A 57,671-nucleotide genomic window follows, 5' to 3' on the forward strand; every position below is an offset into this window, starting at 1 on the left:
CGTATCCTGTTTCAAACAGTCCTTTTTAAGATTACAAAGCTCGCTAATCCGCATTCCAACGTTTTGTAAAACGAAAACCATTCTGGCAATCTGAACGGGTAGATGCTCTAAGTTTTTATTTATTTGAGTAAGTACATTATCATCATAAAACCTCGGTAATACTTTATATTTCTTTTTAACATCATCGGAAAGAAGTAAGGTCTGTTTAGGTGCTTCATCCCAACCAAAAAGAGTACACGTTTCAAAGAATGTCTTTACAGCTCCGATTCTTGACGATTGCGTTCTTGGCTTTAAGTTGCTATTCAAATTAATAAATGCAAGATAGTCTTCAATTACAGCTCGATTTAATTGTGCAACCGATTGGATGTCAGGATGAAACTCATTAAGGTGTTCGCAAAGTAGATTGATGCCTTTCAAATCATCCACGCAGGTAGAATACCTCTTAGTCTTTAACCTCTCTAACGTGTATTTCTTTGCTATTTCTCTTATTTTTTCTTGAACAATTTTTTCAAAGGAAAGGCTATATCTTGGTCTTGAAGGATCAAACCCTTGAATTTTAAATGGTAGTTCACGTATATCCCATTTGTCTTTAACGAAAAAATCCTTTGATTGACTGGATTCTTTATATTGTTCGTGTATGAATTGATGCAAGTTCTTAAAGAAACGTAAATATGTTGTGGGAGTTTTATAATTCCTGTATTCCATGTCCTCTGTCAAAGCATTGTTCGTTTCTGTATGTGTTTTATATCCGTTGCTGATTAGGAATTGAGAGAAAGACTTTAATGTTTCCTCTTTTTCTAACTCAATAAAACTACCTACCTCTTTCAATTGCTCATTTATATACTTAATGGTTAAATTAACCCCACCCACATCTGTCACAAAGGAAGTTATTAACCTTTTCATGTTTTCAATGTAGTGTTGACAATAATATTTTATTTCATTTGCAAATACGTCTTTTTTCATAGCCGTAAAATCAATTATATGCTTTCTATTTGCTATGAATTTCTTTTGATTTTCATTTAATTGATTAAATTGTGGATGCTCTGTTAAGTCCCATAGATCTTGCTTGTAAAAGTCAAACAGGGGATACCTTTTAATATTCGCTTTTTGGTCAAGTGAATTATTTATAATCATGATGTAAGCACCTCATTATCGTCTTGCAGTTTTTCAATAATTGTTTCAAGATTATCTTTTACCTCTTCATTCGTTTCTACTTGCCTTTGCCAACCTTGTTGTTTCGCATAGTCAATAAGGCTACAAACACTTTCGTAATGCTTTTTATGAATAGGGAGAAATTCCTTGCTCGTTCTAAATTCCCCACAAGTTAAGCATGAATTGGCATGAGGACATTTGCCCATTGCAACAGGTAATGAACACATACCGTTAGGGAGCATTTGAGCATTTATGGACTTTTTTAGCCACTCAATTCTTGCAAGATCATCAATATCTATAGATGTATCAATATGAATTGGCATTGATTCACCTTTAATGTTAATGAAATCTTTATGCTTCTTGATTTTTTGCTGATCCAGTATATCAATATAGGAAGCCGACATTTCAATACTATCATGATGCAAAACCTTCTGAACAACGGATGAAGGTATGTCATTTAATATCATTGTCGTTGCTAATGTATGGCGATAATCATGCGGTTTGAACAGATATAACGATCCATTTGGCTTTCTAATTTCTAATTCTTTAAACCACCCTTGCATTCTTTCTCGAAATGTACCTGAAACATATGATTCGAGGTTCGAATTTGGAAAAAGGTATTTTATTTTTGCACCATGCTTTTTTCTTACTGTTTGCTGTTGTTTGGATAACAGTTCATAGAGTGACTTGGGGATAGGATTAACTGCTTCCTTTCTCATTTTTTGGGAATAAAAACGAACAAAAAATCCTTCTTCATTCTTGAATAAAGAACTGACTTTTATGGAACACACCTCACTCACTCGCAATCCTGTTGAATACAGAAGTAGATACATACATGATTCCTGAAAAGGTATCTGGTCTAAAACGCTAAATATTTGTTTGATTACACTATCATCTACTGCCTTATAATTGTGATCTCTACTTGCACTTTTTATATCCTTTGAATAAAATGGGTTACTTGATAAATAACCATTCACAATTAAATACTCAACGAATTTAGTATTTAAAAAGATAAATTGATTAAATGTTTCATTCTTCAATTCCCTTTTATTTAGATTTTCTATAAACCCCTCAACATGGTTGCGTTTTATTTCCGTAAGTTCTTTATCATCCAAGAAGATTAGGAACGCTTTAATGTTATTGTATTTGGTATAAACGGTAGAGATGGCTTTATCTGTTGTTGAGATTAAATATTTCAAATACTTTTTCGCAACTTTTCTATTAAAAGCATTAGGGATTGTATGGAAAGTAATAGTTTGCCTTTTGTTACTCTCAACATTCCTTGAAGCATCAATTCCCATTTCATCAAGTTTCCAAATGTCCTTATCAAATGGATTGTCTCCATTGTATAAATCATTTACATACAAATATGCTCTTTCATAGATTTTCAAATGCACCGATTTGCCATGTATTGAGTGTTCTACCGAAACACCTTTTTTCAGCAAATAATTTCTATATTCATTTTCTACCTCGACAGAAAAGGAGTGAAGGGAGCTTCCTTTTGAAATCTGACTAAAAAAATCAATTAAATGGAATAAGGGTGTTAAATAAGTACCAGATAAGGCTGTTCTTGAAATTTGTTTTAATAAAACTTCTTGAAGGTAATATTTTAGCTCTAATTTTAATGGTTCATTGAGCTTGCTCAAATCAATTAATGACTGTTTTCTCTTTTGGACTTTCTCCCTTACCGCACTGCTTGGATGTTCCTTTAAATCAAATATATCCTTATTATAAAATGGATCTAAGTTTGGCTTATTCATTATTATTACTGTCATTTGCTATCCCCTTTTTCTCGTATAATTCTTGAATTTTCTTTTTCTTATGCTTGTCTGATAAATGAGTATATACGGTTGTGGATTGCACGTTTGTATGTCGTAATCTATCTTTTATTTCAACAACATCCCAACCAGATTCTATTAATTCAGTTCCATGCCCATGCCTACACATATGAGGATGAACGTTAAAGCCAACTTTTTTACTTAACCGATTAAAGAGCTTTTGTATCGTAATTGATTTCATTGGATGACCTTTGTTTTTACCTCGCAAGTTTACAAATAAAAAATTCGTGTCCACGTCAACAAGCTCTTCCACAATGTAATCCGTAATATATTTCATAACATAAGGCGGTACATATAATTCACCTTTAGCTTTATTTTTTACCGTAGCTCCGTTTTCAAGGTTCTCTCTTGGCTGTATTTTGATTTTATTGTTAAATGGCTCTATGTCCTCAATGAATAGCCCAAGTGCTTCACTTAATCGTAGTCCACCTTCAAACAAAACAGCCAGTAAAGCCTTGTCCCTTATCGTGTTGCAGTGTTCTAAAAGTTGATTATATTGTTCTCTTGTGATCGCTTCTACTTCCTTTTGCTCGGTTTTACGGTGAAGTATATTTTTCCTTATCATGTTGGAATTAGGAATTAGTTCATGTAAGAAACTTTTAAACTGCGGGTTCATTCTTTGTTCTTTGTAAACGTCTAATTCAGGAAGTTCATTTCCTTTCGACAAAAACTCATAAAAGCCGAGTACAGCAATAATTATAAGATTGATAGTTTGATTGCTTCGCTTTGCTTCTGGCGGTGACAAATATGATAATTTGTCATTTATTATGGTTGGGTTTTCTAACCAACTTGCAAAGTTTCCCAATATTTCTATTGGATTATTTCCTTCGGAACTGATTTCGTTATAAGAAAGTCCAATCTCATATAGATATTCAAAGTATGCTTTAAGATGATAAGCATAGTTTTTTAACGTGTTTTCTGCCTTATCCGTATTGTCAAGGAATTTTAAGTACCGCTTGATTGGCTCAATCACATTAAATTCATTGTCTAAAAGAAGGTAGCGATATTGATTATTTCCTATGTCGATTTTTTGAACTTTCATGTATTCACCCTCTTAGAATATGTAGTTTAGGTATTTTAAGTATCTAACAATATTCTAACACATATAAAACAAAAAAGGACAGGCATTTTCGCCTATCCTTTAAAAGATTTATGTTTCTATTTATTTATCTTTAACAATATTATTTTCGACCTCGTTTATTGTTTTCCAAACGGTGTTCACTTTCTCTACAGTACGGTGCTGCTCGGCAATAAGAGGGAGTCCAATTACACGACCAGCAGTAAATGTGTATTTTTCTCTTATTTATCTATAAAAAACCACTTGTTGGATTGTTGCTTTAAAATAGAGTTTGATTATAAATACCCCCCAAACCCACATTTTACAATAAATTAAAAGAATCCATTTTGAAAAAAGATTGATTATTTCAGAAAACGGATCTTCCACTAAAGCACTCCTTATTTTAATAACCAATTATTTTCTTTTAATCCGTTCGCATAATTTACTTATCCCAAAAGCAAGTCCGAATAACCCCAAACCAAATAAAAGTCCACCAACTAGAAAAGGAGCGAACATTAAAATTACAAAAGCTGAATTACCAGGCATTATATAAGGTAATAAAAAATAAGATAATACCCCAAAAATAATAAATATCATAGTAAATACCAATGACTTCAGGACAATATTTATTTTATTAAAACATCTACAGGTCGGACATATAAAGATCAACTGAATCTCCTCCCCGATATCAACTGTTTTTATTAACTTCTTTATTAATAGCTTAGCATCTTTACTAAGAAAAACCAAGCAAAATTCTAATCTCCTATTTAGAATAAAATATGTTCCACTTGGAACTACATAACATCGAAAAAAAAACTACGCAACACATTAGATAATTAATTTTTTTATTAGAAAGTTGATTTTTTACATTATTAAAACACTTTTTATAGTAAGAACAGCTAATAAGGCAAACTGGTTAGAGGTGGACCTTTTGCCTTTCATCTCCTGTTCAAATAATATAATGGAGGTTGGTTAGTATGTCAGTACGTTTAAGGTTTCAAACATTTATTCCAGATGATTGGGTAAAATCACCATTCCAGCCATTCCCATATGATTATGTAACTTATGGTGAAGGAGACAATAGAACTTACTTCGATCCATACGGTAGTTACAGAACAAGGTTTAATCTCTATCTTTATTTTGATTCTCACACAATTAATTCGTATAAATACGCAAGCCCGACTAGATTAAAACACGTTCCACTAGATCCCTCAGTGAATGACACATGGTATGAAGAGGGGGAAGCTGATTTAAGCCAATTGGGAATATATAATGTAACATGGAATGGATACGACAGTGTTTCATTCAAGGTTGAACACGATGTTAGTAACGGAATTTTCAATATGTGGTATATGCCAAGTATCAATTATTATGCCGATGTTACTGTCTATAGCGATGGTCGAGTTGTGATGGATAATGGAAGACATGATGGTTTCCCTAGTTACGAATTTTATAAAGACATTGGCAATGGATGGGAAAGAATATTTGAACACGTAGCAAGTGGAGATATTAGTGATTTATATCCACCGGCAGGCCAACCTATTAACGTTGATGATTAATTTATATTCCCACCTCTTTAGAGGTGGGAATATTTATTTAATGCGCTCGACATGGATGTAGACTTTAGGGTGAAAGTCCCGAACAGTGAAGGTAATTGAAGTAGGTAACTTAAGACAAGGCTTTGAAGGGTCACTTCTATAAGATATGGAATAGGTGGGGTTCTGGTGAAGTGTATTGGACCTCCCCCTAGATATGGATACCATGTCGTTACAACTATTAATGGTTTCTGAGCTTGAAGGTTGATTACAGCCACAAAAATGTACCATCTCTGCCAAGTTTTTTACCAGCAGTTTCCACGAAATTTACCATTTACTGTCAATGCATTTACCAATAGTAAAATGTCAAGGATTTTGAAGTGAAAAAGCCTAATCCTCCTTTACCGAGGAATTAGGCTTATGGTCTTCCGCAATCTGCGCCCGATTGTGAAAGACCATTTTCTGTTGAATAGTATATTTTTACTGCGCAGCATATGACTTTGGTTTTTTATATAAAAAGTCTAACGCACCTATTAATGAGTAATAAGTTTATGTAATCGTTTCTCCAAAAACTCTTGCCATTCCTGAGCCAGTTCCGGGACATCTAACACTCTTTGTATTCCTTCAATGTCTTTTGTTTTATGAAAATAGACCTCATTGGCGTATAGAATAGATACTTGTTTTGTACTAGGCTCTAATAATGTAAATTTAGAATCTTTTCTGACCACACCTTCTTCTAAAACACGGAATAAATAGCCTGTGAAACCCGTTTTTATCATCATTTTTAGGAGTAAAGGGTGACCAGTTCTCTTTGTAATTGTACTGCATGGAACCCTACCTTGAGAAACTTGTACAACTGCTTCTCCCAAAAGATAAACGTCTCCTAGGTTAACACTTCCTTCCAACATATTGGTTACTGTTAGATTTTCTCCGAAAGTAGAGGGTGATAAGGTTCTATTAAACTCTTTTTCCCAGAATAGATAATGCTCATATGGATATAGACATACAGCACGGTCAGAACCTCCATGGTTTCTTAAATCGGCGACGCCATCACCCCGAAATCCATCTTTAGTTAAGAAAGCCTCCTCAACAGTTTGCTTGCAAATTCCGGTAGTAATTTCTTTATTAGTCGCATATTTCATTTGCTTGGGTAATCCGATAGAAAAATTTTTAAGTTCTATAACATTATTTCTCATTAATTTTTCACTCACTTTCTGACTTGACTATATTATTATATTACTATATAGTCCTTGGTTAAGGAAATCGGCTTGTCTTTACGTAAGGTTTTGAAAGGTTTGCTGAAATAGTCATCAAGTTAATTTTATTGATAGCACAAACCATCAACTTTAATAATTTTTAAAAAGGCGAACCATCTCAGATGATTCGCCTAGATTGTTCAAGACATTTCTTTAACTAATTTACCTATATTTTTAATCGCCCCAAAATGCATACCTTCATGATACAAACAAAAACTAACAAACTCTTTCACAATTCTTAATTCAAATCCCGTTGATGTAGTGTAGGCCTCCTTAACTTTCTCATCCATCCTTCCTGACAAAGCCAAATTCATCCTGTTTATTTGTTCGCTCAAAACATCAATTAACTCCTTCAGAGACGGTGGCTTCATTTCCCAGTCAGCTGGACTAGTTCCAGTATTAAAAAATGTGGGATAGTTAGATGGAATTTTTGTTTCCTCTCCAGTGAAATGAAACAAGAATTTTTCACCAACTACATATATATGTCCCAAATTCCACTTAATATTATTATTCAATTTATCAGGTACAAGCTCACTCGTAGCTTCTCCCATATCTTTTACAAAATTAATCGTACTTTCTCTTACAAACAATAACTGTTTCAATAGATAGTTTTCCACCACAATCACCCCTCTTTTATTGTGCTTGAACCGTTTTGGTTTGTAAGGTTACTTCTTCCCTCTTCATAAAAAGTGTAATAACAGTACCCAGCGCTAATATTGCTGCTCCCATCCAAAACGCGTTATTATAACTTCCAGAAATAGAACGAAGATACCCACCTAGAAACACACCTAATGCCGCAAAAACTTGATGTAATAACCAACTAAAACCTAGGATACTTCCCATCGCATTTTTACCAAATCGATCACCAATAATACCAGTCACAAGTGGGATAATTGGCATAGAAGCCGTACCGTAAACAATGGCAAATAGATACAATTGCCAGATACCCGGTGCAATTGCTAACCAAATAAATGCAGCTAATCGAATAACATATAGTGCTACTAATAAATTCTTCTTTCCAAATTTATTACTTAATTGTCCCGTCAGCCACATTGAGATGGCGCTTGCTAAAGCTGCGATGCCCAGTAACTGACCTCCTAGTGATGTAGATCCACCTAAGTCAACAGCAAACTTTGGAAGATGCATCGTTACAAAGTATAAAGTGAAACCACATGATGCAAAACCTAAACTTGCAATCCAGAAATGACTGCTTCGTAATGCCTCAGATAACAATGCGCTTTTTGTTGATGAAACAGAAGACGTCTCATCTCCATCAGGAAACTGACCGACATCTTGTGGATTATTTTTAACCAAAGACAATACTAAAGGTACCACCACTACAAGAATTATTAATCCTAGTACTACAAATGCAGTACGAAAGCCAGTATTAGCAATTAAGAAACCAGTCAGCGGTAATAGAACAAGTTGACCAATATTCATTCCCATCGAACTTCTGGAGAGCATTTTTGCTCTTTTTTTCATATACCAACGCGATACTAATACTGAATTAGCCATCGACCCACACCCAGCAAAACCAATAGCCGTCAACACACCGTAATAGACAAAAAATTGCCACACTTGTGTGATCGTTGCAGACAGTAAAAATGCTATACCCATCAACGCTACACTACTAGAAATAACAGACTTAGGTCCAAACCGATCAATTAACCTCCCCGCAATCGGTTGAAAAACTCCCCAAGTAATCATATTTAGAGACACCGCCAAACTTAGGATCGTTAAATCCCAACCAAAGGCAGTATGTAAAGGCTCAAAAAATTGGCCAGCTGTTAAATTTAAACCAAAAGCCCCCATCAGTGTAATGAATGCAACCAGAACAACACGGTTACCTAAAAAAGATTGTTGCATTAGAATCCCTCCCGTTTTTCATTAACCATTAATTAATGGTTTTAATGGTTAATAATATACCCATTTAAACTTAACCTGTCAAGTGTGTTATAATAGGTTAACTATAATTTTTATTAAGGGAGTCGTTTTGATGGGAAGTAATACAAAATTTCCACTTTTCTCTGGTCATCTATCATTAGATCTAGTAAATACTGAAGTAGTACGGAATGGGACCCGTATTGACTTACTTACTTCGCCCGAAGATTTGATTACGTGGATCCACACCATGGACAAGAAAGGTATTTTATCGCACAAACAAATTTCAGGAAACATGGAAGAATGGGCTATTGATGCTTTACCGTTGATTAAAAACATTCGCTTGTCCTTACGAAAGGTATATGAAGGTTTCGCGGATGGAAAAAAACCTAAAGAAAATTGGATTAATAATCTAGAATCCCTAATTGAAAAAGCTCCATTTACTTACCAATTAGAAGAAAATGTTTTGATAGCAAAACCGATTGGTAAGCCAGAAGATGCTCTGATTGCACTATTAGCTTATGATGCTATAAAGCTTTTTGCTGAAAATAAATTATCCAACATGCATCGTTGTGCAAATCCGGATTGTGTTCTATTATTTATGGATACAAGAGGAAGGCGAAAATGGTGTTCAATGAAAATATGTGGTAATCGAAAAAAAGTTACCCGCCATCAAAAACGTAAAAACTTACAAGAGTAACCTCATTTAAAGTCAAATGGTATTTTCAAATAGAAATGGTATGAGTAAAAGAAAGGATTGTCGATAAGGACAATCTTTTCTTGCCAACGTATAGAATTTCTTTCAAATCTGTATATCTTAATATCTATATAACCTACTTCGCATATATTAAAAACGTCAGCTACATAAGAATGTAGAACTTACTGTAAAATACTCAAAGTTAAATAAGTAGTTTTACTCAACAATCTGCCCCCAAGTAGAAATCGATCACTTATAAATAAAAAACTATTCCCTTTAAGTACATTCTGTCACAAAAGAAGTTTTTTATTAGTCTACTACGTAATACAAGAGTTAGTTTGTCCCGTTTGCGAGACTGACCTTATTGAAAATCAATCAAATTTTTAAAACATTTTTGATTCTCAAAAATACGTTTTATATCTTTTATACCAGAAGGATTGAAGTGGTAAACAGTCTGTCATTCTTTGGTACATTTTTTTTATCATTTGCTGGTAAATGCCATGTCAGAGGTGGTACATTTCAATGGCTGTAATCAAAGGTCGTCCTTAAAATTCACTTTAGTACTAGTACTTTATCAAACTAATAAGTTATACACACACCAAACCATAATGGGTTTGGTGTGTGATAATATTAAAAATAAAATAAAAATAAATAACGCCCAAAGATACTTGGTAAAGTGACTTAGGGTATACATAATACTCCACAGAGACTTTGAAGTTAAATAACTGAATTCTAATGTTATTTTTGCCAAGTGTTAACCAGCCACTCGTCTCATTTTAAATATCTAAAATGAATGACTTATTTTGGTTATCGGCAAAAATCGTAAAAAAACAGCGTGAAAGAAGTTGTAATATCTCTCACACTGTTTCTATCCTTCATTTATTTTTCTATAATAAAGCATCAAATTTTCCCTCAAACAATCTGTTTCAAATTTCTCGGATTAAATTGCCTGGACAAAATCCCAAAAACCTGGGCTGTCTTTTCGTTCAAACAACCGAATTTTTTCAATGATTTTTATTATTATCTCCTGTTCCAGATCTTCGCGTTCTTGATATGCCGTGTTCCTAATGCTACTTTTTATTCTCGGGGTTAATTCCTCAATTACTTGCTTAACTTCCTCATTTTTCAAGTAATCCCCAGAGTTTTGCATCCGGCATTCGGAAGACATTCTATCACCCTTTCTATTATTTCATGTTTCTCTTTTTCCACTATTTTTCGACTCTAAACCTAAATGTTTGCGAAGTTTTTTAAGTGCTTGTTGATGGAGTTTCGATATGTTCTGAGGTGATTCATTATATAAATGGGCAATTTCCTTATTAGAAAGGTTGTCTACATAAAAGTGTTTGAGTACTGATCTTTGTTTTTCTGTTAGTGTATCGATTGCATTGTATAGCGCTGAGGATGTAACGAAATCTTTTAAATCCTGCGCATTATGCTTTACAAATAATTCCTCAAAATCAGGATGTTCCATCGTTAATAGGCTTCCAACTGTCTCACCATCTTCTTCATCGCATAATGGCTTGTCAACAATCAAAGGAAACCGTTCACTTAGCTTTCGGCGCTTTTTATCATAGTCAATAGATTGGTAACGAATTAAGGTGATTAAATATTTCATCATCCTGGCTTTCTGATAATATTGCTAAAATACCTCGTCAAGTTTATTACAATTTAGATCTGTTGGAAATTCGATAGCATTATTAAGAAGTTCTATATTGGTTGGTTCATCTAAAAAAGCCTTCATTACTGGTTCATCTAAGACTTTGTGGATCTGCCGACTAATATCACTATTTACATGGTCATAGGAGTTCCTTACTGTTCTACTAGCTTCTTTTTTAGTTTTCAAAACAATCCCTCCTATATTTTAAAGTGAAATGAATATCGCTTTTATCAACTATATTAAGATTTTTTGAAATTTTTGTCAGAATGTCGTGAAGTGGTTGATAAAAGTAGTATCTATTTCACTGTTATTAGTAACACGATCCATAAGGAGGTGTCTTCAAATGAAAAAAATTTATCCAAGTGGTTGACAAGCAGGAAAACGAATTCACTTTACAATATAAGAAAGCAGAAAGGAGGTAGAAATAAAGTACAATTGATTACGGTTGATTTTTCATCAAGGCTGAGTTTTTCAAGTTGTCAAGGAAGTCGATTCAAACGTTTAACTTTAATAAATTAAAGCTTATAAGGAGGAACATTAATGGATAAGTCTAAAAGCAGATTCATGACTCTGCAACAAGCAAAGAATATTGCAGGTGATCTGAAGCAAAGTGATCTAGTGAAGGACAGGATTGGTGAAAGCAGTTCGGTATCACCAACGGTTGCTGTTACCGAACTGGTTGTAGATGGAGAGTTATACTTCAAGTTAGTAACAGCGTATTACTATGTTAATGAAGAATTACAGTTGCTAGTAGCAGAAGCAAAGGACCATAATAACAATACTGTTGAATTTACAGAAAAGATTTGGGAATATGATCGTAAAAGTGATTTGTATAATCATAAAAAATATGTCAACAATGAGCTAACTGTTCGAGACCTTCTAGAAGGAGGTTATGGGAAACCAAACGAGATTGCAGAATTTGAAGACGCAAAACGTTTTGAGGGAAATATAGAACCACTAGATAACGATACCGCTGCGGGGGCTTGCGTTTTTGAGGACCCTCCATTTGGTGTAGAGCCTTGTTGCTTATTCGGAGGAGTTCAATACAACTATTGTGGTAAGTATTGTGGTGTTGGTCATGATGCCGGCGGTGGTGGTGCTGTAAACGCATGCGATGTTTGTTGCTACTTCCATGATACTTGTCTAATTGAAAATTCGGATCCTTGTCCTTGCCATGCAAACCTGCTCGATTGCTATGGACGTAACTCTTGCCCAGGTGATACAACAATGGGTCTCGGAATCAGAGTTCAGGCCACACTTGATGGATGTTATTTTTAATAAAAACAGTTTAGTTTAGATTTGATATAATTACTTAGGTCAGAAAGCTCTCTTCGCTTTCTGGCCTTTCAAAGATTAGTTAATACAGGTTAAATTAAGCCATTTGAGACATCATTAAGAGAAAACCTATTACCAATCCGCTACCAATAGATAGTATTGTTCTATTTTCCTTCCGAAACGAAAAACAATTGTAAAATTAAAGTCCTATGATGGTGATTATATTTTATTCTGTGTTTTTACATATAGCAACCAAACCAAATACGATAGATAATGCCAAAAAGAAGTATACCAATGAAACTATAATCGCAAAGTTAATTCTAATGGAACCGGATATAGCTCCGAAGATTTCAGCGTTAGCATTAGCAGTAGGTTCATGTCCTTACATCATATAAGTTCAGACCTATGAACATCTAGTAGTAGTAGTGGGGAGTTCTTATATCTCCTCATAATCCTTTTATGTAGGCGTTAAAAAGACACACTATTTTGGAGTAAAAAATTCACCGAATATTTTTTATTGTGGTGGTGTAGCCAAGTGGTTAAGGCAGAGGTCTGCAAAACCTTTATCCTCGGTTCGAATCCGAGTACCACCTTAAAAACTAATATTGACATGCTATTTAATATATGGCGTTAATATCGATATGAAAAGGCTGAACGTAACCACGGTTCGGCCTTTTATAGTGAATCAAAATTATATATGTATAAGTTATTCCAGATATTACAAATGTACATAAGAGAACAACTATCCCTATTTAATCTTACTAGCAAACTTCTGAATACTTAAACAACTTCTTTCGTCAATATCAAAATATTTTTTATATTTTCAGCATTGGAAAATAATATTCATCTACATGTATTCTTTTTGTTTAATACTAATAAAAAATAAAGAAGATAGAGGTTAGTTATCAAATTTTTAATAAAAATAAGTATTAGAACAGCTGTGATAATACATTGAATGAAAGAAAAAAATAATGATATTTAGAAACACCGGGTACCCAAAAATTATCAACAAAACTGGAATTCTACATTTGTGATAAAGACTGCAACTTTTAATGACCTAAAACCGTTGTATATATGAAAGGGGGAGAATGATTGGATATCCAACAACTGTATAAACTTTATATCCATGATGTGTATAGATATACTCTCTCTCTTTGCAAGGATAGAAGTTTAGCAGAAGATTTAACCCAAGATACGTTTATGAAAGCCTATCAAGCGTTAGATAAAAGCCCACCAAAAGCGTTAAAGTCTTGGCTCATTAAAATCGCTTACCATACCTTTATTGACTATACGAGGCGAAGTAAAAAGGTAAGTTACGAAGAACCAGAATACTTTACTGGATATTCATCTGGTGATTCAGTCGAAGAGGTATTTCAAAAAAATGTTGAGAAGGAAGAGTTATATAACAAATTAGATCAATTAAAGCCAATGCAGAAAAAGGCAATTGTCATGTGTGATTTAGAAGGGTTTTCCTATAAAGAAGCAGCTTCAATCCTTTCTATAAAAGAAAACACATTAAAAACCCATATTTTCCGTGGGAGAGGTAAACTTAGGCAGCTCTACAAGAAAGGGAGTGTTGAGGAATGAGCGAGGAATGGAAACAAAAGTTACAAAAGTATTATGGTGGGCACCTCTCGGATGAAGAAGCAGAAGAAATTGAAAGGGATTTGGAAAAGTTAGATGCCTATCAAGAATTAATATCAGAAGAGCTTGGCTCTGAAAAAGACGTTCAAGATGAAGATCTTCCACCTGAGAAAGTAAATAAAATTTTAAAAAACAGTATTCGCAATGCTAGGTTTTCATCCGTAGCGTATGTAATCATGATTATTTTACTGATTTATCCTATTATGACGATGGCTAGTTATATATACTATGGCTGGGGTGGCAAGGCAGAAGACCTCATTTATGTGGCGATTGAAACGGTCTATGTCACAGAACCAAATGTAAGCTTAGAAGAAATGCAAATTAAGGAGAATGTTGGGTTATTTACGTTAGATGTCAATATGGATTTATACAAAAGAGTAGGTAAAGAGGACATCAAACTAGGCGACTGGAAAGTTACTTACGAAATGGATAAAGCAGAATTAATAAAAAGAAACTACATTTCTGAAAATGCACCAATGGAAATCCCTTATTACGATACAAAAAAGCTTTATCACCCAAAAGCTGAAATAACTAACAAAGATCCTGATGCGTGGGATTCCCTAGAGAAGCTTCCTGAAGGTACAGTTGCTGAAGTATATGTATCATTAAACGAGTTAAAAAAGCCAGAGGATATGATTGGGGTTACGGAAGGTCTTGATGTGGAATGGCGTTGGTATGCTATTGATACAGGTCTGGAAGCATCAGGTAAAAGTTTAGAAGGTGGATATTTAACACCTATCGGGTATCCTGCTCAACCTGATCCAGATGGATGGTCACCATACCACAATAGAAAGCCAAATGATCAACAGTTTATGGAAAGTCTCCGCTTTCTCGAAAAATATGAACAACAAGCTGTGGATATTGCACATGCCAAATGGTTAGACCTTGACCATCGTATAGAATACATTGAAGATCATGGGCTTAAGTCTTATGGTGGTGTAATCACTGGTCCTACAAAAGAGATTTTAAAATTAAGGAATAGTGAATCGATTCGGACCATTCATATTGGGGAGGTGCGCTTATGGAATTGGTAAAACGATTAGAAGAAAAAAGAAAAAAACCTAAGCTAAGAGAAACAAGGTTAGGGATATTTTCCTTTATATGTGCACTATTGTCATTAGCCTACATGAATGTCTATTTGATTACGCTCGGCGGTTTAGATGGGCTTTCAAATTTCTTTTTCCAATTTACACCAACAATTGGTGTTGTTTTAGCTTTAGTGAGTTTTACAAGGTTTAACTACAAAAAAACATTTACTTGGTGGGCTTTAGGTTTGTTTCTATTTATGTTAGTTTGTGTTTTTGTAATTGGCTTTTTTGAATTTACCATTTATCCAAAACCTTAACCAAAATAGGGTAAACATTCACTACTTTACTAAAGTGGTAGCAGCTATGTTTAAGACGCAAATTTGTGGAAAATTGAAAAAAAGATGATGTCATTCTATGTTAGAGTAACGATGTAATTAGATTTTTCCACAACTAGAGGGCAAGAATTTCGAAGGAACTTCAAGAATTATGGATAAATATGAACTGTTGAATTTAGGAGGATGTTAAATGACTAAGAAATTATGGAAAAGCTATACTTTCTTGATATTAAGTATGCTGGTAACACTAACACTTATCGAATTTTTCTTTATTGGGTTTGGTTCTGATAATCAATCATTGTTAAAGTTTATGTATTATCAAATCTTTGTATTAGGGATAGCTTCTTTAATAATGGGGTTTTGGAGTTTCATATCTAAATTAGCATTGCAAGTATCAACTGTTATTGCTTCAGTCTTAACAGTAGCAAATATTTCACTATTTTTATTCTTTTTTTAACTTTTGCGCTGTTGAAAGTGATTGTGCGTATTTTATAAAATAAAAAGTTTAACAATATAGTCTTGGATATGGCTAATGAAAGAGTTGTAGCAAATTTCATTGGCTACTTTTAAACAATACGGTCCGATAATAAAAATATTTCAGGGGTGACTAAAATGAGAGAATTCTCTTGGTTAAGTTACTGGTCTTTATTATTAAGTATATTTCCAATACCATTTTTATTTGCAATGATGTATGCCCTAATAAGAATTCATCCTTATCTCGGTTTTTTTCTTATTTCGTTGTCCATAATTCTATCTTTGGTTTTTGGGTTTATAGCTATTTTTAAAGATACGGAAAAAAATGCACTTGCAGTTATGGCAATTATCATCTCATTTGGGAGTGGGGTATTTTTCGCATTTCTCTTAATGATGGCCCAAATGGGTACAACTGGGTAATTGCCCAGATTGTTCAGGATAAACTATTCAACTAAAGGGCAGTTACTTTAATAAGCTCCATGATTAAAAGATCTTCAATATACACCATTTATATAATGGCAGTATGTTGAAGGTCTTTTGATATAACGGAAAAAAATCTTTAACAATTAACCAATTAACTCCATGTGAAGAAGAGGTTTTTCCTTTCTCATTATTAACTTATACCCATCTACGATTGGTTCGTTTGCGACACCAAGTTATAATGTTGCAATCGCATTAGATAGAAGTCATGTAAATATGTATTACCCTGTTGGTAAAGGATAAGGCTTATAACCAATAAACAAAAAAAACCGAGTGAAGTTTATTTTCCTCACACGGTTTTTTTATCCTGTACCTATTTTATTGTTATTGTAAAAGACTCTATTTCTCACTAAACAACTGCTCCTACTTTCCCGTATTAAATTGCTTGGACAAACTCCCAAAAACCGGGGCTATCATTACGTTCAAATAGCCTAATTTTTTCAATAATTTTTATTATAATCTCCTGTTCTAAATCTTCGCGTTCTTGAAATGCCGTGTTTCTAATGCTACTTTTTATTCTTGGGGTTAATTCCTCAATTACTTGTTCAACTTTTTCATTTTCCAGCCGATCCCCAGAAGATTGCACTCGGCACGCGGAAGACATTCTATCACCCTTTCTATTATTTTATGTTTCTCTTTTCCCACTATTTTCAGCTTCTAAACCTAGATTCCCACGAAGTTTATTTAATGCTTGTTGGTGAACTTTCGATATGTTTTGAGGGGATTCATCAAAGAGGTCAGCAATTTCCTTGTTAGAAAGGTGTAACCGTCAAGTAGAAATAAACAATTTTTCACAAATAACTTTAAACAGGTTTTCACAATTAAGACTCAACAGGTGATGCATCAAAAATAGCCTTGCGATACTTCATCCGTATGCTATCTGCCTCCTCATCAAACGTTAGGACCTCACTACGGTGCAATAATCTGTCGAGAATGGCGGTGGTGAGAGTGGGATCACCAAGAAATTTTCCCCACTCACCAGGTCCTTTGTTAGAAGTTAGAATAAAAGCTGCTTTATCATATAAATCATATACAAACTGGAAAAATAAATGAGCTTCTTCGGCATCATAGGTCATATACATCACATCATCAATAATGACGAGATCAGAAGAGACAATGCGTTTATATTTTGTCTTGGATTTACTGATATAGTCTTTTGTCTTCAGTATGTACATTAACTGGCTCATTGAGGTAAAGGATACCTGGTATCCACGTTCTACGGCATGTATACCTAGAGCTACGGACAAGTGTGTCTTGCCCGCGCCAGTTGGCCCCATCATGATTAAAGTGAAATGCTCATCTATCCAATGAAGTTCCTGTAAAACGTGAAGTTGCTTTTCTCCAATCGCATTTTGCTCCTTTAAATCATACATTTCAAAGGTAAGATGCTCCGGGAAATCTGCCCATTTCATCATCTTTTCCATGTTCTTTTGCTCTCTGCACCTGATTTCATAACTTAATACTTCATGAATCAACTCGTGGTACGTCCAATTTTTAGCCTCGGCGTTTCTCAATATTTCCGGCAGTTTCTTTGCCGTCTCGGCGAGACGGAGGGTTCGGCACTTTTCCTGTAAGTGGTCATAAACCTGTTCCATTTTCACTTCCCTCCTGATAAAACTTCAAGATAAACATCTGTTGATCGTTCCGGTGCAACTATGGATTTGTATTTTTCATTTGGTTGCACGTTTTGCGGAGAAGACCGCAGCCGTTTTTCTTTCTCAATGGCTAAGGACTTGATCACATCTCGATAGTCATTCGCGCTTGTCATATTCATTTGCTTAATCTTCTCAATTGCTTCCTCGGCCTCTTTTGGATAGCTTTTTATGGAATGCTGAATTACTTTAAGCTGATCTACTAAGTGCCGCGGATAACGATCCTTTAACACACCAATAAACCATTTAATAGATGTCTTGTCAGGAAAATAATCTTCAATCTCATGAATTAATAAGTCTCTTTTTCCCGTATTCTTATTACGGTGTTCTGGATCCGTTATTATTTTTCCTTTCTTAGGGGATATTTCATGTTGAGCTATAATTTTCCCAGCTTCTTTAAATCGTATATACAGGCACCCCTCTTTTTCTATGACGTATACTTTATTCTCAGAACCGGACCGGTAGGTACCTTTCGGGACACTATAGCGGTTGCCACCATATCGAATGATATTGTTCTTATCAACAGTTCTTGTTATACTTGGCTTATGAATATTATCGAAAAGATAATAGGTATTTGAGATCTGACGTAAGTGCGGCTTTTCCAGGGCGTGCACCTCGACGGGTCTCTTTTTTATATTGTGATGGACTTTATAGTTCCCTGTGCGTGTTAGCCAGGCGAGACAGGAAGCATTCCAGTCATCAATATTATGAAAGGTACGATGGTTGCTGAAGTTGTTTTTGACGAATTTGACAACTTGTTCGACTTTTCCTTTCGATTCCGGATCACTTTTCTTACATAAGTAAATGCGGAATTGCCTGGCCTGGTGGTATTTCGTGAATTCTGCCGTCATAATTAGATCACCGGCATTTTCGTTTACTGCCAAAAGGGCATCTTGGTCGTAGACCATTTCTTGTGGTATTCCCCCAAAATATTGGAATGCATTTTCATGCATATGAATGACATCGGTTGTTCGAAATGGTCGGTCCAGCCATTCTACATATTTGTATCTCGAATGCGATAATATGAAAGCGATGAAATATAAGCGATGCTTAACCTTCTGGCTGCCTTCCACAACCGTCTGGCCGAAATCAACCTGGGCTTGAAGTCCCATCGGTAATTCCGGGACTGCACTGTAAATTCGCTGAGTCTTCACTTTGGGAATGTAATACTTATCACGTAATTCATTCACATAATTCCTTACTGTATTCTCACTCACACCTTTCACTTCTAATTTCTCTTCTAGCCAGTCATGAATTTGAGCTGCTGTTAAATCAGGGTGTTCTTGCAGCCATGCTATTATATGTGCTTGGTAAGGATCTAACTTTTTCCCTCTAACCCTTAGCGAATTTACAAATTCCTCAAATTCATCAGGATTCATTCTCAAATAATCTATCACCCTATTTCTGGATATCCCTAACTTCTTCGCAATCTTACTCTTTGAAAAGCCCTCCGAGTATAAACGATGAATTTCAACATAAGACATGTATTTCTCCACTCCTGGATCCCCACTTTCAATAAACTAACTCTAGTATATTGAAAGAAGGGGGAAATTTGGAATAACTGTTTAATCTGACTTGTGAAATTCTGTTGATTCTTATTTGTGGAAAACTGTTGAGTCTAGTTTATCGTTTACAAAAGGTTATCCACATAAAATAATTTAATCACTGATCTTTGTTTTTCCGTTAATACGTCTATCGCATAGTATAGCATTGTTGATGTAACGTAATCTCCTAAATCATGTGCATTGTGATTTACGTACATTTCCTCGAAATTGGGATGTTCCACAGCTAATAGGCTTCCGAGAGTCTCGCCTTCTTCTTCATCACCCAATGGCTTGTCAACAATCAATGGAAAGCGTTCGCTTAATTTTCGGTGCTTTTTATCATAGTCAATAGAGTAGATACGAATTAAAGTGATTAAATATTTCATCATCCTTGCTTTTTGGTAATAGTACCTAAACGCCTCATCAAGTTCATTACAATTTAACTCTGTCGGAAATTCGATAACGTTGTTAAGAAGCTTTACATTGTCTGGTTCCTCTAAAAACGCTTTCATTATTGGTTCTTCTAAAACCTTTTGGATTTGCTCACCGAGTTCACTATATACCTCGTCATAGGAGTTCCTTACCGTTCTACTAGAACTATTCTCAGTTTTCACAAACTATCCCTCCTATATTCTAAAGTGAAATAAATAGGGTTTTTATCAACTATAACAACATTTTTTCGAAATTTTTGTCAGAATGCCGCGAAGTGGTTGATAAAAATAGTTTCTATTTCACTTTGTTTAGTAACGGTAATTCATAAGGAGGTATTTCAAATGAAAAAAATATTTTTATTACCCACGGAGTTTGATGAGATTGTAAAAGAACCCGAAAAAATCCCATATGGAGTGAAAACGATCGACGCACCACAAGTATGGGGAGAAACAAACGGAGGGGCTGGAAATGTTGTTGCTGTTATTGATTCAGGCTGCCAAGTAGACCATCCAGATTTAAGAGGCAATATAATTGGTGGCTACAATTTCACGAATGACGATCAGGGAGACACTAGTAACTATTATGACTATGCAGGTCATGGGACACATGTTGCTGGTACTATTGGGGCTATTGATAATGAAACAGGAGTTGTTGGAGTTGCTCCAAACGTGAATCTCTTAATATTAAAGGTTGTTGATAAAAATGGTGTTGGTTCTTATGAGAACTTAATTAACGCAATAGAGTATGCTACTAACTGGCGTGGTCCCATGGGTGAGAAAGTATCAGCTATGAATATTTCTCTTGGAGGTCCGGAAGATGATCCAAATTTATATTCTGCTATTTTAAAAGCATTAAGGAAAGGAATCATTACGGTTGCTGCGGCAGGTAACTATGGTGATAACAGAGCGACAACTGATGAAATTTTATATCCTGCGGCATATAAAGAAGTCATTCAAGTTGGAGCTGTTGATCCAAATTTAGCTATTGGCCCTTTCTCTAATTCAAATATAGAGGTTGACTTCGTAGCACCAGGTAGCAATATTTTATCAACATTCCCAATTAGTACTTATGCTAGATTAACGGGAACCTCAATGGCGGCACCACATGTTACTGGGGCTGTAGCGCTATTATATAACGCTTTTAATGCCTGTGATCAATCTAAAATACCTGGTAAAGTTTTTGACTATTTATCAAGGCATGCTAGGCCGTTGGGATTCCGTAGTACGTTAGAAGGCAACGGATTAGTTCAATTGAGTTAAATAGTTTTCCTATTATTTATTAAATTACTTATTACAAAAGGAAGGTGGGAATATGGAAACCCAGGAAAAGTTGTATAAATGTTTTATAGAAGCTCGTTGTTGCCAACTCTTTTATGCAAGTTGTATAGATGAAACTTGTACAGAGGAAGAACGATCCTTTTTTCAAGAACTAGCTATACAATCTACGTGTCAGGTAAATGCAATAAATGATTTCATAAGTGAAAAATATAACCATTCATTTTTACCTAAGTATAAAAGTTGGAAATTTATATTAAATGGTTGATAGACATCGTTAAAGAATCACTTTATATAACAAGATAGCAGATAGGAGGTGTTCAAAATCAGCGGAGATGTGACTGTCTATACTAATCCGAATTGTGGTTTTTGTCACAAGCAAATTAACTGGATGAAAAACAATGGTATAGAGTTCAACGAAAAAAACATTAAAGAGAATGAACAATACCGTTCTGAATTTTTTAATCTAGGTGGTCGGGGAACGCCTTTTTCAATCATTAAAACTGATTCTGGATATGAACATATCCGAGGATTTAATATTCAAATGTTAACTGATTTGCTTCTTTAGAAATTATTTAAAAAAAGAAAGGAGATGTCTTATGTTTACAGCAGGTAAAAGGTTGAATAGTGCAGAAGCTCAAGAACTGAATTTTGAACTGAAGAACAAAATGGGAGAAACATTGGATAATATTCTAGAAGCATCTAAAAATTATGTCGAATTTGATGCAAACAAATCTTTAGAAGAAAGGGGTGTTAAGGTATTTAACATCTCTGAAAAAGATATGAATAAAGATGTAATCAATTTTCAACAATTGGATGCTAAAGGCAAAGGTCTCCTTATAAAGTACAATGAGCGATTCCAAGTAGAACTCGCCGAGATTATAAATTCTAACACTCAAGACTCCAACTTAATTATCTTTGTCAACCTTGTAAAGAACAAAAATGGAAGAATGTGAAGAAAGACAGAGGTTAGATCCACCTTTGCCATCTTTTTGACCCACTTCGGACAAGAAATTGATCCACTCGTGCCATAAGTGAGCCACTATCAAATCTGATAGTGGCGTGAGTAAATGAATTATTGATGTAATCCGTTGCGCTGTCTCATGGACATCTTCCCATCAATAAATATATTATAAGAGTCATGTACAATCCGGTCGAGAATGGCATCTGCGAGTGTATCTTCGCCAATCTTCTCATGCCATCCCCGTGGGTCGAACTGCGAACAGAAAATGGTGGAGGCTTCTTGATGGCGTGCTTCTACTATTTCAAGAAGATCTCGGGACTCCGTTTCATTTAACGGAGTTAATAGCCATTCATCTAAAATAAGTAAATTAACTTTCTTGTATTTTTTCATTACCTTTCTGTAAGTACCTTCACCTCTAGCGATCGTCAATTCATCTAATAAATCCGGTAATCTAATATACTTCACTTTATAGAATTGCCGGCATGCAGCTATCCCGAAAGCGCATGCTAAATATGTTTTTCCATTACCTGAAGCTCCCATTAAAATAATGTTGTGATGCTCTTCAATGTAATTTCCCGTTGCCAGTCTTAGAATCTGAGTTTTATCCAGTTTTCGGTCAGGATGATATTCTATATTCTCAATGCAAGCCTGTGTATCACGTAATTCAGCCGACTTAATTAGACGGTCAAGCTTGCTATTTTGTCTTCGGGACCATTCAATATCCACGAGTAAACCAAACCTATCTTCAAAAGATAATTCCTGATATTCAGGGTTCCTTAGTTGCTCTCTGAATGTTTCCGCCATCGCATTCATTCTCATCTCATTTAACTTCGTTAATGTATTATCTGTTGTCATTATTATTTCCTCCATAGTATTCCGCACCACGGGTGAATCCATAATTGTTGCTGCTGTTTTGTGTGCTGGTTCGTTTGGTTTTATTTTCTACTGGCAATTTGTCTTGTCCTGTTTTTAAGATTGTTTGTATGCTCTTCAGCTTAGGCCTTGGTGTATAAGACATAACTCTTTCACAAGCTGTTTCGATTCGCTCAATGGAGTATTTGTCGGCAAGTTTCATCAGGCCGTATGTGGATTTTAAGCCTTGCTTTTCATTTGAGTAAGATTCCAGAATCCTTTCAACTGTCAATAAAGTGGCTGGACCAGCGGTCTCTCCCCACTTAAGAATGGACTCTCTATCAAACTCTACGTACTTTCTATGATCTCTGGGCATATGGTCAGGCAAGGAACTATTCTCTCCTTTTTGACCAATAATCCTCTTATGCGATGCTATCCTTATATTTTTATAAAATATCTCGATTATATTTCTAGTCACTCGAATGTCTACGGTACATTTGATATAATCATAGGGAACAGAATAATAATTGTTATCTATATCAATGTGATAGTTGTATGGAACAATCGTTGTTGTCCAACCTGCTATCTCATATGGCGAATTAGGCAGGGGTAATAAGGCAAACTTTTCTTCTTCTAAGAATGCTTCCTGCCTACTTCCACTTTTTTTCTGGAATGGCTTAGTGTTCACTTCTTTCAGCTTGTCTTTAATTGCGTTGTTTAGCTCGGAAAGAGAAAAGAACTTTTCATTCCGGAGAGAGGCGATAATCCATGTTGATATATGCCCAACATTCCCTTCTACACTTGCCTTGTCTTTGGGGTGCCGCACCCGTGCCGGAATAATCGTTGTGTGATAATGTTCCGCCATTTCCTGATAACTAAGATTGATAACTGGGTCAGTTTTAGACGACTTGGTTACCCCAGTCTTTAAATTATCTGGTGTAACGATTCTCGTTACTCCCCCATAAAATTCAAAAGCATGAATATGGGCTGTAATCCAACTCTCCACATTCATGGACAAAAAACCTTCCACGTACGCATACTGACTACATGGCAACGCAGAGACAAAGATATAAACAGGGATTTCTTCTCCTGTTAAATTATTTGTAAGGTGCATTGTTTGTCCTGCCCAGTCTACTTCCATTTGTTCTCCAGGTTTTCTCTTAATCCGCATTGTTGCCTTAGTCTTCCTTGCATAATCATTGTAAAATCTACAGAACTGGCGATAGCTGTACGGAACTTCGTTACTCGCCCTGCATTTTAAAGAATACTCGTCCCATAATAGAGAGAGTGTTACCCCTGACTTAGCCAGCTCTTTGTGAATATAATCTCCATCAGGCCTCCTGCGATGGTCGGAAGGGGATTGTTTCTCAGGAAATAAAAGCATTTGAAGATCTACATCGGTCAAGTCCTTCTCAAAGGGCCACTCGACACCTTTCTCCCCCGCCCTCCGAATCACTTCCCTAACGGTGTTCCGGGAGTGTCCACAGCTTGCTGCTATCCCCCTTTGTGTGACTTCCTGCGCGTGAAGTCTTAGAATTTCTCGATACTTTACCACACAAAAACCTCCTATATAATAAGATTGCACCAATGTGCCTCTTTATTATATAGGAGGGTGGGTCAGTTATGTCCTTAATGGATCAGTTTTATGGCAGAGGTGGATCAAAAAGATGGCATAACTGGGTCAATTCAATGGCTGTAATCAAATGTTCAAACAAAAAATGAAATATGTTAATGGTAAATTGATTTATTCTAATGACTTCCCGTATCAAGGTGAAGAGCTGCCTTTCTTACATGAAATGTATGAATCAAATATTTCCGATGATGTTATCTCCACACAAGCAATAGATGTTCCTTGTTTGGAAGATGGCGGTGGAGAATGTTGTGCTTTTGAAAAATATGCATTAAATATTATGCCTACAGTATATTATGAACACTGTGGAGAAAATTGCGGTGTTCGTGGAGATGATGGTGGTGGACCACCCGTTAATGAACTAGATGAATGTTGTGCCCAACATGATGCATGTTACTACACTTTTGGAGCAGATGACTGCGAATGTGACCAACAGTTAATTGATTGTGCACAAACAACAGATGATGCAGGTGCTGATCGCCTTGCTTTAGCAATAGATTATAAAATGGCACAAAACGATTGTCCGCAAGCAACTTATTAATAAAGGAGTTGAGCTAAAATGAGTAAAAAGTTTAATGAATCGGAACAAAATATAACAATTCAAAGTCTTTTGTGTGTACAGGCAAGAGATTGCTGCGGTTATTACAATCAAGAATGTTGGGGACAAGAAGACCCCTTCACAGGTGAAATCACATGTGTAGATCCTTACTTTTGCCAAATTCCAAACGCTTAAAAACCAAAAAAGTCACAGCATAAATTGTGTATAAAACGCTCAGATATCATTCATATCTGAGCGTTTTTCAATGTATTATTTTTTTAGCTATTTGCATAACTTAATTCAACAAAAGCAATTTTTTCTAATAAACCTAACCAAATAAAAGCCCAAGAAATACCATAGGAGCTTTGCAAATTGGTTATGGATTAAATATACACTTACTTTAATGTGTTAGAAAAAGGTAGAATAATATTAATTCAATAAACAATAAAATAACAAAACTTTTTACAGTTTTAAGTTTTATTTGTAAGAGATAGGTTATTAACCAAACCACCATTACAGAAATCGGGAACACATAAACACCTTCAAGTTCTCCAGATGAAAAAGCTAATATTCCCCACGTGAAAAACAGACTAAAGCCAATACTGATAATTCCCAACAAAATATTTATAATGTGTATTGTTTTTGTACTCATTAAAACACCACCTAAAATAATTATAACATCGATAATTCAACATTTCTTCCAATTACTTTTTAAAAGGGTAATCTTAATTGGCTTATTCAAGAATCGCACCCTTTAGTCGTATCCATTTGTCTTATAGTATATTATAGTATTTGAGTTTTATAATTTTCCGCCTCATTTCAGGTACTTGTTTTATAATGTGCATTGCTTTTGTACTCATTAAAAATAGCCCAATAAAAAAATCATTAACTATTCATCTCAACTCGTTAGTGCTATTACGTTTTTTACCAAAGATAAGTGAAACATGGTAGAAAATTAAAGATGCTAATAGTCCCAAAGTCATAAAATTGAGCAAGCTATTGGTTATTAAATATGCTTCACCTTCTGAAATAGTAAGAACCATTAAAAAGATAAAGGCTACTACAACTCCAAAGATTCCATATATAATAAATTCTGTTAAATATCGTTTCCATTTAGAATCAAAAGTTTTTTGCCCTACTAGTTTATCGATTAAATATGAACTTGAAATCCCACCTATCAAATAAACAGGAAGAGAATACATGGCAAAAATCATCGCTGTTGACCATAAAGGACTGTAATAGACATTTGGTTCTCGCTCAGAAACGGGAACATGGTTCAAATAAGCCATTAAGAAACTAAATAAAATCGTTGATAATAAGGCAATTATAATTTTTTTAATCATCTATAAAACCTCCTTTATGTACTTTTTAATATAAGAATTAAGCAATAGCCAAACAATAATGAGTACTCCAAACACAATGAATAAAGCAAAAGGAATTAAGTATATCCAAAAGCTTTTCTGTTCATTTTGCTGCATTTGGACGAACCATTTATCGTTCAGTTTATAACCTCTAGTAATTACATCTTCAGAATTTGCAGGTTCCATTCCTAAATAAGTATATTCAGCGTCTTGTACGTTCACTGGAAAAACTTCTTCCATTCCTTCTTCAGAATAATAAACTGAAAGGTGTATGATCTCTGATTCACCATTAAATGAGCTAATTTGATTTTGTATCTGAACTTTTTCTTTTGCCGATAATTCGGAATCCTCATTGATGTGTTTGGCAACACTTTCCGAAAGTTCTTTACGTTCCTTACTTGCATCGGGCGTTGTTATTGCAGCCCATGAAAGAGCAATAATCCCGATAATAAATACACCGATAGAAAAACGCAATAATTTCTTCGCAAAAAGCCTTTGACTTTTAAAGAACTCCATTAATCCATTGGAGAGTTGCGTTTGATCCCCAAATCTATCGATTGCCATTTTAACAGCTTCTTTTTCCGATTTACCTTCTACTTTTAGTTCTTCAACAATTTCTAACAAGTGAGACCGCATTTCTTCTTTTAAATCTTTTATTTCTCCCTCACTTCCATCAAAGTCACGATAAACACTATCTATATATTGGTTAATTTTCTTCATGATTTTCTCCCCCTTCCAAAAATGAATCGATAATTTTTTTAACAAATTGCCATTCCGAACGCTTTATTTCAAAACCTTCCTCACCTAGTTTAGTAAGTTTATAATATTTTCTTCTTCCTCCTGGTCCTTGTTCATCACCCCAATACGATTCAATCCATTTATTCTTTTCTAATCTCTTTAAGGATAGATAAAGCGTGCCTTCCTTTATCTCAAATTGATTATCACTTTTATCGCGAACGTATTTTGCTAACTCATAGCCATACATGTCTCTGCTATGCAAAAGAGATAGGATTAACGTATCAATATGACCTTTTAACACTTCTTTGTTTATTTCCAATGTTTATCACCACCTACTATATTATCTATTATATCTACATTACTATATAATACAAGGTATTCATTTAAAAAAATATTGGAAATAATAAAAGTTTCAAACTTGGCAGATTTCCTTTCTTCAATTATTCTGCCCGTTAGTTTTAATGAATTACTTCACAATCCAAATGTATGATTTCAAATATTTCTATAAATTCGGTTTACACTAAACTGTTTATTTAAGAAACTCCTTTCAATCATTTACTTAATGCTCGTTTTTATCAAACTTTATTCCAAAGCTACATGAATGGCATGCGTAATAAATTCAGTACATATATCACGTTCACTTAATTTCTCCTTGTTTACAAGAATCACTCTCTCATTTATGTCTATTATAATTTTATTTATGGAATAAACATTATGATATTGTCGTTATATTCGAATTCTTTTTATGTATAATTTCACTAAATACTTATAGAGCAATAGTGATAAATGCAAAAGCACTCTGTTATCCTCCTCCAACATCTTAAAAGACCTAAAATACTCTCCTATAAATATTCCCCTTAACCAATCAATATCATTCTATGAATACTCAAAGGACAGCGTTTTAATAGACTATGTATAACAATATATATACATTTAATTTGCTGATAAAATTTATCCTTTAAAACATTTAGACCTTGGAAATTTTCACTATTTATTAGTAAAGCGTTAGTATTTTCGTCAATTTTATTAATGCTAGATATAACTTTTCTTCTTAAATTTTCATTTTCTATCAGTTTAGTGTCAAGGACTAATTGATTGTTTGATTCTAAATCACTTATGTTTTTAATAGGTGTGTTATATTCTTGTTTAAATTCTTTAATTATACTTTCTTCTTTAAGAATTTCTCCATAAATTTCATTAGGAACCTTGTCTAATGAAATTAAGAAGTTTGTACTTAATATTTTTTTCTTCATCTTAAAAAGATTTTTTTGAAAAGATTCAATGGCATCAAGGAAATCGATAATTTGATCAACTACATTATTAAATGCCTTGCCAATTATTACAGTTGTATTATCTTGATTAGCGTGAAATATATGGTCTAAATCAGAGAATATGATGTTTTTAATATACTTCTCTTTTTCTTTAGTTAAAAACCCTTTTAAATCCTGATGTATAAAATAATCTGAGTCATTGCCAACATAGAATTTATTAAGGTTTTCATCCAATTTGTATACTAAATTCATCAACTGGTCATCTTTAAGTGCCTCTTTTCTTTTTTCATTATTACTTCCCAAAGTTTTAAATTTATCATGTTTAACTAATTCACTAAGGTACTTGTCCTTTTTTATATATAACTTAGATATACCCTTTAATTGACCATTTTGAATTTTATTATAATTACCCTCAAGGTTATTAAATATTAATGACTTCTTTTTATCATTTTTATATAAATAGACATCACAGTCTTCCTCGTAATTAAATACTTCATTTAAAATTGCCTTATATATATTATCTTTTGGCGTGGATTTTTTGGATAAATTAAAAATTACTCTATATACATCATCTATTTTCTCAATGCGTTGAAACTCATAATGTTTTACTTGACCTGACTTATTATTGTTATGAGTAAATTCTTCTCCTTCTGAACTTGACTCAAATCGATATTCTATTACTTTATTATCAATATTAAATTTTACATTGTTAAACCCTTCTGCTGTCTTAATATAAATATTTCCTTTGTTTTTCCAATGAAATAACTTATCCGAACCATCATAATCTGAATCATATTGTATTTTATAATCTGAAACAATTTTGCTATTATAACCAAAATCCCCATTATTATAGTAGTTCTCAAAAAAGTTAAGTATGTAATTATAAATTTTATCTTCTAACTCACTTTCGATTCTAGAACTATTGCTGTTTTTTAATGTTTCAAGTGCTTCCAAAATCTCTTTTTTATTTTCGGGGTTTTTATAATTAACAAATTGTACAATCCTTTGATAATTTGAAGGAACATCTTTTATTAAATCCTGTTCGTCAGGCCCACCTTTTTCATTTACAAAATTCTCCACAATAAACTGTTGAGAAGCCATTTGATCATTAGTGATTTCACTTAAAGTTTTTTCTATAGTTTTCCTTAAACTATCTTCTTCATCACTTTCTATAAATCTATCTATCTCTTTTTGTTTTAATTTCAACAATTTAAATACACCAAAATCTAAATCATTTTCATTATAGTGAAACATTTCTTTCAGATGAAATTTTAATTTTTCAAAGGAATTTGTAGCCATCTTATAATCCTCCTGATCTTACTTATTATTTGCTTATAATTTTAACATATAAAAACCTAAACACCTTTTATTGTTTATTTATCAGTTACAAATTTGAATATAGAACTAATTTTAGTAGTTTTAAATATTTCTCTGTCCTTTAAAAATATACATCGTTACATATCTTTGTTTTCCTATTTTTTTGTTTTATTTCTATGCAATCTTTTTACTTCCCTATTAGACCAAAAAATAAGAGTGCTGGGGAAAGGAGAAAGTCCAACACTCTTCGTATAAATTATAATTATAAAGATAGAAAATTGGTTCATAAACTTTGTACTTTGAAATTTGGCTTCCTAAGCACGTCAAATACACGCTGGTAATTTATCTTATCTTTTATATCATTTAGGTATTCTCCTACTCGAATAACTTAAAGTATTCCTCACACTTACAAATCAATTTATCACCTTTTATAGGTTGAAACTTAACGCTGAAGCAATAAAATTACTTCAACCTGTCTCTTCTCTTAGTTTTTCTTTCAAATCAGAAATAAATTCGTTTGAATGTTTTTGAAAGTACTTTCTTCGGAGATTATAAAATTTATTTGGAATGGGTGCAAACTTGCACCTTCGTTCATAAATACATGATTGAATTTCTTTTGCCTTATTAATAATATTATCGTTATTATACAAATGTATGTTTTCGTATATTTCAATTAAACTTTTATTAATATCTTCGCCTTCTTTAATATTTTTATAATTTTTATAAATGTAACCAAGTCTATCGATTAGTAAAGTTAAAAGAGGGTAAAGACTACTTATAAGAACAACTATGCTCGTAGTTCTATATATAATCAAATATATTATTATTAATAAAGCAAACAACAGTATATTAATTCGTTGAAATTCTCTTCGTAGATTTAATTCCCATTCACAGTTTTCAATCTGACACAATATAATTGCTCTATTACGGGGAACACCTTCAACATTTGAATACCAGTCTTTCACCCCCCCATCCTCTCCATTATGTGTTACTTCAAATTCATATTCATTGGTGTACTTATTTTTTAATTGAATGGCTAATTTATGTAATTCTGTCGTTTTTATTTTAGGTGAAAATAAATCGAAACCAAATAATGTTCTATCAACTATTTCTTGAATATTGGCAGCATTATTTAATTTATTACTTTCTCTTATAGATAAAATAATAAATGACATTAGCCATAACACGTAGAATAACTTAAAATAAATATTGTTTTGAATAAAACTGATTGCACCTAAAATGTAGAAGAATAAACTAACACAAAAGAATATCGACAATATGCCTTTTGATCTAGAATACAGTTTTCTTTGTGCAAATAGGTATAAAAGTAATTCACTAGTATTTTGTTTTTTATTAATATTATTCATAATCTGTTTAGTAATTTTCTTCTACTCCTTTCTGTATCTACTTAGTTTATTTTCACGAACTGTTCTACTAAATGAAACCAGCCTGTTTATCTCTAGCCATATATAATTCAATTAACCATATTTAGGGAACTCACTTCCTAAGATTTCACCCCATTTTTTTATTGATTTCTCATGATCTTTGTTTTCAGTTTCTTCTTTCACTGCTTCACATGCCTTATCATAATCATTGTTGGCTCTATTAGATATTTTTAATTTTTCATCATAAGTAAGCGTATTTAAATCTCCCTGTATTTCCTTAGGATCATATATCGGGTTCCAAATATTATTGCTAATAAACAATAATAGATCCTTAAATCTTAGATCAATATAATCGCTAGTTTCATCACGGATATCATAATATTCTAATAATAAACATTCTAACGCATATGAAGGAACCGATGGCATCGTAGGTCTCACATTCCAATATTTAACTAGCCTTATGGTATCTAGTAATTTTCCACTGTGTTTTTGATTTAACGAGGTTACTCGTACTCTGTCTTTTCGTGGATCAGTCTTCTGCCAATTGCCTTTACCATCTGGGATTAAATAGTAACTTCTATCGTACGAATCAGTTTTGGTCATAAAGCAAGGGACTATATCAAAATTCCATTCATATGATTTTAGTTGTAAAGTTGCAGCGGCTTCATTTTTATGAGTTTCAGCATGCTTATAATCATTAATATTTTTAAGTCCAGTAATAAACTTATTTATAACCTTCGTCGAATTGAGGACATTACTATTGTTATTGCAACAATTATATTGAGGAGAATTACTATCATGCACGTATATTTTAACTTCATTTAGATTTTCATAATAAGAACTACCATCAGCATTTATTCCTATCATATTATCGATATCGTTTAGAGGTCTTATCTTTGTTCTCCTAGCAAAAGAACCAAATGAAATGTCAATATCACTGTATAAGTTAAAAAAATTACTATCAGAATTTAACCCATGAATATTATCAATTAAATTATCACGACTTTTTCTTGCTCTTTTTGTCTTATTGGGATCTAAATTCACATTTTTACCCATGAACTCATTAAATGCACCATTTACTGTAGTAGCCATATATATCCCCCTTTTAGATTCGTTATCCACAAAATATAATGCTGTTTGGGTTGGTGACATGATTGAAATGTGTTTCACGTTAACGGTTGTGGTTTGAACTGATTGGGGTTAGTCTAATCTCTATCCAAAGACAGAGTAACGTGCTTGGTATTCATGGTGGGACTATTCCGTTGTTGTTGAAGGGTTACCCTTCCTTAATATGGAATATCCACGAATCTATTGTATCACAACAACCTTTTTATACGTAACAAACTACGAACAAACTTTCTTGTCCAACAGTTAAATTATCAAAATAATGAAGAGAGGATCTATCCTCCCTTATTTGAATCAGTTATGTCCTTACGCTTAAAGAAATACTTTTACAAATACTAAAAACATAATCCCAAGGATTAAAGTAAGTAATACAACATGAGCAGCCCTAAGAACACATAGCAATAACCTTTGTCTTTTTGTCATTAGTAAATTCTCCCTTCTATAAGAATAGATTGTATGCCCTGACCTTCTTGGGAACATTACTTCTCCAAAAAAGAAATGCACACAGAGGCAGAGATTATCTGTCTGTGTGCTATTTGTATTTGGCAAGTAAAAAATGTATGAAATGGCATTTAAAAATGTATGCCACTTGCCATCCCTGATTATTGCTGAAGTAAAGACTCTTTGTAACGAAAGCTTTCACCATTAAATACAAGTAAATGTGAGTGATGAATGAGGCGATCTATGACTGCCTCCGTTAATATTGGATCTCCAAAAACATGGTTCCATTGACCAAATTGAAGGTTTGTCGTTATAACTAAGCTTTTGGTTTCGTAACACATGGAGATCACTTGAAATACCAATTCTGCACCCTCTTTATGAAGAGGAATATAACCTAATTCATCCAAGACAAGTAGGTCCAATTTTTCTATTTGTTTCATTAGTTTAGGGAGGGAACCTTTTTGGTTCGCCTCAATTAACTTATTCGCTAGAGATGCCACCGTAAAGAACTTCACTTTACTGCCAAAGCTATGTATGGCATTCAAGCTAAGTAATGTTGCCAAATAGGTCTTTCCTGTTCCAACACCACCATATAGAATGAGATTTTCCTTTTGATGGATAAAATGCCCTTCAAGTATCTCTTCCCGACTAATCCCTTGAGGGATTTGGATATGTTCCCATTGAAATGGCTGATTTCCGGTCTTTGGCAGTTGTGCCTGATTTAATAATAAATTGATTTTTCTCTCTTCTCTATTCTGCACTTCTTGTTCGAATAACTTTAAGAGATACTCCTGGTGATTTTCTGCTTCTACTTCATGAAAATGTTCTCGTATCCAACTTAACTTTAAGCGTTTCGCATAGGCTTCGATCTTGTCCTTCATTATGATTCACCCCTTTCTTGAAGAAGAGAATCATAATGGGATAACCCTCTTGTTGCTGCTGGCATTTGCGGTACTGAAATATTAGGCTCGATCGTATCATAAGTATTGTCTTGATGAAGAAGAGAATAAAAACAATGCTTAATTTGATCAGCACTTGGATGTCCATGTGAAGAGGCCATCGTTAAAGCTTCATTCAACAATGAAAAGTCATTATTCTTCAGAAGACTTCCTAGTAAGCGTAAGGTACTCTTCTGTTCTTCCTCCGTACAATTCCTTAAATAATCAGACCATACAAATGGAAATTGGTTATAAAGACTCGAATATTTGATAGCTCTCGGTCGTTTAGATAATAAATCTAAATATGGTTGCCAGATCATTGATTTCCGTTTCACACCATATAGTCGATCGTGTTTGACAATGACATCGTTATCTTCATTCAAAATAGTAACTTCATTATAAGTAATGGATACTCTTACTTTTTGCTTTGCAAATCTAGGAGTAGTAGAATATTGTTTTTTGTCTATAGTTACGATGCCATACTTGTCTGCTTTTACTTCTTGATAACGAGCACATTCAAATTTCTTTTCAGGCAACATTAGCCAGTTGGCTTGATCTTCTTCATATAATTTAGATTGAAAAACCTGTTTATCATAATGTAGACGCTCACGGTCTTCTTCGGCTAAGGCCCATAATGTTTCGTTAAAATGGTCGAGATCTACAATCGTATTCTCTGGTAAGAGAAAGTTATTTCTCACATATTTAATCATGGCTTCGACATGCCCTTTTTCATTGCCCTTTCCAGGGTTACAAAATTCATATTGAAAGCCATAATGTAAAACAAATCTCTCAAACGTATCGGTTAGTTCACGTTCTCCTTTAGAAAAGATTTTCTTCACGGCTGGTGAAAAATTATCAAAACGAATAGTTTGGGGGACCCCACCCATATGATGAAACATCCGTTGTAACCCCTCTAGTAAACACTCTGTATTTTCCGAAGGAAATATTTGAAAATAAAAACCATTACAATTCGGAAAAGACATAACTAGATATGGAAGGTCAATCACCTCGGACATATACTTAAAAGGTGCTGTTCCAAAGTCAACCTGAGCCGTACCAGGAATCGATTCGAGAGGTAATGCGGCATCCTCCATCGTTTCTTTTAATTCCTTTTTTCTTCGAGATACATAATCCCTCACTGTTCGATCGGATCCTTTGAAACTATGAAATTTCTTTAATTGTTGATACATTTTCTTTGACGTTCTATGGTACTTCTTTTTCTTGTTTAAATCTTCTTTTAACCACTTGTCTATAATAGGCCTAACAGGGTCCAGTACTGGAGCTTTGCGCTTTTGTTTTTCCTTCCTTTGAAATTCCTCTTGATTTGCATATTTATTTACTGTACGTGGATCAATCCCCATCTTCCTACCTACGCTGGCATATGTTTCTCCTTTTTGATTTACCTCATATCTGATATAATCAATTTCAGCCACTGCTAACATCTCCTTAATAACCTCCTGTCGAACGTTGTTGGTCCAACGAGGAGTTTAAAGTTATTTTGAGAGGTTGGCAAGTGGTTTTTTATTTATATAACTCCCTTTTGGGAACTACATAAATTAACTGCCAAAGACTACATTTTTAGTTTGCCATAAACATCTAAAAAAGCATCTAACTTCTTGCCATGATAATATTAATGGTTCCTCCATTATTTTTTGTCCTTTAGCAAAAGTCCCTTTGTGTCTTTCTAATTGCTTTTGATCTAGAAATGAGTTATAACCAATTTTATTTTCAATCAATATAGAAACATTATTTGAAATTATTGCACCATCCGGTATTCCATATTCCTTAGGTACCCCTTTTCTTATTTCTTTATTTTCCGCAATTCCAACTACTACTCCGATTGTTGTAATTTTTGAAAGTGGCGAACTTACTTGGTAGCGATATTCATAATTATTTATTGAGTTTGTATCTATATCTAACATATTAATAAAGGAAGTCGTTAACTCATTAGAGGAGTGCTGTAATACATTTAAAAATGCCTTTGTTACATTATTTTCGATTTGAAGAATTTGTGTCTTTTTAGAACTGTTTTTAGTCTGCCCCCTATAGTAATGAAATATATTTTGGTAAATTGACATTCTGAGCCCTCCTTTGAATCTTTAATTACTAAAACAATATAAATATTAGACTTCACTATCAATCTTTTCGACAAAAAAAGATAACCATGCTAATCCAATTCCAAGATAGGTAACTAATGGTAATAATAATTCCTTTAATGATAATCCAACTAAGCCTGCTGTTATGGTGGCTATAATGGCTAAATATAAATTGATTCTTGCTTTGATTACTTTTGGAGGGATATTCTTTACAGAAATATGATACATAAAATAAAACACTAAAAATACAGCGGACGTTAAGAAAAATATGTTATAAAATAACTTACTAGAATCAAAATTAAAATTAAGCATTGCATTTACAAATGCAATACAAATGCCTACGATAAAAAAAGATGCAAAAAATGAATAAATTATTATTCCATATAAAAAAGACCAATGATTAAATCTATCAAACAGTTGTGCTGGAGTTTCTGTCTCTTGACGTATAAATCTTGGTGGCTTTAACCAATAAAATCTTAGACTTAAGATAAAAAGTATTGAAAACATTGTTATCATTAACAATCCCAAAAGTATATTATTTAGTATTTCACTGACTTCTTTTAAGTAATACAATAAGGCTCCTACTAAAATAATTAATCCAAAAAGTATATTACCGGCCTTTTGCATACCTAAAAAACCCGGACTCTCTAACCAATTTATTACTTTTATTGATTCTAAAAATAATTTTTTGAAATTTTCCTTCATAAAAATCTTCTCCAATGTATTTTTGTAATATTATGTATTTTTATAGTATCATAAAAAGAAGGAAACAACTTAAAAAAGCGAACGTATTTTCTTATAATAGGAGAATTGCATGTTAGAATTCTTAGAAGAACTATTCAAAACAAGTAAAATAACTCCTTTAAAAAAGAGTGGAAATTTAAAATATGAAGCCCAATATCAAAAACAATTAATAATTGATAATGGGTTTGAAGTTGTAAATGTCTTTGAAGATAACCAAAGTATAATAGTTTTATACAGACACTTCTACGAGGATACACCTAAAGAAGAAGAAACGAATATAATTCTCTCCCTAAGAGTAATTACTAAAAGCGGAGTAAAACATCCTGACCCAACTATTAAAGCATTTTTTAATGATATTTTTTCGGAAATTAATTTAGCAGATATCGATATCAAAGAACACATGTCAAATGAAGGTTATGGTTCAATACTCCTTAATAATTTAATTAAAATTGCGATAAAAAGAAATGTTTCAATGATATCTGGGTGGATATCTAGTGTAGATGAAGATCATATTGAACGCCTTTTATACTTTTATAAAAAACATGGATTTGAAGTAGTTTTAAAAGAAACTGGTAATAAAACTAATAACATAGGGGATTTAGTTTGGATTAATAATAATTAAATCATTACCGATTCATAATTTAATTTCATTTTGTTTGACAATCCCTTTTCCAATAAATTATAGAAAACAGGGATTGTCAAAATGAGATTACTATTAGAGTTTTAAGAGTATTTCTCTGTCTATAACAACCTCTACTCTCTGCTTTACCACTATTTGTGATACGGTTCACCCTCTCATAGATCAAATTCATCCACATCCCCCGCCCCGCTTCCTCGTTAACCACATCAAGTTGCCGGAGTATTTCATCTGCCTTTTTATCTTGTTCCTCCGTTGTAATGAAGGCATCTTTTGGAATGCATAGGTTTGTCCATTTGAGATTCCTGGTACCGAACTACCGGGGAATATCACTACAGTCTCAAATTAGTTTTTCTACTTTCCTCTCCTTTTTCCACCAGATCTTGATATACCTGAAAACGCCCCACCAACTACTTCATTTCTTGATTTGTCCCCATCACTATCCATTGAATTGTCATTTTCGTAACAATTGGTCCTCAAATTCTGTGTTTTTTCATATGTAATATAAAAAAAGGTAGTTCATTCAGGAGTACATGTTGATGTTTTGTACTCCTAAACGAACTACTTCCAAAACGATTATCTCTTATTATTTTACAGGAATCCAAATTTCAGAATACAGATCCGGATCGGCGGGATCTTCTTCTGAATACACTTCCAATTCTGGTGTACCCGCATGCTGGTAACCACTTGAAGGAAACCATTCTGAGAAAATTTTCTTCCACGCGTTCTGCATAGCATCTGGCATGGGACCATGAACTCCGAATACTGCCCATTTGGAAGAGGGTATATCCAAAATTGATAATCCATCAGGCGGGGACCCATCATAGGTGGTACCTATCCAATAGTCAATGGAATGGGAGCTTTTATCAACACACACTCCTAAAACTCCTTCAATGGCACCATCATTCAACCTGAACAATAACTCATCGGTTCCATCTGAATTTACCTTTTCCCACATTTCTGGAATCCCTTTATTATTTTCCTCATTGACCAATGAAAATTCCCTCTTCATTCCCGCGACTTTGAAACCTTCCCGCTCAACAATCTTATACTCCATAGGTTCTGCTCCTTTCAAATTCACCTGGATCACCAGGCGGTTATAGGATGTTAGCTTTCCGGAATTTTTTCTGGCATCACTGGGTGTCACACCATGCTGCCTGCGAAAGGCCTTCGTGAAAGCTTCGGGAGTGTCGTAGCCATATTTGTATGCGATGTCAATCACTTTAGCACTTGTTTCCATTAACTCATGGGCAGCTAAAGCTAGACGGCGGCGCCGAATATAGTCGCCTATAGATATATCAGTCAATATTGTAAAGGTACGCTGAAAGTGAAATACTGAAAAATTTGCCTGGCCAGCAATGCTTTCAATGGATAGATCATCCAGCAAATGTTCTTCAATAAAGTCAATCGCCGTCTGTATGGACTCAATCCACGTCATATCGCTCACTCCCTATTTAGATCGTAACAAGTCTTCATTTTTTGGTCCTGTCATTCTGTGCTTTCAGGTGACAGACGATTTAATTGAAATAAATCGTTCTTTCTGGCACTATGAATAGCTATTTTTGATTGTTGACTTATGCTAAGAATACAAGGGATTTTTGTGAAATATATTTAAATACTTAAGTCTTAAAAATCATAAAATACCTTCAAAAAATTCCAAACATTAAGTAATCTTATCTATATTATATACGTATGTAGGCTGCGAAATAAAGTAGGGAAGTGATTTAAATGTTTAATGTAGGTGGAGTAATTATTCCTGTCACAGATTTAAAAAAGTCAAAACTGTGGTACGAAGAAAACTTAGGTCTTACGAAAGTTGATGAATGGAATAATGACGAAGAACTTGGTGCAGGTTATTGCTTTAAGAGGTGCGATATTCCCCACATAAGACCTTACCATCCACAGAATATAATGTTCCATAGCAGTCGTACTCCCCGGGTAATTATATGATGGATATGTTGAAAAAATATTCAAAGGAAACAATCTAAACATTTATTCTCTCTTTACATAGTTACAAATTTATAAATCTCAAAGTTTAAGGAATACTAAAGACTACATAACATTGAATACACACTATGGAGGAATGCTACATGCCTGAAAAACCCGGACTTACTTCATCAGAACTTGGTACGCTATGGCTTACTTACCAGCAAAAAACAATGATTCTAAGGATGTTGGAATATTTCATAGAGAAAGCCGATGACGAAAAAGCAAAAAACATAATGGTTGACTTATACGATGAAATCGACCCATATGTAGAGAAAATAGCGGTAATTTTCCAAAATGAAGGAGCTGCAATACCAGTCGGTTTTACTTCCGAGGATGTCAACAAAGGGGTACCAAAACTTTACGACAATGGTTTCGATATTATGTTCGTTCGCTTGATAACGGAAATTAGTATGGGTCTGCACACACTAAATATAACCATGGCATCTAGGGAAGATATTGTCATGATTTTTAAAGATCTCACTGCTATTACGCAAAAATATTACAATGCTTGTACACAGTATTTGATTGAAAAAGGAATGCATGCCCGGCCGCCGTATGTTTCCATGCCCAAAAAGGTTGAGTTTATTACAGATACTTCTTATTTAAGAGGATGGCTTAATCCGTTTAGTAGAAAACGAACGATGAATACAGTAGAAGTTGCTAATATGTTCCATGCGATTGAAACAAATATTATGGGGCTAAAATTTATTACTGGTTTTGCGCAATGTGCAAATACTCCCGAAGTAAAAAAATACTTCACTAAAGGAGGGGAAATTGCCAAAAGCATCATTAAGGAACTTAACGAAGTCTTTCTCGAAGACGGTGTTCAAGCACCTGTTGTATCGGGTGGAAATCCAACACGTTCAACAGTGGCTCCGTTTTCTGATAAAATGATGATGTATTGTACAAGCCTTTTCTGCAGCTTTGCAATTGGAGGAAACTCTCTGGGAACTGCCTTTAGCTTACGAAATGATTTGGCGCCTAAAACTGCTGCTTTCATTAAAGATATCTTTGAATATGCCCATGAGGGAGCGAAAATTATGATTAGGAACGGTTGGATGGAAGAACAACCTCCAATGGAAGAGCGAGAAAAACTTATATAATAACTACTTCTAGCATACTATTGTATCAACTTATTAAAGAGCGCTTTATGAGGTTCGTTATGTATCTGAGGTTATAGTGAAAAATGGTGGTGGAGCCGGGAGACATCCTGGTTCCATTTTTTGATTGCTTGCGCTACTCTTTTACAGATAAATAAATCTAACGTTAAAAGTATAAAGGGACTGCAAGAGATTAACATCTTCGTTCTCCATCATGAAGAATTCTAGGGGTTACGAAGTTTGTATTTAATGCAATAACAATCACTCGTTTTCCCCCTTAATCTTCGTCTAATTCAACTTCCCAGTCGTCACCAAAATCTTCTCCAGGAAGTTCAGCTATTTCATCTTCTGTATCATCATGTTCCCTTTGTTTCTTAAGGTACTCAAACCCCTCTGACGGAATAAACCACTTTCCACGATTAGATAATTGTTTACCTGAGATCTTTCCTTCCTTTATCCAATTACGAACGGTTTCTGTTGATACGCCATAGTAATCCGCTACTGATTTTGTATCGATATGCCTCACTCCATTATCATCCGTTGTTTCCTCAGAAAGTCCAAAGACGACAATAAACAAAATAAACAAAAATGACCCTATAATTCGAATACGCTCTCGGATTATCCTCTCCTTTTCCTGAATGAATGGAACTGCGAATCAGCGTGAATTTCTGTAAGCCCTAATGGCAGATTTTAATTTTTTCATATAGGTCTTTTCTAGTTTCGCTTCAGAACTATGGGCTTGGTTTTTATATCAATTACTATTATTGTAACACTCCAATAAAAATAATTGTTCGTATATTCTGAATCCAGCTCCTTTTCAGAAAGATTAGGCTACCTGATCTTAATGGTTCAGTTATGGGAGAGAAAACAATAATCCTAAAACGAGTGCTAAACGATATGTTATTTTATACATCATTTACTTACTCGCTAATACTCGCTAATGAAGCAAGTGTATTTGGCATTTAATATATGTAGGTTTTGGCCGTATGAATATTAGATTTTATGTATAATTAAGATATGTAGTTATTGGATGATGCGGTATTTTTATTCAACATACCTTTAGATAGCTTGTTCAACTAAAGGGCAGGAAAGTGGAACAAGAATTTAGTTTTTAATATTAATATAAAAAGTGAGGAGGGATTATTGATGAAAAGGCTAATAAGTATATCTCTTATTGCTGTCTTATCAGTAGTATTGATTTATTGGGTTGTTTTTTCAGATTTTGAAATTGGAAAATATGATAATTTTCAAGAAGCAATTGAAAAAGGTATTCCTTATAAAGTTAATGATATCATCCACACTGAACAATATGATCATGTAACCATTGTTATGTACACGACAGACCCTAACAAAGAAGACTTTCCTTTTGCAAATTACGAAGCACTTGCATTAGCCTTCTTTAAAGGAAGTGATGAAGAAGGTTGGTCAAACATTGGTCATCATGGATGGACACATTACGAGAATGATAATATGACGGTGTATATGGAACCTCTGCGTGAATATGATAATAAAGGGAATGAACTGCATGAATTTTATGTGGTGTTTGGTAAAGTAAATAATCCCGAAATTGTAGAAGTAGAGACCAAAACAAAGGAAGAAGAGTCATTTGAAGAAGCTGAAATTATTAAACATCAAGGTAAAAGTAAACGTTATTATTTCAAAATAGGTAGTGAAAGTATTGTCAGAGGATTATCAGAAAGTGGAGATGTAATAGACAGGCAAGGTGGATAAAATGGCGGATTGTGAAATTATGTACTTAAACATCAAAAAAGAAATAGTAGCTTATATTGTGTTTTTAACTTGGATTGGATGCTAGTAACAAATCGTATCGATAGTTCTATTGGCTATGTCCTTTATCTACTATTAGGAATGCTTTCTCTTATTGCAGAAAGGAATGGAGAACAAAAATATCATCGTGGGAAAGTAAAAAATGAATTACATAAAATGAAAACTTTAAATATGAAATAGGATTATTGTGAATATATGAGTTTTTCCTATCTATGGCCTGCATCACCCACCAACACCACGAAAGCACCCGATACCTCAAATGGCCTTTTGAAGTATCGGGTACACAATAACTAAGCTTACACCAGCGCTTCCTCCAACTGGTGGCTTTTTCGATCATCACTGATAAGAAAGGTTAAAATATCCTCTGCAGCATGTTCGTTAATGAATGCTTTTTGCGCTTGTTTGATTTTGTTTAATTTTTCGTGGTCATTAGCTAATAGGTCACCAATCACTGGTTTGATATCCTCTGTGTCTTTACAAATGACGCCCAGGTTGGCACGCTCGGCAAACGATGGGTTGTCTGCTTCCTGTCCTGGTAAAGCGCCTGTAATCACTAAGGGGGTGTTGGCCGCAACGGCTTCGTGCATCACATTCGGGCTGCCTCTTGTAAAGGCAATGTCAGCATCCAGCATCAATTCGTGGATGGCATGGACGAACCCGTAGATTTGCACTTTATCTCCATATCTGCCTTTCAGTGAATGTTCCAGCTTGGCTTTTAATTTTTCATTTCTACCCGCTACAATTTTTACCTGACAATCAAAGTTTTCCAGCAGGTTCCTGGCAATCGTGTCCATATTGCCGACACCTTCTCCTCCACTCATAATCAAACAGGTCAGCGAAGATTTAGCATTGGTTTTTTCTACAGCAGACTGCGGATCTGAATGATTGGTATCCGAATGCTCTGAATCCGGGAAAAACTTAGATCGCACAGGGAAGCCAAGTACTTTAATTTTTTCTTCATCAACCCCGAACTCCATACATTTTTCCTTTGCTTCATTCGTAGGGCTTAGAATAAATTCCGCTCTTGGGTCTGCCCATAAAGGATAAATATTCACCAGGTCCGCGATCAATGTATAGAAAGGGATGTGAATGTTGTGTTTTTCCAGGATATTTATAATCGACCCGTTAAAATTCGGATGAACAGATAAGATGATATCTGGCTTGACCTTCTCTATTAATGCTAAAAAGTTTTTTTCAACCAGGCGCTCTATTAGTGTATTAACGAAGGATGCCTTCACTGCAGATACATTCCAAATGAGCTTCCACAAATCCTCTGACGTTCTTGTGATAGGCCCATAGGATTTACCTACACCTGTCAGCAGCTTTCCTCCCAGCGAGAAGCCATCAACGACTTCAACCGCTACCTCATCATGTCTATCAATTTTTTCGCAGATTGCTTCTGTAATACTCTTATGTCCATGTCCAGTATGGTCAGAAGAGATAATAAGCATTTTTTTCTGCATACGATCCAGCCTTTCTTGAGCAAATAAGCTCAAATCAATCACTCTATTATAAAACTTAAACTTGAAAAAATATATCGGTCTTAAAAATCCTCATAATCCGTTAAAAAGGTTAAAAAATATTCCTGTCTTTCTTATAAGCTAACGTTATTGTAGTACGATACACACCTCGTTACAAGGCTTAATAGATTCTCTGTTTATCCATACTCCTGCTTCCAAGGCCCTCAAAGCCATGAGCCTCATACGTTTTCTGCCCCTTTTCTCTATCCATAAGTTTCCTGGGTTTTACACTATTTTAACACTATTAGTAAAATAATGGATGTGACAAACGTCTTTATTCATTGTTTAAATGAATATAAGATCAAAGCCATCCTGTGCTAAAATAATAGAGTTGGTTACTTGATAAAGTGAAACTTCCATCAGTATGGGGTTTTACAGCCAGTTCATGCATGATAAACAAAGGAGCTTCCACGTGAAACGTTCGAACTTCCATATGTACTATACCATATTTGTATTTATTGCACTTGCTGCATTTGAACATATTATTATTGGGCTGTTTCCGCCGCTGTTCCCTTATATTTCAGAGGATTTATCGCTGGGAGAAGGCAGTCTGGGCTTCATATCCGGGATGAATATCCTGGTCACCGCAATTTCTTCCATCTATTGGGGCTATTTATCCGGAAAATATAATCGGAAACGACTGATTATGATCGGGACGCTCCTCTGGGTAGGGTCGATTTTTTTAACCGCGACCAGCCATAGTTTTGTAGAATTACTATTCTATCAGATTTTAACCGGGATTGGCCTGGGTTGTATGGCGTCTATCGGGTTCAGTGTGCTTACCGATTACATTCCTTATCGTAAGCGGGGGCTGCTGTTAAGTTTATGGGGAATGGCTCAGGGACTTGGAGGAATTGCAGGTTCCATGATGGCGTCTTTAACAGCTACCAGTACAAGCTGGCGGTGGCCCTTTGAAATCATTGGGCTGATTGGCCTGGTTCTTATCTTTTTATATGTTTTCATTACGGAGCCAAACCGCGGGGCCGCCGATCCGGAATTGAAAAATATGGAACCCAGCAATCAGACCTATGATTACGTCATTGAACTTAAGCATTTAAAAGCGATTCTGCTAAAAGGCAGTAATGTTTATCTGTACATCCAGGCGCTGTTTATGAACATAGCAACAGGAAGTCTGATTTGGATTCCTACTTTGTATACGTATAAAATGATTCAGCAGGGCTATGCGATGGATACAGCCGTCATCGCTTCCGGGTTTTTATATGCGATTTTTCAGGTGGGTGGCATGGCATCCGTATACCTTGGTCATCTTGGCGATCGGGTCCAGCGAAAAAGCTTTAAGGGTAGGGCTCATTTAACTGCATTATTTGTCATCTTTACGCTCCCGCTCTATGTATGCTTTTTCGCCATCCCTATGAATGGACTGTCCCTGCCTGATGGGGGCAGCTCCATCGCTATTTTGTTCAGTCTTATTCAGCAGATCTTTTTCAATCCATGGGTGGCCTTACTGTTTGTATTATCCTTTATCGCCTCTGCTTTTCAGTCGGCAAACACACCGAATTGGCTGGCGCTTATTACGGATGTGAATCTGCCGGAACACAGAGGAACCGCCTTTAGTGTGGCGAACCTTTTTAACAGTATTGGACGAACCCTTGGGAATGTAGGGGTAGGGATTATTCTTGGCATGGTTGGCACCCATTTTGACCAGCCCTATAACTACATTATGACTCTATCGATCCTGCAGCTGTTTCTCATTCCGTCCGCCATTTGTTATTGGAAAATGGCGAAGAATAACGTTACGGATATCAGGCATGTGAAAAGTACGTTAACTTCACGCGGGAAAAAGGATACACCTTAAGATAGAAAAATTTGAAACTAAATGTCTATGAAAATCGTCATTTATTCGTGACACTTTTTCGGGATTATAAGATAAATAGACTGCGGGGGAACATTGCATGAAGACAAAACAATTCCACTTACCATTATATATGATAGCCAGTATTCTTTTCGGGTTAAAAACACTCCTTGTATATATGTTCATTTTTGATATGTCGATTGATAATCTGATGCAGGCCATCCTGTTTTTCCTTAATCCATTCATTTCTGCGTTTGCATTTTTCGGATTAAGCATCTGGTTTAAAGGCAAATATCAGAAGCTTTTTATTTGTATCGGAGCGTTTATAGGAACCATTATTGTTTGGGCAAATACAATGTTCTACCGGGACTTTACGGATTTTATTACCATTCCCGTGATGTTTCAGGCCAATAATGCAGGGGATGTCACGAATAGCATTTCCACGCTTTTCCACTGGACAGATCCTTTATTATTTATCGATGTGATTACGCTCGTCTTCCTCAGCTTTAAACAGGCGACAACCAGCTATATTCGCAGGAAAAAGCTATCCATTTTAAGCTTATCAGCCGTCATGGTCCTTGCCAATTTGCTGCTTGCGGAAGTGGCCCGCCCGCACTTATATACCAATGTTTATGATCGGGAGGATATTGTGAAGAACATTGGTCTCTTTAACTATCACCTGTATGATATCGGTTTACAATCCATGACAACCTCCCAAAAGGTTTTTGCCGATGGATCGAAACTGAATGAAATCAAGGATTATGTGAATGAACACGTGAAAAGCAAAGAAAAGTCCGATTTATTCGGGATTGCAGAAGATAAAAACCTTATTTTTGTTTCATTGGAATCGGTGCAAAGCTTTGTAATTGGCAACAAGGTTAATGGCGAAGAGATCACACCCTTTTTGAATGATTTAACGGAAAACAGCTATTACTTTGAGAATTTTTATCATCAGGTAGCCCAGGGCAAAACGTCAGATTCGGAATTCCTGGTGGGAAACTCGTTATATCCTTTACCGGGCGGGGCTGTATTCTTTGTTCGTGGACAGAATGAATATCATGCTATGCCGGAGAGGTTAGCTGAACAAGGCTATTCTTCTGCTGTGTTTCATGCCAATGATAAAAGCTTCTGGAACCGGAACATCATGTATGACTCAATGGGATATCAGAAGTTTTTTGATGAGACCGCTTATGAAATCACCAAGGAAAATTCAGTTGGCTGGGGATTAAAAGATCAATCATTCTTTACACAATCCATGAAATACTTAGAGGACCTGCCTCAGCCGTTTTATTCGAAGTTTATTACACTAACCAACCATCATCCTTATGGATTAGGGGAAGAGGATACATCCATTGAAGCTTTTGATTCTGAATCAGAAACGGTCAACCAATATTTCCAGACTGTACGCTATACGGACGAAGCCATACAGCAATTCTTTAAACAGTTAAAACAAGCCGGGCTCTACGAAAACTCAGTTATTGTCTTAATGGGCGATCACTATGGAATCAGTGAATATGAGTATGATGCACTTGGCCAATATTTTGGAGAAGAAATTGATGCCTATGACGATATACAATTACAGCGCGTTCCCTTCTTTATTCACATCCCGGGCCAAGAAGGAAAGGTGATGTCTAAAATTTCTGGGCAAATCGATGTCAAACCTACCCTTTTACATTTACTTGGCGTCGACACAACCCATGACATCGGCTTTGGAACCGATCTATTCACAAAGCAAAGAAAAGACTTTATCGCCTTCAGAGATGGAAGCTTTGTCAGTGATAAATACGTTTATACTGAAGAAACCTGCTATGAACGAGGCACCGGCCGCATCCTGGCAGAAGATACAAATAGCAGCAACCCTTCTGTATGCGAACCTGTAAAAGATCAAGTTCAAAAAGAGCTCGATTACTCGGATGATATTGTTTATGGAGATTTATTTCGATTTTATGATTTGAATGACAAAAGTGAATGATTTCCCTTACGAAACATAAAACTACTATAATGAAAATGAAGGAAATCTTTATAAAAACATCCAGGAGGTCCTATTCATGAGCAAAGTAGCAATCATTACAGGCGCAGGCAGTGGCTTAGGACAGGCTACCGCACTTCGATTAGCAGAAGAAGGAGTAAACATCGCAGTCGTTGATGTGAATGAAGAAGGTGGAAATGAAACCGTCGAGATGGTGAAAAAAGCCGGAGCAGATGCGCTGTTTGTAAAAGCTGACGTTTCCAAGCCTGAAGAAGTAAAAAATTATGTAGATCAGACCGTTGAGAAGTTTGGTACAATCGATTATTTCTTCAACAATGCAGGAATTTCCGGAAGCGGCCAGTTCTATCTGGACACAGACATCAGTGAAATCGAAAAAATTGTGGGCATTAACTTATTAGGCGCGCTTTACGGCGTTCGCTACGTTGCTGAGGTGATGGTGAAAAACGGCGGTGGTGCAATCGTCAATACATCTTCAAGTGCTGGGGTAACCGGACAGGATTCCGTAGTGACCTATTCCGCTACCAAGCATGGCATTGTCGGTTTAACCAAGAGTATGGTGGCTGAATATGCTAAGGATGGCCTTCGCGTAAATGCCATCGCACCAGGCCCAACCGAAACCCCAATGGTCAAAGAGTTCTATGAAGCCAACCCTGAAATGAAGGAAAACGCAACCGGCGGCATCCCGCAGAAACGTCTGGGTACACCAGAGGAAGTGGCCGAGCTCGTGACCTTCCTGTTAACATCCAAAGCACAGTACGTGAACGGTGAAGTGATTCGGATTGATGGCGGGTTTACGAATACGAAATAAAATAGCAAATACACTAATCAAAAGGAACCGGGGCTATCCCGGTTCTTTTTATGGATGAAGAGAATCAGAGGATCGTCTGGGGCATTTTACTTACTTCTTTTTATATTAAAATCTGATAAAAATGATAACGTTACCCCAACACCTAATAGAACCAAGTACGTTATTTCCAAAAACTCCGGTTCATTATTTATGAATACATCGAACACTAAAAGGGACAAGCCAATAACATTCAGACAAATACTAATATATTTTACAACTTCCCATTTTTTCACATACCCCTCATTAGTTCGAGACAATCTGCCTCACCCCTTTTCGCCTTAAGAAATACCTTATCCCCAATACAAATCATCTTTTCACTATCCCTCTTTGACACTTATCTTAACACAGAACAACCTGCCTTTCTCTTTTCGATATACCAAAAAGGCAATCATCCATCTGAAATACCGGGTACTTATTCCATCTGGTTATGGTAAAATCTATCTATGCGTACATAGGTCTTAAGCAGGGAAGGAGCATATACGGAGCCACGAACGGCTAAATCGAATATACAAACCACACCACCAAACCATCCAGAGAATACATAGGAAAAGGGGAAAAACAGCAATGATTAAGCAAATGTTTGGAAGTATGGCTATTTTATTTTTCATTTTTCTGGGGGCTTTTTTTATTTTCAATGAGGAACCAGAGGAAGAAACTGTAGAAGAGGAAAAAGAGCCTGAAGAGGTAAAACTGGAATTAAATTTACTGGAGAGGGTCGATAACTTGTGGGGAGAAGGCACGGTTGATGGTCATACGGCATTAGTATTCCGAAACGATCATAACTTCCCTGTTTACATAGACGGTATGGCTGCGGATTATTTCGACACAGATGGACATCAATTTGATTCAGATTCTTTCAGGTTCGTTCCTAAAATCGTTCAGCCTGGTGAAAAGGTATACGCTGTAAATAGTCCGATATTTGGGGATCTGCAGTTTGCCGAAGACTTCGGTGAATCCATCATAAATGTCCGTCTATCAGAAAAGAAGGATTACATGGATTATGTCACCTTGGAATTAAAGGATATTACGTTTAGAAAACATCTATACGAATCAGGAAATAATGGTTCCATCTACATAAGTGGTGTGTTAAAGAACAATGAAGATGAAAATGTTGATGGCGACAAAATAAGTGTGGTCGGTTTGTATTACGATGATTCAGGGAAACTAATAGGTGGTTTCAACACGCTCTTACACCAATCAGCTACACGGTTACATAAAGGCGAAGAAATGACATTTAAATATGAGCACCTAATGTTGAACAGAGAATTGGTCAATCGTATTCATAGCATTGAGATTAAAGCCGGGTGTTCAGCTTGTAATTAAGGTTACATCCATGTCGGTGCCAGGTACATAATTACTATATGCCTGGTACGTGGATAAACCTTTTTTCTCCTGTTCCCTTCAGCATCTTCGTAATAATTAGTTTCTTCAAAATGATTAATCCCTGCAGATTTTTTCAGATTGGAACAAGGGGGGGCGAGATGCCCCATCCTTGTTTTTTGATAATTATTTTTGTCCGGGAAAGTCATATACATACTCTGGAAAATCTGTGATGATGCCGTCTACTCCCGCTTCAAACAATTGATCTGCATGTTCCTGTTCTCTTACAGTATAAGCGTAAATATCCATTCCTGCCTGGTGTACGCGCTCGACTAAATTTTTGTCTACAAAATTCCGGTTTGGATTAAAGTAATCTGCGTAGGCTGCAAATTCCTGAAGCTGTTCATCAGTTACATCAGCCCAGCTCATACCTGCAAGTACACCGTGAGGAATATTCGGCAGCAGCTGCTTTGACGTTTGAACTGAGTCATGGTTAAAGGATTGAATAATAATTTTATTGTTGTCCGGTCGATGCATATTGCGCTCCATCAGCACATTCGCAACTTTTTCCTCTATTCCCGGGTATAACCCTGGAGACTTCAATTCGATTAACAGGCCGACTTTTCCCCGATAAGTATCCACGATTTCCTCAAAGGTTGGAATCTGCTCACCTGCAAACTCTTCACTAAACCAGCTCCCTGCATCCAATTGCTGAATTTCCTCCAATGTAAAATCTCCAACAAATCCTGTTCCATCAGTTGTGCGGTCGACTGTCGTATCATGAATAGCAATCAGTTCACCATCCTTGGTCATTTGCACATCGATCTCAATATAATCCGCCTTCATTTCCAAAGCTTTTTCAAATGCAGCCATCGTATTTTCCGGTGCATGACCAGATGCACCTCTGTGGGCAACATTGACAACCTGCTGCTGCTCTTGTACAGCAGGTTCTCCCCCCTCTGCTGCAAAGGCTGGAATTGTAAACAGGGACATAAGTAAAACAGACATAACCATGATAGACAGAATCCTTTTCATCAACAACATCTCCCCTCTCGATTTAACGTACCTGATACATAATTGGACAATGTTCATCCTGTGTACCAGGTACCTTTACTATAATAAATGTCTATTAAAATGAGATTAATTTCAGAATAAAAAATGGTAAAAAAAACCAGGTACATAGCAGCAATACAATAGTCCCCTAAACTATTAATCTAAAACACTGGCAGAAAAATCCCATACTTTCTTCATATTGAGGCGTTCACAGCATTTCTTTACACTATCTATAAAGCTAGTTTATATAAAATTCAAACAACTTTGCTAAATTGAGATGTGAACCATTTTCTACACATTTAGAAAGGAGATCGAAAAATGAGGAAATTGGAAAAGCTCCTATTAACAGGGATTGCTGCGGTTTGCTTATCTGGATTTTCAACGGAGGCTGCCAAGGTACCAGGCCATCCCGGGATGGAAAAGGCGAATCCCGCGGCCAAAAAGGATTCTTCTCGTTCCATTGAAGACGTAAGATTCATAGGTTCAGAAATATTACCAAACGAGTTTACTTATAAGGATACGGTTGCTGGTGGTTTTTCAGGTGTTACCTATAACCCTAAAAACCATAAATGGCTGCTGCTATCGGATGACAGATCAGACTTAAATCCTGCCCGCTTTTACAGCGCTAAACTCAATTACAATGCACGCGATTTTCAAAACGTCCAGCTTACCGACGTGACCTATCTTAAACAGCCGGACGGAACGCTATACCCAAACAGAGACCAATACCTTTCTGGAGCGGATGGCGTCATACCGGATCCGGAATCCATTCGTTTTGATCCGGAAGAAGGACATATCTGGTATACAAGTGAGGGAGACCGCAGCCTGGGATTCAATCCATATATCCATCAGGCGGCATTAGATGGACGTTATCTCTCAGAAACTCCTGTTAACGAGACGATAAAAATGAACAACCAGACTAATAAAGGTTTCCAAAACAATTTAGCATTAGAAGCTTCTACTTTCTCTGCTGACGGGCAGACATACTGGACAGCCATGGAGGGCCCGCTTATTCAGGATGACACACTGCCAACCCCTGATTCTGGTGCACTGTCGCGAATGACACAGTACGACCGGGACGGAAACCTCTTAGCTGAATACGCCTATCCGATTGATGCCATCCCTGAAGCTCCTGGTGAGGGTATGCATGCAGATAATGGCGTGACCGAGATCCTCTCGATCAATGAGCATGAATTTTTGGTCCTTGAACGTTCAAGTGTCCAGGATGATAACGGAGACTACAGCAATTACGTGCGGATTTATAAAGTCGACATCAGCGGAGCGACAGATATCAAAACGATGGAGTCTATTAAAGAAAAGAACCTGATTCCAGCGAAAAAGGAACTTATCGTTGATGTGAATACCCTTGATTTAAATAAAGTCGATAATATAGAAGGCATGACCTGGGGAAAACAACTCCCTAATGGCCATGACAGTCTGGTACTGGTCTCAGATAATAACTTCAATGATACCCAAATAACACAATTTATTGCTCTTGAAGTAATTCCGGAAGATGAATAGCTTTTTTTATGTACCAGGTATCTTAAGACTATTTTCCACTTGAGGTACCTGGTGCATTTATAATATCGGTTAAACCCAGATCCTCAAAAGTGTAAAATTCAAACCTTATGTTTACATCGGCAGCCTCTGGTTTTAAACTTTTCACTCTACTTACAAAGCTTTCCTTTATATTTCCAACAAATATATAACGAAGCTCCAAGTTTTGGCTCAATTGACCGGAATATTGGCTTATGAAGTTGGCTGTCCGTTCAATCTCTTTATTCAAATCTTCAACAGGGAAGGATCCTCTTCTCATCACCTTGATCTCCAGGAATAAGGTGGTCTTTTTTCCCAGATTCATCATTCCATCAAATTTGGCTTCCTGACTTGTTCCAGGTAACTTTACATATCGATTGATGATTGCCCCATATTTATTTTCCAGAAATGTAAAGGTACATCCCTCAACGATGAACTGAAATTGTACAGGATTTAGATTTGATTTCATAAAAGAAGAAGTATCGGCATCTTCAACTACCCCATTTCCATTCTCTTTCATCGCTTGATTCTCTTCCATGATTTCATGATTTATGGAGGCTTCTATTTCTTTTTGTGACTTCTTCTCTACAAAATGCTGAAAATAGGCATCACTGTTTCTAATAATGGCTGCAATGTTCTGTAGGAATTCAAGCTTCGCCACTAAGGTGGCTAGTACTAGAATGGCTAAAAAATAACTTGTGGGATGGTCCGCAAACAGACTGACTCCGAGGACGGCCAGCATTCCTATGATTTTAAGGACTTCGCGTCTTAACAATGATGTCCAGATAAAAATGGCTACAAACACAATCGCCAGCACTATTGAAATAACCGCCATACTCTCTCTGAAATGACCGACTATCCAATCCAAGGGCAGCAGCTCCTTTAATAGAATGACTTCAATCATAGAGTACCATATTTTGTCATGGACATTCGTCGGCTATATTTCCTGCTTTTCATGGTGAACTCACTTATTTTTATGCGAAAAAAGGCTTATACACTTACTGGAATGAGCGTCATGAAATAATATAAACTATCATCAATCAGAATGATATAGAAGAATTCCTTTTATCAATCTTCGTACATTCCCACTTCTATTTTTTATAAAAAGGGACTTACGACTGTCATGACACTGTTCCATCCACTGACACTTAGAAAAATGGGGTAAATGTATGTTGACGATATATCTGGTCCGTCATGGGGAAACGCATTCGAACAAGGCCAAATTTAATCGCCCACCTCTTCCCTTTCTCCTTAAAACTGATACAAAAAAACACCCGGCACGCCAAAAAGACACTTATCTTGGTTACCTTATTTAAGCTGATCCATCAATAATTAAATCCACGTCTGGTTAGACTGATGAAGGACATTTTATTTGCTAACCTGCTGAATTATGTCCTTCATTATATGTGTGAAAGTCCTTTGACCTGGAATTTTAACGCCTTACGTCCTTCATCCAGCTTATGACGGACAATTATATTTTCTCGTCACTTCCTTCTGGCCTTCATTAACCCCATTCCAACTAAAATGAAAGACATTAAATAAATTCCCTGCCAATCGTTTAAACTACTGAAGAAAAGCACTTGCCTGGCTGATGTTATTTTTACCACACTCAGTATGATTATCCCTTAAGATGTTCATCGGATTATACCCCCTACACAAGCAAGTATGAATTTCATACAAGCAAATCATTTGCAGATTGCTTCGTATCCAGATTATAATAATTATAAATTAATAATTATTATATTTTATAACCAGAGAAGTTTTGAGGAGGTAAAACATTATGACAAACACAGATGTAAAGGAAGTCTTGAACAAACTGGTAGCTACACAAGGATTATTCTACACACGTCTCCATCAGTTCCATTGGTATATAAAAGGGCAGCATTTCTTCTCCCTTCATGAAAAATTTGAAGAGCTGTATAACAGTGTATCGGAAAGCATGGATGAAGTAGCCGAACGTCTGCTGGCTATTGGCGGGCAACCTTACTCCACACTGGGGGAATTCATAGAACATTCCGTTATAGAAGAACGTGCGGAAGATAAAAATCTATCTGAATCGGAAATGGTCCAGGCCGTTATAAATGACTTTAAAACCTTACGCGATTTCTTATCTGATGGAATTAAGGTAACAGAAGAAAACGGAGATGACGTTTCCAATGACATGCTGATTGCCATGAAAGGTGATATTGAGAAAAATACCTGGATGTTGCAGGCCTTTCTCGGGAATGACGCTGTGGATAAAAAATAAATCACAACAAGGTTGGGTAAGTGTCCAACCTTGTTTTTTTGCCTGAGCCAGTCCATATTCCGGGGATGAAGGACAATTTGTGTGACTGGCATCAATTTTAATTTTGGCCATTAAGCACCCATTCATAAAAAAATATACCCGGTACCTTCACGCAAAAAAAGGTTAATCCTTTTTTGTGTTGAAGTTATTATAGTTACAGGGCATATAAGTATAATGATATGGTATTTATATTACATACATATAGAAAGGTGTGATGTCTTATGGCATATAAACTAAATCAAGATAACAAAGTAGGTTTTGTCTTTTGAAAAAGTTAATGCAGAGGAGATGTCACATTGAAATTGACAGAAGAAACATTTGAGATTGTTTCAGAAACAGAAAGATTAGTCATTAGACCTTTAAGGAAAGATGATTATAAAAATTGGCTAAATGAATTTGAAAACCGGTTTCCATCCCAACATCGACACGATAAAGGGAAAATAGACATGAGTCAATGCACACAGGAATGGTTTCATAATCTGGTAGATAAACATCAAGATTTATCACTTAAAGATATTGCTAACGTGTTTGGTGTATTTAGAAAAGAAGACGGAACACATCTAGGTATGGTTGATTTTTCAACATTAGCAAGAGATGACTTCCAATGGGGAAGGATAGGTTATTCCATCCATAATCAATATTGGAGAAAAGGTTATGGGAAAGAAGCTGTTAAAGAAGCTCTTAATATTGCTTTTAATCATTTGAATTTCCATCGTATAGAAGCCCATATCAATATAGATAATTCTGCTTCATACAATCTGGCATCGAGTGTAGGGATGAAATATGAGTTTACAAGAAGAGGTTTTATTTTTGAATTTGGAGGATGGACAGATAATTTAATTTATTATAAAAACTCTATTGGCTGATCCATTCAACCGAAAAGGCGATTGTTCACTAAGAACAGTCGCTTTTTCACTAAAGGACAGTAGTGTAATGAGATTGGATACTTATGTATGGATTTTGTCTTTCTTAATCATTATATCAATTCTTTCCAATCCCATTACTGGAAGGTGATTAAAATGAAAAAATTATGTTGTTTCTTTATGTTAATAAAATTATAACAAAATCAATAACCTAATCATTGATGCTTTAAAAAAATCAACTGATGAACTTCCCTCCAGAGAAAATAAAGTAGTATACATACTCCCTGCCAATCCAGATGATGCAGCTACTATGAAATGGATGAAAGGTGTTTCAGGAATAGCGTGGAACAAAGACTTTATTCTCATTCAAATTGCTCCACCTTTTTTTGATGAGAATAGTTTAAAGAATACTGTTGCTCATGAATATCATCATTCTGTTTTCTTTGAAAATAATGATAATAGTAGCAGCTTAACATTGTTGGAGGAGGTTATGTTGGAAGGTAGAGCGGACACGTTTGCGCGACTTATGTATCCATCAACCGAGACACCTTGGAGCGATTTTTCATCGCAACATTTAGAGGAAACAACTTGGAAAGCTTTTAGAGAGAATTTAAACTCTACCGATGCTTCAATAAAAGATGATTTTTTCTACGGTAATTCGAGTAGGGGAATTCCAGATAGGTCCAGTTATAAAATAGGTAACAAAATTATGGATCGCTTTATTCAAAAAAATCCAGATGTATCTATTGCTGAGTGGACTGAAATGTCAGCAGATGAAATACTTAATAAAAGTAAGTTTGAGGAATTGAACAATGGTTAACAGACGTGTTGTAAATATGAATGAACCGTGTACTTCTTCAGCCTTTTTGATTTTCCCAGACAAAATCCGGGCCTATGTTTTTGTCCCTTTCATGAAAGAAAATCGTTAAATAATATTCGTGGAAAAGGCTAGGGACTGCAAGGGATGTCTTTGATGCCGTGTTATTTTTACTTTTAGAGTGCAAACTGGATTACTGGTCAGGTACGAATGTCATCGCACTACTTGTCTATCGCAACAAAGCAGTAAAATAGAGGTTGTAAATATATTGGAAAGTCATCGGCAGCCGTCGATGACTTCTAAGTAATTAACCGACCATTTTCATTGTAATCCCAGCAGTCAGAACAAGAGCAAAAGCAATATAGATATATCCGCCTTTCTCTTGTCTGTCCCTGAGTTTTTCGACTCCTCCGAGTAAAGACATCACAGCCAGAAAGGAAAAGAGGATATACGCAGGCCATTCAATTTTTTCAATAAAAAAATGATAAACAGCCATACCAATCCCTAAAATGGCAATCCCAATGTTTAGTTTTCTAATAATTTTCAAAGCAAGCTTCCTCCCTCTATATATTTATTATTTTAATTGTTACTTTTTTTTAGATAGATCATAGAGCAAAATTTTCTTTACATAGAACGATAGTCCAATAAGCAAAATGATAAGCCCAACGATGAATGTAATTAATGGAATATAATTACTGTCTTCACTAGCTGGGTAAAAATCTGGTAAACCAATCATAAGAATTTTTCCGATGCCAGATAAAGCAATAATTATTAGTCCAGAGCATGTAAATATTGCTGCAGTTAATTTATCCAATTACAACCCCACCTCTGAGTTATCCATTGATCTTTGATACTGTTATCCGTTTATTGAAGAAGCTTTATTCAATTCCTTTTCAACCAACTTGAAAACAGAAGAATAGATTCCCTGAACGTTGTCTCGTTGTATTTCGTTGTTTTTCACTGGATAGGAAAATTTCCAGCCCTGATAGCCTTCATCTGCTCCTTCATACAAAAATCCTGATATGTAGTTTTGTGTGTCGTTAATTTTTTTAGCTGCTTCTTTTTCTTTATAGGAAACAGGATTTTCAAGGTCCTGAAACGGTATAGTATTCGCCTTTGACGCTATAAAAAAGGAAGGAGCCCGCTTCTTCTTAAACATTTCTACATACTTCTGGTGTGAAGCATCAGAAAAATGCTCTTCCCTAATGAATACTGCATCATACTTGTCAGGATGTGAACGATATAATTCCTCTAGTGATAAGGTTTTAAAAATAATCTGTTCCTCCCTGACTTCAGGTGTTTCCCCAACAACCGCAATCTTTAAGGGTATCCCTTCATATGGCTCTTCAGCTACTTCATTTGACTGACAGGCACCCAAAAATACTAAGGTTCCTATCATGACAATTTTAAACCACTTAATCATAAAAACACCTTCCCTAATCGTTTCTGCACATGCTTGTGTAACAGGAGGCAGATTTGAGGGACTGCCTCATTTATAAG

60 protein-coding genes and 1 tRNA gene (1 of these 61 cut by a window edge) are annotated in these 57,671 nt (G+C 35.3%); 26 read left to right on the top strand and 35 right to left on the bottom strand.

Annotated features, from left to right (window positions below; genetic code table 11):
• The 3 genes in view from ACZ5OK_RS17025 to ACZ5OK_RS17035 are tightly spaced (each overlapping or abutting the next) and all read right to left on the bottom strand, a layout consistent with a single transcriptional unit that may run on beyond the window.
• Positions 1 to 1,134 carry the 5' portion of a tyrosine-type recombinase/integrase gene (locus ACZ5OK_RS17025; protein WP_343844007.1) on the bottom strand. It extends 747 nt beyond the left edge of the window, so 1,134 of the gene's 1,881 nt are visible here — the first part of the coding sequence; the start codon lies at positions 1,132 to 1,134; the stop codon falls past the left edge of the window.
• A complete protein-coding gene (locus tag ACZ5OK_RS17030) occupies positions 1,131 to 2,927 on the bottom strand; it encodes a tyrosine-type recombinase/integrase (RefSeq protein ID WP_343844009.1) in 1,797 nt (598 codons plus the stop codon). Before ACZ5OK_RS17030 ends, ACZ5OK_RS17025 begins: the two co-directional genes overlap by 4 nt.
• Positions 2,905 to 4,032 (bottom strand): tyrosine-type recombinase/integrase, encoded by a 1,128-nt coding sequence (locus ACZ5OK_RS17035; protein ID WP_343844011.1) that lies wholly within the window; start codon positions 4,030 to 4,032, stop codon positions 2,905 to 2,907. The genes ACZ5OK_RS17030 and ACZ5OK_RS17035 overlap by 23 nt, the downstream gene beginning before the upstream one ends.
• 992 nt (positions 4,033 to 5,024) lie before the next feature.
• Here ACZ5OK_RS17035 and ACZ5OK_RS17040 point away from each other — a divergent pair.
• A complete protein-coding gene (locus ACZ5OK_RS17040; protein WP_343844013.1) occupies positions 5,025 to 5,606 on the top strand; it encodes a DUF3238 domain-containing protein in 582 nt (193 codons plus the stop codon).
• 509 nt (positions 5,607 to 6,115) lie between these two features.
• Here ACZ5OK_RS17040 and ACZ5OK_RS17045 read toward each other — a convergent pair.
• The 3 genes from ACZ5OK_RS17045 to ACZ5OK_RS17055 all read right to left on the bottom strand — a co-directional run bounded on the left by ACZ5OK_RS17045 (position 6,116) and on the right by ACZ5OK_RS17055 (position 8,704).
• Complete coding sequence (locus tag ACZ5OK_RS17045) at positions 6,116 to 6,778, bottom strand: MOSC domain-containing protein (protein WP_343844096.1); 663 nt, start codon at positions 6,776 to 6,778, stop codon at positions 6,116 to 6,118.
• Between the two features lie 200 nt (positions 6,779 to 6,978).
• A complete protein-coding gene (locus ACZ5OK_RS17050; RefSeq protein WP_343844016.1) occupies positions 6,979 to 7,455 on the bottom strand; it encodes a DinB family protein in 477 nt (158 codons plus the stop codon).
• Between the two features lie 16 nt (positions 7,456 to 7,471).
• Positions 7,472 to 8,704 (bottom strand): MFS transporter, encoded by a 1,233-nt coding sequence (locus ACZ5OK_RS17055; RefSeq protein WP_343844018.1) that lies wholly within the window; start codon positions 8,702 to 8,704, stop codon positions 7,472 to 7,474.
• Between the two features lie 130 nt (positions 8,705 to 8,834).
• On the opposite strand from ACZ5OK_RS17055, the gene ACZ5OK_RS17060 reads away from it, so the two are divergent.
• Entirely contained in the window at positions 8,835 to 9,419 is a 585-nt protein-coding gene (locus ACZ5OK_RS17060) for a CGNR zinc finger domain-containing protein (RefSeq protein WP_343844021.1), read from the top strand.
• Between the two features lie 937 nt (positions 9,420 to 10,356).
• Here ACZ5OK_RS17060 and ACZ5OK_RS17065 read toward each other — a convergent pair.
• Genes ACZ5OK_RS17065 through ACZ5OK_RS17075 form a run of 3 tightly spaced genes read right to left on the bottom strand, consistent with a single transcriptional unit; the run spans position 10,357 to position 11,259 of the window.
• A complete protein-coding gene (locus tag ACZ5OK_RS17065) occupies positions 10,357 to 10,584 on the bottom strand; it encodes a hypothetical protein (protein ID WP_343844023.1) in 228 nt (75 codons plus the stop codon).
• A 21-nt stretch (positions 10,585 to 10,605) separates the two neighbouring features.
• Positions 10,606 to 11,034: a sigma-70 family RNA polymerase sigma factor gene (locus ACZ5OK_RS17070; protein WP_464758235.1), complete on the bottom strand. Its 429-nt coding sequence runs from the start codon at positions 11,032 to 11,034 to the stop codon at positions 10,606 to 10,608.
• Positions 11,035 to 11,055: 21 nt separating this feature from the next.
• Positions 11,056 to 11,259 (bottom strand): hypothetical protein, encoded by a 204-nt coding sequence (locus ACZ5OK_RS17075; RefSeq protein ID WP_343844027.1) that lies wholly within the window; start codon positions 11,257 to 11,259, stop codon positions 11,056 to 11,058.
• Positions 11,260 to 11,613: 354 nt separating this feature from the next.
• Between ACZ5OK_RS17075 and ACZ5OK_RS17080 the strand changes: the two genes are divergently transcribed.
• The 7 genes from ACZ5OK_RS17080 (at position 11,614) to ACZ5OK_RS17110 (ending at position 16,249) form a co-directional block, all read left to right on the top strand.
• Positions 11,614 to 12,351, top strand: a complete 738-nt coding sequence (locus tag ACZ5OK_RS17080; protein WP_343844030.1) for a hypothetical protein — start codon at positions 11,614 to 11,616, stop codon at positions 12,349 to 12,351.
• 518 nt (positions 12,352 to 12,869) lie between these two features.
• Positions 12,870 to 12,941 (top strand) — tRNA-Cys (locus ACZ5OK_RS17085).
• 499 nt (positions 12,942 to 13,440) lie between these two features.
• On the top strand, positions 13,441 to 13,935 hold the full coding sequence (locus ACZ5OK_RS17090; RefSeq protein WP_343844033.1) for a sigma-70 family RNA polymerase sigma factor: 495 nt from the start codon (positions 13,441 to 13,443) through the stop codon (positions 13,933 to 13,935).
• Positions 13,932 to 15,026: an anti-sigma factor gene (locus ACZ5OK_RS17095; RefSeq protein ID WP_343844035.1), complete on the top strand. Its 1,095-nt coding sequence runs from the start codon at positions 13,932 to 13,934 to the stop codon at positions 15,024 to 15,026. The genes ACZ5OK_RS17090 and ACZ5OK_RS17095 overlap by 4 nt, the downstream gene beginning before the upstream one ends.
• Positions 15,014 to 15,337, top strand: coding sequence for a hypothetical protein (locus ACZ5OK_RS17100; RefSeq protein WP_343844036.1), 324 nt, complete (start codon positions 15,014 to 15,016; stop codon positions 15,335 to 15,337). The genes ACZ5OK_RS17095 and ACZ5OK_RS17100 overlap by 13 nt, the downstream gene beginning before the upstream one ends.
• A gap of 208 nt (positions 15,338 to 15,545) precedes the next feature.
• Positions 15,546 to 15,812, top strand: coding sequence for a hypothetical protein (locus ACZ5OK_RS17105; protein WP_343844039.1), 267 nt, complete (start codon positions 15,546 to 15,548; stop codon positions 15,810 to 15,812).
• Positions 15,813 to 15,967: 155 nt separating this feature from the next.
• Positions 15,968 to 16,249 (top strand): hypothetical protein, encoded by a 282-nt coding sequence (locus tag ACZ5OK_RS17110; RefSeq protein ID WP_343844042.1) that lies wholly within the window; start codon positions 15,968 to 15,970, stop codon positions 16,247 to 16,249.
• A gap of 436 nt (positions 16,250 to 16,685) precedes the next feature.
• Here ACZ5OK_RS17110 and ACZ5OK_RS17115 read toward each other — a convergent pair whose 3' ends face one another.
• The 4 genes from ACZ5OK_RS17115 to ACZ5OK_RS17130 all read right to left on the bottom strand — a co-directional run bounded on the left by ACZ5OK_RS17115 (position 16,686) and on the right by ACZ5OK_RS17130 (position 20,119).
• Positions 16,686 to 16,895: a hypothetical protein gene (locus tag ACZ5OK_RS17115; protein ID WP_343844045.1), complete on the bottom strand. Its 210-nt coding sequence runs from the start codon at positions 16,893 to 16,895 to the stop codon at positions 16,686 to 16,688.
• Positions 16,896 to 17,130: 235 nt separating this feature from the next.
• Complete coding sequence (gene istB, locus ACZ5OK_RS17120; RefSeq protein ID WP_343844048.1) at positions 17,131 to 17,904, bottom strand: IS21-like element helper ATPase IstB; 774 nt, start codon at positions 17,902 to 17,904, stop codon at positions 17,131 to 17,133.
• Between the two features lie 2 nt (positions 17,905 to 17,906).
• On the bottom strand, positions 17,907 to 19,445 hold the full coding sequence (gene istA / locus ACZ5OK_RS17125) for an IS21 family transposase (protein ID WP_343844050.1): 1,539 nt from the start codon (positions 19,443 to 19,445) through the stop codon (positions 17,907 to 17,909).
• A gap of 146 nt (positions 19,446 to 19,591) precedes the next feature.
• Positions 19,592 to 20,119, bottom strand: a complete 528-nt coding sequence (locus tag ACZ5OK_RS17130; RefSeq protein ID WP_343844053.1) for a sigma-70 RNA polymerase sigma factor region 4 domain-containing protein — start codon at positions 20,117 to 20,119, stop codon at positions 19,592 to 19,594.
• Between the two features lie 159 nt (positions 20,120 to 20,278).
• Here ACZ5OK_RS17130 and ACZ5OK_RS17135 point away from each other — a divergent pair, with 159 nt between their 5' ends.
• The 3 genes from ACZ5OK_RS17135 to ACZ5OK_RS17145 all read left to right on the top strand — a co-directional run bounded on the left by ACZ5OK_RS17135 (position 20,279) and on the right by ACZ5OK_RS17145 (position 22,167).
• Complete coding sequence (locus ACZ5OK_RS17135; protein WP_343844056.1) at positions 20,279 to 21,196, top strand: S8 family peptidase; 918 nt, start codon at positions 20,279 to 20,281, stop codon at positions 21,194 to 21,196.
• Between the two features lie 352 nt (positions 21,197 to 21,548).
• Positions 21,549 to 21,779 (top strand): glutaredoxin family protein, encoded by a 231-nt coding sequence (locus ACZ5OK_RS17140; RefSeq protein ID WP_464758236.1) that lies wholly within the window; start codon positions 21,549 to 21,551, stop codon positions 21,777 to 21,779.
• A 31-nt stretch (positions 21,780 to 21,810) separates the two neighbouring features.
• The gene (locus ACZ5OK_RS17145) at positions 21,811 to 22,167 is read left to right on the top strand and encodes a hypothetical protein (RefSeq protein WP_343844063.1); all 357 of its coding nucleotides are present in this window, start codon (positions 21,811 to 21,813) and stop codon (positions 22,165 to 22,167) included.
• A 119-nt stretch (positions 22,168 to 22,286) separates the two neighbouring features.
• Here the strand turns inward: ACZ5OK_RS17145 and istB (ACZ5OK_RS17150) are convergent, their stop codons facing one another.
• Positions 22,287 to 23,030: an IS21-like element helper ATPase IstB gene (gene istB / locus ACZ5OK_RS17150; RefSeq protein ID WP_343844066.1), complete on the bottom strand. Its 744-nt coding sequence runs from the start codon at positions 23,028 to 23,030 to the stop codon at positions 22,287 to 22,289.
• Positions 23,017 to 24,582 (bottom strand): IS21 family transposase, encoded by a 1,566-nt coding sequence (istA, locus tag ACZ5OK_RS17155; protein WP_343844068.1) that lies wholly within the window; start codon positions 24,580 to 24,582, stop codon positions 23,017 to 23,019. The genes istB (ACZ5OK_RS17150) and istA (ACZ5OK_RS17155) overlap by 14 nt, the downstream gene beginning before the upstream one ends.
• Positions 24,583 to 24,730: 148 nt before the next feature.
• Between istA (ACZ5OK_RS17155) and ACZ5OK_RS17160 the strand changes: the two genes are divergently transcribed.
• Both ACZ5OK_RS17160 and ACZ5OK_RS17165 read left to right on the top strand, forming a co-directional pair.
• Positions 24,731 to 25,198 carry a hypothetical protein gene (locus ACZ5OK_RS17160; protein WP_343844070.1) on the top strand — a complete coding sequence of 156 codons (468 nt, stop codon included), beginning with the start codon at positions 24,731 to 24,733 and terminating at the stop codon, positions 25,196 to 25,198.
• Between the two features lie 18 nt (positions 25,199 to 25,216).
• Positions 25,217 to 25,390 (top strand): hypothetical protein, encoded by a 174-nt coding sequence (locus ACZ5OK_RS17165; RefSeq protein WP_343844072.1) that lies wholly within the window; start codon positions 25,217 to 25,219, stop codon positions 25,388 to 25,390.
• Positions 25,391 to 25,595: 205 nt separating this feature from the next.
• Here the strand turns inward: ACZ5OK_RS17165 and ACZ5OK_RS17170 are convergent, their stop codons facing one another.
• The 11 genes from ACZ5OK_RS17170 to ACZ5OK_RS17220 all read right to left on the bottom strand — a co-directional run bounded on the left by ACZ5OK_RS17170 (position 25,596) and on the right by ACZ5OK_RS17220 (position 36,572).
• Positions 25,596 to 25,847 (bottom strand): hypothetical protein, encoded by a 252-nt coding sequence (locus ACZ5OK_RS17170; RefSeq protein ID WP_343844074.1) that lies wholly within the window; start codon positions 25,845 to 25,847, stop codon positions 25,596 to 25,598.
• A gap of 241 nt (positions 25,848 to 26,088) precedes the next feature.
• On the bottom strand, positions 26,089 to 26,538 hold the full coding sequence (locus ACZ5OK_RS17175; RefSeq protein WP_343844076.1) for a hypothetical protein: 450 nt from the start codon (positions 26,536 to 26,538) through the stop codon (positions 26,089 to 26,091).
• Complete coding sequence (locus tag ACZ5OK_RS17180; RefSeq protein WP_343844078.1) at positions 26,539 to 27,276, bottom strand: permease prefix domain 1-containing protein; 738 nt, start codon at positions 27,274 to 27,276, stop codon at positions 26,539 to 26,541.
• Positions 27,263 to 27,613 (bottom strand): PadR family transcriptional regulator, encoded by a 351-nt coding sequence (locus ACZ5OK_RS17185; RefSeq protein WP_343844080.1) that lies wholly within the window; start codon positions 27,611 to 27,613, stop codon positions 27,263 to 27,265. Before ACZ5OK_RS17185 ends, ACZ5OK_RS17180 begins: the two co-directional genes overlap by 14 nt.
• A 538-nt stretch (positions 27,614 to 28,151) precedes the next feature.
• Complete coding sequence (locus ACZ5OK_RS17190) at positions 28,152 to 29,864, bottom strand: hypothetical protein (RefSeq protein WP_343844082.1); 1,713 nt, start codon at positions 29,862 to 29,864, stop codon at positions 28,152 to 28,154.
• Between the two features lie 485 nt (positions 29,865 to 30,349).
• Complete coding sequence (locus tag ACZ5OK_RS17195; RefSeq protein WP_343844084.1) at positions 30,350 to 31,249, bottom strand: S-4TM family putative pore-forming effector; 900 nt, start codon at positions 31,247 to 31,249, stop codon at positions 30,350 to 30,352.
• Between the two features lie 111 nt (positions 31,250 to 31,360).
• Complete coding sequence (locus tag ACZ5OK_RS17200) at positions 31,361 to 32,359, bottom strand: SMODS domain-containing nucleotidyltransferase (protein ID WP_343844086.1); 999 nt, start codon at positions 32,357 to 32,359, stop codon at positions 31,361 to 31,363.
• Positions 32,360 to 32,994: 635 nt separating this feature from the next.
• Positions 32,995 to 33,714: an IS21-like element helper ATPase IstB gene (gene istB, locus ACZ5OK_RS17205; RefSeq protein WP_343844088.1), complete on the bottom strand. Its 720-nt coding sequence runs from the start codon at positions 33,712 to 33,714 to the stop codon at positions 32,995 to 32,997.
• Positions 33,714 to 35,213 (bottom strand): IS21 family transposase, encoded by a 1,500-nt coding sequence (gene istA / locus ACZ5OK_RS17210; RefSeq protein ID WP_464758237.1) that lies wholly within the window; start codon positions 35,211 to 35,213, stop codon positions 33,714 to 33,716. Before istA (ACZ5OK_RS17210) ends, istB (ACZ5OK_RS17205) begins: the two co-directional genes overlap by 1 nt.
• Positions 35,214 to 35,327: 114 nt before the next feature.
• On the bottom strand, positions 35,328 to 35,849 hold the full coding sequence (locus ACZ5OK_RS17215; RefSeq protein WP_343843174.1) for a hypothetical protein: 522 nt from the start codon (positions 35,847 to 35,849) through the stop codon (positions 35,328 to 35,330).
• Between the two features lie 45 nt (positions 35,850 to 35,894).
• A complete protein-coding gene (locus tag ACZ5OK_RS17220) occupies positions 35,895 to 36,572 on the bottom strand; it encodes a hypothetical protein (protein WP_343843176.1) in 678 nt (225 codons plus the stop codon).
• A 109-nt stretch (positions 36,573 to 36,681) separates the two neighbouring features.
• Between ACZ5OK_RS17220 and ACZ5OK_RS17225 the strand changes: the two genes are divergently transcribed.
• Positions 36,682 to 37,233, top strand: a complete 552-nt coding sequence (locus tag ACZ5OK_RS17225) for a GNAT family N-acetyltransferase (RefSeq protein ID WP_343843177.1) — start codon at positions 36,682 to 36,684, stop codon at positions 37,231 to 37,233.
• Positions 37,234 to 37,834: 601 nt separating this feature from the next.
• Here the strand turns inward: ACZ5OK_RS17225 and ACZ5OK_RS17230 are convergent.
• Positions 37,835 to 38,686: an AraC family transcriptional regulator gene (locus ACZ5OK_RS17230; protein WP_343843180.1), complete on the bottom strand. Its 852-nt coding sequence runs from the start codon at positions 38,684 to 38,686 to the stop codon at positions 37,835 to 37,837.
• 290 nt (positions 38,687 to 38,976) lie between these two features.
• Here ACZ5OK_RS17230 and ACZ5OK_RS17235 point away from each other — a divergent pair, with 290 nt between their 5' ends.
• Together ACZ5OK_RS17235 and ACZ5OK_RS17240 are read left to right on the top strand one after the other, a co-directional pair.
• Positions 38,977 to 39,198 (top strand): VOC family protein, encoded by a 222-nt coding sequence (locus tag ACZ5OK_RS17235; protein ID WP_343843183.1) that lies wholly within the window; start codon positions 38,977 to 38,979, stop codon positions 39,196 to 39,198.
• A gap of 140 nt (positions 39,199 to 39,338) precedes the next feature.
• On the top strand, positions 39,339 to 40,340 hold the full coding sequence (locus tag ACZ5OK_RS17240; RefSeq protein ID WP_343843185.1) for a DUF3231 family protein: 1,002 nt from the start codon (positions 39,339 to 39,341) through the stop codon (positions 40,338 to 40,340).
• A 274-nt stretch (positions 40,341 to 40,614) separates the two neighbouring features.
• Here ACZ5OK_RS17240 and ACZ5OK_RS17245 read toward each other — a convergent pair whose 3' ends face one another.
• Complete coding sequence (locus tag ACZ5OK_RS17245) at positions 40,615 to 40,923, bottom strand: helix-turn-helix domain-containing protein (RefSeq protein ID WP_343843188.1); 309 nt, start codon at positions 40,921 to 40,923, stop codon at positions 40,615 to 40,617.
• 560 nt (positions 40,924 to 41,483) lie between these two features.
• On the opposite strand from ACZ5OK_RS17245, the gene ACZ5OK_RS17250 reads away from it, so the two are divergent.
• Positions 41,484 to 42,068: a hypothetical protein gene (locus ACZ5OK_RS17250; protein ID WP_343843191.1), complete on the top strand. Its 585-nt coding sequence runs from the start codon at positions 41,484 to 41,486 to the stop codon at positions 42,066 to 42,068.
• 353 nt (positions 42,069 to 42,421) lie between these two features.
• Here ACZ5OK_RS17250 and ACZ5OK_RS17255 read toward each other — a convergent pair whose 3' ends face one another.
• The gene (locus tag ACZ5OK_RS17255) at positions 42,422 to 43,588 is read right to left on the bottom strand and encodes an MGDG synthase family glycosyltransferase (protein WP_343843193.1); all 1,167 of its coding nucleotides are present in this window, start codon (positions 43,586 to 43,588) and stop codon (positions 42,422 to 42,424) included.
• 469 nt (positions 43,589 to 44,057) lie between these two features.
• Between ACZ5OK_RS17255 and ACZ5OK_RS17260 the strand changes: the two genes are divergently transcribed.
• The 3 genes from ACZ5OK_RS17260 to ACZ5OK_RS17270 all read left to right on the top strand — a co-directional run bounded on the left by ACZ5OK_RS17260 (position 44,058) and on the right by ACZ5OK_RS17270 (position 48,256).
• Positions 44,058 to 45,461 carry an MFS transporter gene (locus ACZ5OK_RS17260; protein ID WP_343843196.1) on the top strand — a complete coding sequence of 468 codons (1,404 nt, stop codon included), beginning with the start codon at positions 44,058 to 44,060 and terminating at the stop codon, positions 45,459 to 45,461.
• A 97-nt stretch (positions 45,462 to 45,558) separates the two neighbouring features.
• A complete protein-coding gene (locus ACZ5OK_RS17265) occupies positions 45,559 to 47,430 on the top strand; it encodes an LTA synthase family protein (RefSeq protein ID WP_343843198.1) in 1,872 nt (623 codons plus the stop codon).
• Positions 47,431 to 47,506: 76 nt separating this feature from the next.
• Entirely contained in the window at positions 47,507 to 48,256 is a 750-nt protein-coding gene (locus tag ACZ5OK_RS17270; RefSeq protein ID WP_343843200.1) for an SDR family NAD(P)-dependent oxidoreductase, read from the top strand.
• Positions 48,257 to 48,342: 86 nt separating this feature from the next.
• On the opposite strand, the gene ACZ5OK_RS17275 is transcribed toward ACZ5OK_RS17270, so the two are convergent.
• Positions 48,343 to 48,552, bottom strand: coding sequence for a hypothetical protein (locus ACZ5OK_RS17275; RefSeq protein ID WP_343843203.1), 210 nt, complete (start codon positions 48,550 to 48,552; stop codon positions 48,343 to 48,345).
• A gap of 307 nt (positions 48,553 to 48,859) precedes the next feature.
• Between ACZ5OK_RS17275 and ACZ5OK_RS17280 the strand changes: the two genes are divergently transcribed.
• The gene (locus ACZ5OK_RS17280) at positions 48,860 to 49,618 is read left to right on the top strand and encodes a hypothetical protein (RefSeq protein ID WP_343843206.1); all 759 of its coding nucleotides are present in this window, start codon (positions 48,860 to 48,862) and stop codon (positions 49,616 to 49,618) included.
• A gap of 183 nt (positions 49,619 to 49,801) precedes the next feature.
• Here the strand turns inward: ACZ5OK_RS17280 and ACZ5OK_RS17285 are convergent, their stop codons facing one another.
• Positions 49,802 to 50,650 carry a glycerophosphodiester phosphodiesterase gene (locus ACZ5OK_RS17285; RefSeq protein WP_343843208.1) on the bottom strand — a complete coding sequence of 283 codons (849 nt, stop codon included), beginning with the start codon at positions 50,648 to 50,650 and terminating at the stop codon, positions 49,802 to 49,804.
• Positions 50,651 to 50,986: 336 nt separating this feature from the next.
• Between ACZ5OK_RS17285 and ACZ5OK_RS17290 the strand changes: the two genes are divergently transcribed.
• Positions 50,987 to 52,189, top strand: a complete 1,203-nt coding sequence (locus ACZ5OK_RS17290; protein WP_343843211.1) for an esterase-like activity of phytase family protein — start codon at positions 50,987 to 50,989, stop codon at positions 52,187 to 52,189.
• 28 nt (positions 52,190 to 52,217) lie between these two features.
• Here the strand turns inward: ACZ5OK_RS17290 and ACZ5OK_RS17295 are convergent, their stop codons facing one another.
• On the bottom strand, positions 52,218 to 53,108 hold the full coding sequence (locus ACZ5OK_RS17295; protein ID WP_343843213.1) for a hypothetical protein: 891 nt from the start codon (positions 53,106 to 53,108) through the stop codon (positions 52,218 to 52,220).
• A gap of 876 nt (positions 53,109 to 53,984) precedes the next feature.
• Here ACZ5OK_RS17295 and ACZ5OK_RS17300 point away from each other — a divergent pair.
• The 3 genes from ACZ5OK_RS17300 (at position 53,985) to ACZ5OK_RS17310 (ending at position 56,174) form a co-directional block, all read left to right on the top strand.
• Positions 53,985 to 54,452, top strand: coding sequence for a Dps family protein (locus tag ACZ5OK_RS17300; RefSeq protein WP_343843215.1), 468 nt, complete (start codon positions 53,985 to 53,987; stop codon positions 54,450 to 54,452).
• A gap of 335 nt (positions 54,453 to 54,787) precedes the next feature.
• Positions 54,788 to 55,357 (top strand): GNAT family N-acetyltransferase, encoded by a 570-nt coding sequence (locus ACZ5OK_RS17305; protein ID WP_343843218.1) that lies wholly within the window; start codon positions 54,788 to 54,790, stop codon positions 55,355 to 55,357.
• 214 nt (positions 55,358 to 55,571) lie between these two features.
• Positions 55,572 to 56,174, top strand: a complete 603-nt coding sequence (locus ACZ5OK_RS17310) for a DUF2268 domain-containing putative Zn-dependent protease (protein ID WP_343843418.1) — start codon at positions 55,572 to 55,574, stop codon at positions 56,172 to 56,174.
• A 304-nt stretch (positions 56,175 to 56,478) separates the two neighbouring features.
• Here ACZ5OK_RS17310 and ACZ5OK_RS17315 read toward each other — a convergent pair whose 3' ends face one another.
• Genes ACZ5OK_RS17315 through ACZ5OK_RS17325 form a run of 3 tightly spaced genes read right to left on the bottom strand, consistent with a single transcriptional unit; the run spans position 56,479 to position 57,594 of the window.
• A complete protein-coding gene (locus ACZ5OK_RS17315; protein ID WP_343843221.1) occupies positions 56,479 to 56,718 on the bottom strand; it encodes a hypothetical protein in 240 nt (79 codons plus the stop codon).
• A gap of 39 nt (positions 56,719 to 56,757) precedes the next feature.
• The gene (locus ACZ5OK_RS17320; RefSeq protein WP_343843223.1) at positions 56,758 to 56,985 is read right to left on the bottom strand and encodes a hypothetical protein; all 228 of its coding nucleotides are present in this window, start codon (positions 56,983 to 56,985) and stop codon (positions 56,758 to 56,760) included.
• A gap of 42 nt (positions 56,986 to 57,027) precedes the next feature.
• The gene (locus ACZ5OK_RS17325) at positions 57,028 to 57,594 is read right to left on the bottom strand and encodes a hypothetical protein (RefSeq protein WP_343843225.1); all 567 of its coding nucleotides are present in this window, start codon (positions 57,592 to 57,594) and stop codon (positions 57,028 to 57,030) included.
• Positions 57,595 to 57,671 lie beyond the last annotated feature (77 nt).

This window comes from Salinibacillus aidingensis (assembly GCF_055393355.1).

Bases quoted from the DNA above. Each gene is read 5' to 3' on its own strand.
- ACZ5OK_RS17200 (WP_343844086.1), bottom strand. From the start codon at position 32,359: ATGGCTACTACAGTAAATGGTGCATTTAATGAGTTCATGGGTAAAAAT.
- ACZ5OK_RS17295 (WP_343843213.1), bottom strand. From the start codon at position 53,108: ATGATTGAAGTCATTCTATTAAAGGAGCTGCTGCCCTTGGATTGGATA.
- istA (WP_464758237.1), bottom strand. From the start codon at position 35,213: ATGTTAGCAGTGGCTGAAATTGATTATATCAGATATGAGGTAAATCAA.
- ACZ5OK_RS17280 (WP_343843206.1), top strand. From the start codon at position 48,860: ATGATTAAGCAAATGTTTGGAAGTATGGCTATTTTATTTTTCATTTTT.
- ACZ5OK_RS17040 (WP_343844013.1), top strand. From the start codon at position 5,025: ATGTCAGTACGTTTAAGGTTTCAAACATTTATTCCAGATGATTGGGTA.
- istB (WP_343844066.1), bottom strand. From the start codon at position 23,030: ATGACAACAGATAATACATTAACGAAGTTAAATGAGATGAGAATGAAT.
- ACZ5OK_RS17170 (WP_343844074.1), bottom strand. From the start codon at position 25,847: ATGAGTACAAAAACAATACACATTATAAATATTTTGTTGGGAATTATC.
- ACZ5OK_RS17055 (WP_343844018.1), bottom strand. From the start codon at position 8,704: ATGCAACAATCTTTTTTAGGTAACCGTGTTGTTCTGGTTGCATTCATT.
- istB (WP_343844088.1), bottom strand. From the start codon at position 33,714: ATGAAGGACAAGATCGAAGCCTATGCGAAACGCTTAAAGTTAAGTTGG.
- ACZ5OK_RS17180 (WP_343844078.1), bottom strand. From the start codon at position 27,276: ATGAAGAAAATTAACCAATATATAGATAGTGTTTATCGTGACTTTGAT.
- ACZ5OK_RS17240 (WP_343843185.1), top strand. From the start codon at position 39,339: ATGCCTGAAAAACCCGGACTTACTTCATCAGAACTTGGTACGCTATGG.
- ACZ5OK_RS17250 (WP_343843191.1), top strand. From the start codon at position 41,484: ATGAAAAGGCTAATAAGTATATCTCTTATTGCTGTCTTATCAGTAGTA.
- ACZ5OK_RS17195 (WP_343844084.1), bottom strand. From the start codon at position 31,249: ATGAATAATATTAATAAAAAACAAAATACTAGTGAATTACTTTTATAC.
- ACZ5OK_RS17105 (WP_343844039.1), top strand. From the start codon at position 15,546: ATGACTAAGAAATTATGGAAAAGCTATACTTTCTTGATATTAAGTATG.
- ACZ5OK_RS17255 (WP_343843193.1), bottom strand. From the start codon at position 43,588: ATGCAGAAAAAAATGCTTATTATCTCTTCTGACCATACTGGACATGGA.
- ACZ5OK_RS17325 (WP_343843225.1), bottom strand. From the start codon at position 57,594: ATGATTAAGTGGTTTAAAATTGTCATGATAGGAACCTTAGTATTTTTG.
- ACZ5OK_RS17135 (WP_343844056.1), top strand. From the start codon at position 20,279: ATGAAAAAAATATTTTTATTACCCACGGAGTTTGATGAGATTGTAAAA.
- ACZ5OK_RS17225 (WP_343843177.1), top strand. From the start codon at position 36,682: ATGTTAGAATTCTTAGAAGAACTATTCAAAACAAGTAAAATAACTCCT.
- ACZ5OK_RS17230 (WP_343843180.1), bottom strand. From the start codon at position 38,686: ATGACGTGGATTGAGTCCATACAGACGGCGATTGACTTTATTGAAGAA.
- ACZ5OK_RS17265 (WP_343843198.1), top strand. From the start codon at position 45,559: ATGAAGACAAAACAATTCCACTTACCATTATATATGATAGCCAGTATT.
- ACZ5OK_RS17110 (WP_343844042.1), top strand. From the start codon at position 15,968: ATGAGAGAATTCTCTTGGTTAAGTTACTGGTCTTTATTATTAAGTATA.
- ACZ5OK_RS17100 (WP_343844036.1), top strand. From the start codon at position 15,014: ATGGAATTGGTAAAACGATTAGAAGAAAAAAGAAAAAAACCTAAGCTA.
- ACZ5OK_RS17175 (WP_343844076.1), bottom strand. From the start codon at position 26,538: ATGATTAAAAAAATTATAATTGCCTTATTATCAACGATTTTATTTAGT.
- istA (WP_343844050.1), bottom strand. From the start codon at position 19,445: ATGTCTTATGTTGAAATTCATCGTTTATACTCGGAGGGCTTTTCAAAG.
- ACZ5OK_RS17095 (WP_343844035.1), top strand. From the start codon at position 13,932: ATGAGCGAGGAATGGAAACAAAAGTTACAAAAGTATTATGGTGGGCAC.
- ACZ5OK_RS17235 (WP_343843183.1), top strand. From the start codon at position 38,977: ATGTTTAATGTAGGTGGAGTAATTATTCCTGTCACAGATTTAAAAAAG.
- ACZ5OK_RS17220 (WP_343843176.1), bottom strand. From the start codon at position 36,572: ATGAAGGAAAATTTCAAAAAATTATTTTTAGAATCAATAAAAGTAATA.
- ACZ5OK_RS17300 (WP_343843215.1), top strand. From the start codon at position 53,985: ATGACAAACACAGATGTAAAGGAAGTCTTGAACAAACTGGTAGCTACA.
- ACZ5OK_RS17145 (WP_343844063.1), top strand. From the start codon at position 21,811: ATGTTTACAGCAGGTAAAAGGTTGAATAGTGCAGAAGCTCAAGAACTG.
- ACZ5OK_RS17290 (WP_343843211.1), top strand. From the start codon at position 50,987: ATGAGGAAATTGGAAAAGCTCCTATTAACAGGGATTGCTGCGGTTTGC.
- ACZ5OK_RS17035 (WP_343844011.1), bottom strand. From the start codon at position 4,032: ATGAAAGTTCAAAAAATCGACATAGGAAATAATCAATATCGCTACCTT.
- ACZ5OK_RS17065 (WP_343844023.1), bottom strand. From the start codon at position 10,584: ATGTCTTCCGAATGCCGGATGCAAAACTCTGGGGATTACTTGAAAAAT.
- ACZ5OK_RS17270 (WP_343843200.1), top strand. From the start codon at position 47,507: ATGAGCAAAGTAGCAATCATTACAGGCGCAGGCAGTGGCTTAGGACAG.
- ACZ5OK_RS17285 (WP_343843208.1), bottom strand. From the start codon at position 50,650: ATGAAAAGGATTCTGTCTATCATGGTTATGTCTGTTTTACTTATGTCC.
- istB (WP_343844048.1), bottom strand. From the start codon at position 17,904: ATGGAACAGGTTTATGACCACTTACAGGAAAAGTGCCGAACCCTCCGT.
- ACZ5OK_RS17165 (WP_343844072.1), top strand. From the start codon at position 25,217: ATGAGTAAAAAGTTTAATGAATCGGAACAAAATATAACAATTCAAAGT.
- ACZ5OK_RS17045 (WP_343844096.1), bottom strand. From the start codon at position 6,778: ATGAGAAATAATGTTATAGAACTTAAAAATTTTTCTATCGGATTACCC.
- ACZ5OK_RS17030 (WP_343844009.1), bottom strand. From the start codon at position 2,927: ATGACAGTAATAATAATGAATAAGCCAAACTTAGATCCATTTTATAAT.
- ACZ5OK_RS17215 (WP_343843174.1), bottom strand. From the start codon at position 35,849: ATGTCAATTTACCAAAATATATTTCATTACTATAGGGGGCAGACTAAA.
- ACZ5OK_RS17160 (WP_343844070.1), top strand. From the start codon at position 24,731: ATGTTCAAACAAAAAATGAAATATGTTAATGGTAAATTGATTTATTCT.
- ACZ5OK_RS17060 (WP_343844021.1), top strand. From the start codon at position 8,835: ATGGGAAGTAATACAAAATTTCCACTTTTCTCTGGTCATCTATCATTA.
- ACZ5OK_RS17070 (WP_464758235.1), bottom strand. From the start codon at position 11,034: ATGATGAAATATTTAATCACCTTAATTCGTTACCAATCTATTGACTAT.
- ACZ5OK_RS17190 (WP_343844082.1), bottom strand. From the start codon at position 29,864: ATGGCTACAAATTCCTTTGAAAAATTAAAATTTCATCTGAAAGAAATG.
- ACZ5OK_RS17080 (WP_343844030.1), top strand. From the start codon at position 11,614: ATGGATAAGTCTAAAAGCAGATTCATGACTCTGCAACAAGCAAAGAAT.